This window comes from Streptomyces sp. ISL-1 (assembly GCF_018614585.1).
In the GTDB taxonomy this organism is placed as follows: Bacteria; Actinomycetota; Actinomycetes; order Streptomycetales; family Streptomycetaceae; genus Streptomyces; species Streptomyces maoxianensis.
This window is the reverse complement of sequence record NZ_JAGGOI010000031.1, coordinates 171941-228705: the sequence shown is the minus strand read 5'-3', so window position 1 is coordinate 228705 and position 56765 is coordinate 171941. Positions and strand designations below refer to the sequence as shown.

50 protein-coding genes and 5 pseudogenes are annotated in these 56765 nt (G+C 68.2%); 23 read left to right on the top strand and 32 right to left on the bottom strand.

Annotated features, from left to right (window positions below; all coding sequences use genetic code 11):
• Positions 1-420: 420 nt before the first annotated feature.
• The 3 genes from J7E87_RS22475 (at position 421) to J7E87_RS22465 (ending at position 4694) form a co-directional block, all read left to right on the top strand.
• Entirely contained in the window at positions 421-2097 is a 1677-nt protein-coding gene (locus tag J7E87_RS22475; RefSeq protein ID WP_215096287.1) for an FAD-dependent oxidoreductase, read from the top strand.
• Positions 2094-3551, top strand: a complete 1458-nt coding sequence (locus J7E87_RS22470) for an ATP-binding protein (protein ID WP_215096286.1) — start codon at positions 2094-2096, stop codon at positions 3549-3551. The genes J7E87_RS22475 and J7E87_RS22470 overlap by 4 nt, the downstream gene beginning before the upstream one ends.
• A gap of 66 nt (positions 3552-3617) precedes the next feature.
• Positions 3618-4694, top strand: coding sequence for an NAD(+)/NADH kinase (locus J7E87_RS22465; RefSeq protein WP_215096285.1), 1077 nt, complete (start codon positions 3618-3620; stop codon positions 4692-4694).
• A 254-nt stretch (positions 4695-4948) separates the two neighbouring features.
• On the opposite strand, the gene J7E87_RS22460 is transcribed toward J7E87_RS22465, so the two are convergent.
• Positions 4949-5524, bottom strand: coding sequence for a DUF421 domain-containing protein (locus tag J7E87_RS22460; RefSeq protein ID WP_251017812.1), 576 nt, complete (start codon positions 5522-5524; stop codon positions 4949-4951).
• Between the two features lie 894 nt (positions 5525-6418).
• On the opposite strand from J7E87_RS22460, the gene J7E87_RS22455 reads away from it, so the two are divergent.
• Positions 6419-6745, top strand: coding sequence for a hypothetical protein (locus J7E87_RS22455; protein WP_215096283.1), 327 nt, complete (start codon positions 6419-6421; stop codon positions 6743-6745).
• A 588-nt stretch (positions 6746-7333) separates the two neighbouring features.
• Here J7E87_RS22455 and J7E87_RS22450 read toward each other — a convergent pair.
• The 3 genes from J7E87_RS22450 to J7E87_RS22440 form a co-directional block, all read right to left on the bottom strand.
• Positions 7334-8155, bottom strand: a complete 822-nt coding sequence (locus J7E87_RS22450; protein WP_308313011.1) for a transporter substrate-binding domain-containing protein — start codon at positions 8153-8155, stop codon at positions 7334-7336.
• Between the two features lie 98 nt (positions 8156-8253).
• On the bottom strand, positions 8254-8994 hold the full coding sequence (locus J7E87_RS22445; protein ID WP_215096281.1) for a hypothetical protein: 741 nt from the start codon (positions 8992-8994) through the stop codon (positions 8254-8256).
• Positions 8991-9494 (bottom strand): hypothetical protein, encoded by a 504-nt coding sequence (locus J7E87_RS22440; RefSeq protein ID WP_215096280.1) that lies wholly within the window; start codon positions 9492-9494, stop codon positions 8991-8993. The genes J7E87_RS22445 and J7E87_RS22440 overlap by 4 nt, the downstream gene beginning before the upstream one ends.
• A gap of 373 nt (positions 9495-9867) precedes the next feature.
• Here J7E87_RS22440 and J7E87_RS22435 point away from each other — a divergent pair, with 373 nt between their 5' ends.
• Positions 9868-10455 carry a pyridoxamine 5'-phosphate oxidase family protein gene (locus tag J7E87_RS22435; RefSeq protein WP_215096279.1) on the top strand — a complete coding sequence of 196 codons (588 nt, stop codon included), beginning with the start codon at positions 9868-9870 and terminating at the stop codon, positions 10453-10455.
• On the opposite strand, the gene J7E87_RS22430 is transcribed toward J7E87_RS22435, so the two are convergent.
• Entirely contained in the window at positions 10450-10806 is a 357-nt protein-coding gene (locus J7E87_RS22430) for an ATP-binding protein (protein WP_215096278.1), read from the bottom strand. The two genes, J7E87_RS22435 and J7E87_RS22430, sit on opposite strands and share 6 nt — an antisense overlap.
• 880 nt (positions 10807-11686) lie before the next feature.
• Here J7E87_RS22430 and J7E87_RS22425 point away from each other — a divergent pair.
• Positions 11687-12193 (top strand): MarR family transcriptional regulator, encoded by a 507-nt coding sequence (locus J7E87_RS22425; RefSeq protein WP_215096277.1) that lies wholly within the window; start codon positions 11687-11689, stop codon positions 12191-12193.
• 139 nt (positions 12194-12332) lie between these two features.
• Here J7E87_RS22425 and J7E87_RS22420 read toward each other — a convergent pair whose 3' ends face one another.
• The 5 genes from J7E87_RS22420 to J7E87_RS22400 form a co-directional block, all read right to left on the bottom strand.
• Positions 12333-12683, bottom strand: coding sequence for a PRC-barrel domain containing protein (locus J7E87_RS22420; protein WP_215096276.1), 351 nt, complete (start codon positions 12681-12683; stop codon positions 12333-12335).
• 74 nt (positions 12684-12757) lie between these two features.
• Positions 12758-12928, bottom strand: coding sequence for a hydrophobic protein (locus J7E87_RS22415; RefSeq protein WP_215096275.1), 171 nt, complete (start codon positions 12926-12928; stop codon positions 12758-12760).
• A 160-nt stretch (positions 12929-13088) separates the two neighbouring features.
• A complete protein-coding gene (locus tag J7E87_RS22410) occupies positions 13089-13283 on the bottom strand; it encodes a CsbD family protein (protein WP_215096274.1) in 195 nt (64 codons plus the stop codon).
• Positions 13284-13491: 208 nt separating this feature from the next.
• On the bottom strand, positions 13492-14667 hold the full coding sequence (locus tag J7E87_RS22405) for a PP2C family protein-serine/threonine phosphatase (RefSeq protein ID WP_215096273.1): 1176 nt from the start codon (positions 14665-14667) through the stop codon (positions 13492-13494).
• Between the two features lie 917 nt (positions 14668-15584).
• Positions 15585-16484 (bottom strand): YihY/virulence factor BrkB family protein, encoded by a 900-nt coding sequence (locus J7E87_RS22400; protein WP_215096272.1) that lies wholly within the window; start codon positions 16482-16484, stop codon positions 15585-15587.
• A 253-nt stretch (positions 16485-16737) separates the two neighbouring features.
• On the opposite strand from J7E87_RS22400, the gene J7E87_RS22395 reads away from it, so the two are divergent.
• The 3 genes from J7E87_RS22395 (at position 16738) to J7E87_RS22385 (ending at position 18686) form a co-directional block, all read left to right on the top strand.
• On the top strand, positions 16738-17703 hold the full coding sequence (locus tag J7E87_RS22395) for a YihY/virulence factor BrkB family protein (protein WP_215096271.1): 966 nt from the start codon (positions 16738-16740) through the stop codon (positions 17701-17703).
• A gap of 138 nt (positions 17704-17841) precedes the next feature.
• Entirely contained in the window at positions 17842-18261 is a 420-nt protein-coding gene (locus J7E87_RS22390) for an STAS domain-containing protein (protein ID WP_215096270.1), read from the top strand.
• Positions 18258-18686 carry a hypothetical protein gene (locus J7E87_RS22385; RefSeq protein WP_215096269.1) on the top strand — a complete coding sequence of 143 codons (429 nt, stop codon included), beginning with the start codon at positions 18258-18260 and terminating at the stop codon, positions 18684-18686. Before J7E87_RS22390 ends, J7E87_RS22385 begins: the two co-directional genes overlap by 4 nt.
• A gap of 304 nt (positions 18687-18990) precedes the next feature.
• Here the strand turns inward: J7E87_RS22385 and J7E87_RS22380 are convergent, their stop codons facing one another.
• A complete protein-coding gene (locus J7E87_RS22380) occupies positions 18991-19161 on the bottom strand; it encodes a hydrophobic protein (RefSeq protein ID WP_215096268.1) in 171 nt (56 codons plus the stop codon).
• Between the two features lie 291 nt (positions 19162-19452).
• On the opposite strand from J7E87_RS22380, the gene J7E87_RS22375 reads away from it, so the two are divergent.
• From J7E87_RS22375 to J7E87_RS22365, 3 genes and pseudogenes are all read left to right on the top strand, one after another.
• Complete coding sequence (locus tag J7E87_RS22375) at positions 19453-20589, top strand: phosphatidylserine/phosphatidylglycerophosphate/cardiolipin synthase family protein (protein ID WP_215096382.1); 1137 nt, start codon at positions 19453-19455, stop codon at positions 20587-20589.
• Positions 20590-20735: 146 nt separating this feature from the next.
• A pseudogene (locus J7E87_RS22370) lies at positions 20736-20980 on the top strand (DUF6411 family protein).
• 683 nt (positions 20981-21663) lie between these two features.
• Positions 21664-22122 (top strand): DUF5709 domain-containing protein, encoded by a 459-nt coding sequence (locus J7E87_RS22365; protein WP_215096266.1) that lies wholly within the window; start codon positions 21664-21666, stop codon positions 22120-22122.
• Positions 22123-22318: 196 nt separating this feature from the next.
• Here J7E87_RS22365 and J7E87_RS35270 read toward each other — a convergent pair.
• A pseudogene (locus J7E87_RS35270) lies at positions 22319-22509 on the bottom strand (chlorophyllase); the annotation flags it as partial.
• A gap of 62 nt (positions 22510-22571) precedes the next feature.
• A complete protein-coding gene (locus J7E87_RS22360) occupies positions 22572-23591 on the bottom strand; it encodes an aldo/keto reductase (RefSeq protein WP_215096265.1) in 1020 nt (339 codons plus the stop codon).
• A gap of 155 nt (positions 23592-23746) precedes the next feature.
• On the opposite strand from J7E87_RS22360, the pseudogene J7E87_RS22355 reads away from it, so the two are divergent.
• Positions 23747-24152: pseudogene (locus J7E87_RS22355) on the top strand (TetR/AcrR family transcriptional regulator); the annotation flags it as partial.
• Positions 24153-24479: 327 nt separating this feature from the next.
• On the top strand, positions 24480-25289 hold the full coding sequence (locus J7E87_RS22350; protein WP_215096264.1) for a trypsin-like serine protease: 810 nt from the start codon (positions 24480-24482) through the stop codon (positions 25287-25289).
• 112 nt (positions 25290-25401) lie between these two features.
• Here the strand turns inward: J7E87_RS22350 and J7E87_RS22345 are convergent, their stop codons facing one another.
• From J7E87_RS22345 to J7E87_RS22290, 12 genes are all read right to left on the bottom strand, one after another.
• Complete coding sequence (locus tag J7E87_RS22345) at positions 25402-25728, bottom strand: hypothetical protein (RefSeq protein WP_215096263.1); 327 nt, start codon at positions 25726-25728, stop codon at positions 25402-25404.
• A 130-nt stretch (positions 25729-25858) separates the two neighbouring features.
• Entirely contained in the window at positions 25859-26443 is a 585-nt protein-coding gene (locus J7E87_RS22340) for a hypothetical protein (RefSeq protein ID WP_215096262.1), read from the bottom strand.
• 393 nt (positions 26444-26836) lie between these two features.
• Entirely contained in the window at positions 26837-28387 is a 1551-nt protein-coding gene (locus tag J7E87_RS22335) for an ABC transporter ATP-binding protein (RefSeq protein ID WP_215096261.1), read from the bottom strand.
• Entirely contained in the window at positions 28371-29204 is an 834-nt protein-coding gene (locus J7E87_RS22330; protein ID WP_215096260.1) for an ABC transporter permease, read from the bottom strand. Before J7E87_RS22330 ends, J7E87_RS22335 begins: the two co-directional genes overlap by 17 nt.
• Positions 29201-30154 (bottom strand): ABC transporter permease, encoded by a 954-nt coding sequence (locus J7E87_RS22325; protein WP_215096259.1) that lies wholly within the window; start codon positions 30152-30154, stop codon positions 29201-29203. The genes J7E87_RS22330 and J7E87_RS22325 overlap by 4 nt, the downstream gene beginning before the upstream one ends.
• Complete coding sequence (locus J7E87_RS22320) at positions 30151-31752, bottom strand: ABC transporter substrate-binding protein (RefSeq protein ID WP_215096258.1); 1602 nt, start codon at positions 31750-31752, stop codon at positions 30151-30153. Before J7E87_RS22320 ends, J7E87_RS22325 begins: the two co-directional genes overlap by 4 nt.
• 52 nt (positions 31753-31804) lie before the next feature.
• Complete coding sequence (locus J7E87_RS22315) at positions 31805-32593, bottom strand: class I SAM-dependent methyltransferase (RefSeq protein WP_215096257.1); 789 nt, start codon at positions 32591-32593, stop codon at positions 31805-31807.
• A gap of 10 nt (positions 32594-32603) precedes the next feature.
• Positions 32604-33863, bottom strand: a complete 1260-nt coding sequence (locus tag J7E87_RS22310; RefSeq protein ID WP_215096256.1) for an MFS transporter — start codon at positions 33861-33863, stop codon at positions 32604-32606.
• Positions 33860-34915: a dipeptide epimerase gene (locus J7E87_RS22305; protein WP_215096255.1), complete on the bottom strand. Its 1056-nt coding sequence runs from the start codon at positions 34913-34915 to the stop codon at positions 33860-33862. Before J7E87_RS22305 ends, J7E87_RS22310 begins: the two co-directional genes overlap by 4 nt.
• Entirely contained in the window at positions 34912-36003 is a 1092-nt protein-coding gene (locus J7E87_RS22300; protein WP_215096254.1) for a PLP-dependent cysteine synthase family protein, read from the bottom strand. The genes J7E87_RS22305 and J7E87_RS22300 overlap by 4 nt, the downstream gene beginning before the upstream one ends.
• Positions 36000-36851 (bottom strand): Rossmann-like domain-containing protein, encoded by an 852-nt coding sequence (locus J7E87_RS22295; RefSeq protein ID WP_215096253.1) that lies wholly within the window; start codon positions 36849-36851, stop codon positions 36000-36002. Before J7E87_RS22295 ends, J7E87_RS22300 begins: the two co-directional genes overlap by 4 nt.
• Complete coding sequence (locus J7E87_RS22290) at positions 36848-38104, bottom strand: ATP-grasp domain-containing protein (RefSeq protein ID WP_215096252.1); 1257 nt, start codon at positions 38102-38104, stop codon at positions 36848-36850. The genes J7E87_RS22295 and J7E87_RS22290 overlap by 4 nt, the downstream gene beginning before the upstream one ends.
• 146 nt (positions 38105-38250) lie before the next feature.
• Between J7E87_RS22290 and J7E87_RS22285 the strand changes: the two genes are divergently transcribed.
• Both J7E87_RS22285 and J7E87_RS22280 read left to right on the top strand, forming a co-directional pair.
• Positions 38251-39756, top strand: a complete 1506-nt coding sequence (locus J7E87_RS22285; protein WP_215096251.1) for an alpha/beta hydrolase — start codon at positions 38251-38253, stop codon at positions 39754-39756.
• Positions 39757-39782: 26 nt separating this feature from the next.
• Positions 39783-40413 (top strand): annotated as a pseudogene (locus J7E87_RS22280) (GNAT family N-acetyltransferase).
• Here J7E87_RS22280 and J7E87_RS22275 read toward each other — a convergent pair.
• Complete coding sequence (locus tag J7E87_RS22275) at positions 40393-40791, bottom strand: SgcJ/EcaC family oxidoreductase (RefSeq protein WP_215096250.1); 399 nt, start codon at positions 40789-40791, stop codon at positions 40393-40395. The pseudogene J7E87_RS22280 and the gene J7E87_RS22275 sit on opposite strands and share 21 nt — an antisense overlap.
• Positions 40792-41189: 398 nt before the next feature.
• Here J7E87_RS22275 and J7E87_RS22270 point away from each other — a divergent pair, with 398 nt between their 5' ends.
• The gene (locus J7E87_RS22270) at positions 41190-42362 is read left to right on the top strand and encodes an acyltransferase (RefSeq protein ID WP_215096249.1); all 1173 of its coding nucleotides are present in this window, start codon (positions 41190-41192) and stop codon (positions 42360-42362) included.
• A 54-nt stretch (positions 42363-42416) separates the two neighbouring features.
• Here the strand turns inward: J7E87_RS22270 and J7E87_RS22265 are convergent, their stop codons facing one another.
• On the bottom strand, positions 42417-42872 hold the full coding sequence (locus tag J7E87_RS22265; RefSeq protein ID WP_215096248.1) for an Lrp/AsnC family transcriptional regulator: 456 nt from the start codon (positions 42870-42872) through the stop codon (positions 42417-42419).
• A 206-nt stretch (positions 42873-43078) separates the two neighbouring features.
• Between J7E87_RS22265 and J7E87_RS22260 the strand changes: the two genes are divergently transcribed.
• Positions 43079-44098 (top strand): asparaginase, encoded by a 1020-nt coding sequence (locus J7E87_RS22260; RefSeq protein WP_215096247.1) that lies wholly within the window; start codon positions 43079-43081, stop codon positions 44096-44098.
• Positions 44099-44223: 125 nt separating this feature from the next.
• Positions 44224-45672 carry an aspartate ammonia-lyase gene (aspA, locus tag J7E87_RS22255; RefSeq protein ID WP_215096246.1) on the top strand — a complete coding sequence of 483 codons (1449 nt, stop codon included), beginning with the start codon at positions 44224-44226 and terminating at the stop codon, positions 45670-45672.
• A gap of 184 nt (positions 45673-45856) precedes the next feature.
• Here the strand turns inward: aspA and J7E87_RS22250 are convergent, their stop codons facing one another.
• Both J7E87_RS22250 and J7E87_RS22245 read right to left on the bottom strand, forming a co-directional pair.
• Positions 45857-46258: a hypothetical protein gene (locus J7E87_RS22250; RefSeq protein WP_215096245.1), complete on the bottom strand. Its 402-nt coding sequence runs from the start codon at positions 46256-46258 to the stop codon at positions 45857-45859.
• A gap of 232 nt (positions 46259-46490) precedes the next feature.
• A complete protein-coding gene (locus tag J7E87_RS22245; protein ID WP_215096244.1) occupies positions 46491-49049 on the bottom strand; it encodes an RNA polymerase sigma factor in 2559 nt (852 codons plus the stop codon).
• 140 nt (positions 49050-49189) lie between these two features.
• Between J7E87_RS22245 and J7E87_RS22240 the strand changes: the two genes are divergently transcribed.
• The 4 genes and pseudogenes from J7E87_RS22240 to J7E87_RS22225 all read left to right on the top strand — a co-directional run bounded on the left by J7E87_RS22240 (position 49190) and on the right by J7E87_RS22225 (position 53632).
• Positions 49190-49585: a hypothetical protein gene (locus J7E87_RS22240; RefSeq protein ID WP_215096243.1), complete on the top strand. Its 396-nt coding sequence runs from the start codon at positions 49190-49192 to the stop codon at positions 49583-49585.
• 716 nt (positions 49586-50301) lie between these two features.
• Positions 50302-51146: pseudogene (locus tag J7E87_RS22235) on the top strand (aldo/keto reductase).
• An 86-nt stretch (positions 51147-51232) separates the two neighbouring features.
• A complete protein-coding gene (locus J7E87_RS22230) occupies positions 51233-51850 on the top strand; it encodes an NADPH-dependent FMN reductase (RefSeq protein WP_215096242.1) in 618 nt (205 codons plus the stop codon).
• 639 nt (positions 51851-52489) lie between these two features.
• On the top strand, positions 52490-53632 hold the full coding sequence (locus tag J7E87_RS22225; RefSeq protein WP_215096241.1) for a N(5)-(carboxyethyl)ornithine synthase: 1143 nt from the start codon (positions 52490-52492) through the stop codon (positions 53630-53632).
• Between the two features lie 126 nt (positions 53633-53758).
• On the opposite strand, the gene J7E87_RS22220 is transcribed toward J7E87_RS22225, so the two are convergent.
• The 3 genes from J7E87_RS22220 to J7E87_RS22210 all read right to left on the bottom strand — a co-directional run bounded on the left by J7E87_RS22220 (position 53759) and on the right by J7E87_RS22210 (position 56660).
• A complete protein-coding gene (locus J7E87_RS22220) occupies positions 53759-54187 on the bottom strand; it encodes a hypothetical protein (protein WP_215096240.1) in 429 nt (142 codons plus the stop codon).
• Between the two features lie 145 nt (positions 54188-54332).
• Positions 54333-55094 carry an SDR family NAD(P)-dependent oxidoreductase gene (locus J7E87_RS22215; RefSeq protein ID WP_215096239.1) on the bottom strand — a complete coding sequence of 254 codons (762 nt, stop codon included), beginning with the start codon at positions 55092-55094 and terminating at the stop codon, positions 54333-54335.
• Between the two features lie 417 nt (positions 55095-55511).
• Complete coding sequence (locus tag J7E87_RS22210; RefSeq protein WP_215096238.1) at positions 55512-56660, bottom strand: serine hydrolase; 1149 nt, start codon at positions 56658-56660, stop codon at positions 55512-55514.
• Positions 56661-56765 lie beyond the last annotated feature (105 nt).

Below are 56765 nucleotides of genomic sequence, written 5' to 3'. Positions count from 1 at the left end.
AGTCAAAGGAACCGCAGGCCCCGTCCGAGCACGGCACCCCGCTCCACCGACTCCTGCGCCTTCCCGCTGGAACGCAGCGGCAGGCACTCGGCCGGCGGGCGGCGGGAAGGCCACATCAATTGCGTCGACGGCTGCCGCTGCATTCTGGCGGACAGTCGAACAGCCGCATCCGGCGCATTCCGCGTGCGGCCACAGCTCGACACCATCGGCGGCCGCAGCTACGCGAGAGTCTCTGCAATGCCCGGTCAGCGTGCGGCGCCCCCACAGCGGGAATGAGCGACCGCTGCCTACGATGCGGGCAGCGCCTCTGGGTTTCGGAGCGAAGCGGGACGATCGACCTTACGATGGGCGTACACCGGCGTAGCGCGCTTTGGAGCGGGCACGCCGGGGCGGATGCCCCTCAGTTCGGGTGGAAGACGCATGGCACAGGCTGCCAACCCAGCGCGGACCGTCATCCTGACCGTGGACGACGACCCCGGGGTGTCGCGCGCCGTGGCCCGTGACCTGAGGCGTCGCTACGGCGAGACGTACCGGATCATGCGTGCCGAATCCGCCGAGTCAGCTCTGGATACGCTGCGTGAGCTCAAGCTGCGCGGCGATCTCGTGGCAGTGATCCTGGCCGACTACCGCATGCCACACATGAATGGCATCGAATTCCTGGAGCAGGGTCTCGACATATACCCCGGCGCACGCCGGGTGCTGCTGACCGCCTACTCGGACACCGACGCGGCTATCGACGCAATCAACATCGTCGACCTCGACTACTACCTTCTCAAGCCCTGGGACCCGCCCGAGGAGAAGCTCTATCCGGTCCTGGACGATCTGCTGGAGACCTGGCGGGCCAGCGACCACCGGCCCGTTCCCATCACCAAGGTCGTCGGTCACCGCTGGTCGTCGCGCTCGTGGAAGGTACGGGAGTTCCTGGCCTGCAACCAGGTGCCCTACCGCTGGTACTCGGCCGACGAGCCCGAGGGCCGGCGCCTGCTCGTCGCTGCCGAGCAGAACGGCGAGCGGCTCCCACTTGTGATCACCCCGGACGGCACCGTACTCGTCGAGCCCGACGACCCGGAGCTCGCAGCGCGGGTGGGACTGGCCACGACCCCGGCAGCGGATTTCTACGACCTCGTCGTCATCGGCGGCGGCCCCGCCGGGCTCGGCGCGGCCGTCTACGGCGCGTCCGAGGGCCTGCGAACCGTGCTGGTGGAGCGCTCGGGAACCGGCGGGCAGGCAGGCCAGAGCTCACGGATCGAAAACTACCTCGGCTTTCCGGACGGCGTGTCCGGAGCCCAGCTCACCGACCGGGCCCGGCGCCAGGCAGCCAAGTTCGGCGCCGAGATCCTCACCGCACGCGAGGTGACCGGACTGGAGATCAACGGCGCCTCGCGCACCATCCGGTTCTCGGACGGTTCCACCATCGCCGCGCACAGCGTGATCCTGGCGACCGGTGTGACCTACCGGCAGCTGGAGGCGCCCGGCGTCGCCCGCCTGACGGGGTCGGGGATCTACTACGGCTCAGCGCTGACCGAGGCTGCCGCATGCCAGGGGCAGGACGTGTACATCGTGGGTGGCGCCAACTCCGCCGGTCAGGCGGCCGTCTACCTGGCCCGGCGGGCGAAGTCCGTCACTCTCCTGGTACGCGGCACTTCCCTGTCGGCCACGATGTCGCACTACCTGATCCAGCAGATCGAGGACACGCCCGACATCACGGTGCGCACCCGCACCGTCGTCGAGACCGCGCGCGGCCCCGACCATCTCGAGCAGCTCACCCTGCGTGACGCTTCGGCGGGCCACACCGAACTCGTCGACGCCCAAATGATGTTCGTGTTCATCGGTGCCGCCCCGATGACCGACTGGCTCGAGGGGACGGTGCTCAGGGACTCCCGCGGATTCATCATGGCCGGGCCCGACCTCACCTCCGACGGGCATCCGCCCGCGGGATGGGAGCTGGACCGGCCGCCCTATCACCTCGAGACCACCATTCCCGGCGTGTTCGTGGCGGGAGACGTGCGGGCCGAGTCCGCCAAGCGCGTCGCGTCCGCTGTCGGGGAAGGAGCCATGGCGGTCATGCTCGTGCACCGATACCTGGACCAGTCATGACGCGGCAGCCAAATCCCTGCAGCCAGGAAGAACTCGGCTCGCTGTTTCTGTTCGAAAAGCTCGATCCCGAGCAGCTCGCGCGGCTGTGCCGCGAAGGTCATGTGGAAACCTTCGAGCCGGGGCCCGTCTACACGGAAGGGGATGCGGCCGCCTGCTTCTACGTGTTGCTGGAGGGCACGGTCGTCCTGTCCCGGCGGGTCGGGGCCGACGACGTGGAGATTACTCGGACTTCCAGCCGCGGCGTGTACGCGGGAGCCTTCCAGTCCTACCTCGGCGACCGGGTACAGCAGGTCTATACCACCTCCCTGCGGGTCACGGATCCCTCGCGGTTCTTCGTCCTGTCCGCCGAGACCTTCGCCACCATCATGCGCGAGTGGTTCCCCATGGCCGTACACCTGCTGGAAGGGCTCTTCCTGGGTACCGAAACCATGCGGCAGGCCGTCGGCCAGCGCGAACGGCTGCTCGCCCTCGGCTCGCTGTCGGCCGGCCTGACCCACGAACTCAACAACCCGGCCGCCGCGGCGGTACGGGCCACAGCAGCGTTGCGGGAACGGGTGGCCGGAATGCGGCACAAGCTCGGCATCATCGCCGCCGGCCCCTACCAGCGCGACACCCTGGAGACCCTTGTAGAGATCCAGGAGCGCACCGCCGACCAGGTCTCCAAAGCCACCCCCCTGAGCCCGCTGGAGGCTGCCGAACGTGAGGACGCCCTCTCCGACTGGCTCGACGACCACGGCATCGCGGGCGGATGGAACCTCTCGCCGACCTTCGTCCAGGCCGGTCTCGCCACCGACTGGCTGGACCAGGTCGCGGCCGCGGTGGACGAGCACACACTCGCAGGCGCCGTGCGGTGGCTGAGCTACACCGTCGAGACCGAGCTCCTCATGAACGAGATCCAGGACTCCACCGCCCGCGTCTCCCAGCTCGTCAATGCGGCCAGGCAGTACTCGCAGCTCGACCGCGCGCCCTACCAGGTCGCCGACGTACACGAACTCCTCGACAGCACCCTGCTGATGCTCTCCGGCCGGATGGGCCCCGGGATCAAGGTCGTCAAGGACTACGACCGCACACTGCCGAAGATCCCGGCCTACCCCGGCGAGCTGAACCAGGTATGGACGAACCTGATCGACAACGCGGTCTCCGCGATGAGCAGCACGGACAGTCAGGGCACGTTGACCGTGCGCACCGCGCTCGACCACGACCACCTCCTCGTCGAATTCCGCGACACGGGCCCCGGGGTTCCCGCCGACATCCGCGACCGGATCTTCGACCCGTTCTTCACCACCAAGCCGGTGGGTGAGGGAACCGGTCTCGGCCTGGACATCTCCTGGCGCGTCGTCGTCAACAAGCACCACGGCGGCCTGGAGGTCCACTCCGAGCCGGGCGACACCCGCTTCCAGGTGCGCCTTCCACTCACCGCCGCGGACACCGACACCTCACAGGAACACTCATGAGTGCCCTGAACGGAATCGCCCCTGTCCCGGCGGGCCGCGTCGCACTCACACATAAGGAGACGGAACATGGCAGTGGCACGAGTCGGACTCGTGGTCCACGAAGGGCACCCTGAAGCTGTCGATGCAGCCCGGGTGGTTCGTGCCTGGTGCGACAGCCGCGGCGTCCGCTGCACGGACATAGACCTGTGGCGCGTAGGCGAACGGCGGCACAGCGCCCAAGAGGAACTCGATGCCGCAAGCGACCCCGACCTCATCGTCACCTTGGGAGGAGACGGCACGTTCCTGCGCGGCGCCCGCCTGGCCGCCGCGAACGATGCCCTTGTGCTCGGTGTCGATCTCGGACGCGTGGGCTTCCTGACCGAGGTACCCGTCCAGGACGTACGACTGGCACTGGACGCCGTCCACGAGGAACGCGTCACCATTGACAGCCGCATGCTGCTCACGATGCGCGCCTCGTGCCCCCTGGAACTGCCCGACGGCATGGAATCCCTACTGCGCTACGGCCGCGGCCCGCTTCTGCCACCACCCCCTGTACGCGCAGAATGCGAAGTGGGCGGCGGCTGGGGTATCGCCTTGAATGCGACCGCGCTCAACGACGTCGTCCTCGAGAAGCTAGCGCGAGATCATCAGGTATCGGTAGGCGTCTACCTCGCTGGGAGACTGCTGGCCTCATACTCTGCCGACGCGGTCATGGTCGCTACACCAACCGGCTCGACCGCCTACAGCTTCGCCGCCGGCGGACCGGTCATCTCGCCACGCGCCGAGGCACTGGTATTCACCCCCGTCGCTCCCCACATGGCCTTCAACCGCTCCGTCATCGCCGCCCCCGACGAACCCATCGCACTGCGCCTCCTCGAACGCTCAGGCCACGCAGCGGTCAGCATCGACGGCCAACTGGGCGGCGTACTCCGGCCCGGAGAGTGGATCGGCGTCTATGCCGCACCGCGCCCCCTCCGAGCCGTAAGGCTCGGGCCCACCGACTTCTACGGACGTCTGCGCGAGCGAATGAGGCTGACCGACGCCCCAGCGGCGGCCGCCGACGGGGAAGCCGCACCGCTGTGGCCGCAAAACACTCCAGCACCACCCGACCTGGCGCACTTGAGCCTGCCGCCCGTCCAAACCGCCGACTACCCACTCCAGTGATCGATGCGGCGGTCCTCGCAGTGAAAGGGGGGTCGCCAAGGCCGCCGGACTGGCCGGGTCAGCCTGTGGAGCGTAAGTAGGACCGGGACTCATCCCGGCACAGCGCGTCGAAGCAGGAACCCACCGAGACGGTCAGCGACCATGGCAGGAATCCCCGCCCTTGAAGCGGAGAGCGGAAGTCCATGGTGGCGCCGAAACCCACCCCCTGACAGAACTGCCCGCAGACCTCCAGCGCCTGGGCGGAAGGGGGTGCGTCAGTTTGGCCCCCCGGCGGAACCGGATCCGGGACCGAGGTGTGCGAGCTCCTGCCGCAGGGCGGCGATCTCGGCTCGTAGCGCGGCGACGTCGTTCTTGTCAGCGGCCTGGTCGCCCTCGCGCAGGCTGACCAGCAGCGAACCGCCCGGCTCCAGGCTGACCGCGGTGGTCTCGGAGACATCGTCGCCGCCCTGCCGTTTCACCGCGACATCCAGGTCCGCGCGGCTCAGTCCGCTGCGTTTGACCGCTGAGGGCAGCCACTGCCCGTCGCGCGCGAGAACGACGGGCGATCCCTCGAGCAGGCGGCCGAACCGGCTGGACAGCGAGGCTACCCGGACCAGGAGGGCGTTCACCACGAGCAGTACGGCAGCCCCGAAGGCGGCTCCGGCCACGGAATTGTCGGGACCGATGATGGCGTTCTGCACCACGTTGGCCAGCAACAGCATGACTACCAGATCAAAGGTATTGAGCTGAGCGAGATCCCGTTTCCCGCCCCACCGGAGCAGCACCAGGATCACGAGATAGACCAGCACGGTGCGCACTGCCTTCTCGCCGTACGGGATGCCCGCACTCATCAGGTCATGCCACATCGCGCCTCCCGCGCCTCTTCGGTCCGCCGACTTGCTCATCGGTAGCTTGCCCAAACTCTCTTGACCGGCCATCAGGCAGCCGGGTCGACTCTCACCCCGGGCTCGATGAGGCAGACCGCCCCCGTCATTGCGGAGCGTGCACGGCAGGACGGGGTATGCGGCAGCGGAGCAGCGTGAGGTACCCCCAGGCGCGACCGCCTCGCTGGGACCTGCCCCCCGGCCGAGAGGAAGGCCGCGCACCGCCCGTCGTACTCCGGCACTCCGGCACTCCGCGGAACCGGAACGCGGCGGTAGCGAGCTGAGACGCACCCGACTCCAGGACGCGATGAGCGGGCCGGCGCCCGCTCCCCCGTCGGCGCGACACTCGGCGGCACGGGCTTCCGGGCAGGCGGCACGGACATGCAGCCCGTCACAGAGACAGGCACCGCCAGGCGCAGGCAGGATCCGCGGACGCATCCGCCCAGCCTCTCGTGGCACCCACCAGCCGGGCTGCGGTACACGTCCGGGTCACCGGCACGAGTGATCGCCGGGACTCCGACGCAAGAGAAGGCCCCGGCTGAGGACTTGAGGAGGCCTGCCGGGGCCGTACGTGGTGACTGGCGGAGGGCGGTCGCCTCTCGGCGAAAGGCTCCATGGGGCTTCAGCCGAACGATCTTCCCCATGGGCTATAGGTAGGGCCCGGGGACACTGTCCCCTCCGCAGCCACACATAGAGGAACCGCGAGCCGCTCCCGATTGTTCCCTCTGCGCCAATCCGTACGCAGCTTCCCCGGACCGCGTCCCGCACCACAGGGTCTCGAGGCCGGGGCGGAGCAGCTCCCCGCGCCACCCGCCGCCGCCGCTCGTACGGCTGGTCACGGGGCCGGTAGGTGGACCGCAGATGCCATCCCGGCTCTCAACCGCGATCGAATCCGCCCTGGTCAGCATCCCTCTCCAGGCGGAGCCCACCACAAAGTCCCACGCCATCGGCTTCCGGCAAAACCACGTCGAAGACTTCGCCCGGGTGCGGAACCGGAAGATCCGCAAGGCGTGCGGGCAGCGGATGCGGCAGCACGAGACCGGACGCAGCCGGGAGCCCCCGATGGGGCCCTCACCGAGGTCGCTGACGCCGATCCGGACAACCCTGCCGCTGGAGCACCCCGGCGCGATCGAGGTGGTCGGTTTCAACGCGTACGAGTCGATCAACGATCAGCTTGGCAGCTCGTAGTATCTGGCAGCCAAAGGGGATCTCGCTGCCAAGCCCTGCTCGCTCGTCGTCAAGGCGCTCCAGCCGAGGAGACAGCCGCCAGGCCCAACGTTCACAGGACCCGGCTTGGCCAAGGGCGAGGGGCTGGTGCTGGTGCTGGTGCTGGTGCTGGTGCTGGTGCTGGTGCAGCTGGCCCCCGACGAGGTCCGCTCCCCCACCCCAGGCGTACCGCTCGCCGAGACCAGCCGGTGGTTCGGTCCGGCGCCCGCCTCCCGCTTGCGCGTACCGCCCCGGCGGTCGTGCAGCGCGGACTCGCACCGCGCGGTCCACGGGGCGGCCGGTCAGGCTTTCGGAACGGTGCCCAGCGGGCCCGGCCTCGTAGCCCGGCCCACGACAACCGACCTGTCTGGTCGGATGGCGGCACCTGTCCGAGAACGCGGCCGATATGTGCCCCACTGCCCCACTCGACCCGGACAAGGACTCACTACCCCAGGTAGTCAGGCGCAGAGCAGCCAACTGACGGTCAGTCCGATGACGAAGACAAGCAGGTCTGCGGGGGGATGGGGTTGCCGCCCGCGGAGGCGCGCGGCCCCGGGCGGCCCGGAGCCGTCAGGGACTCGCCTTGTCACGGCACGATCGGGCATCGATGGCGTCGGTGCTCGGTTTGTGCTCGTTGATCCGTTCAGGGTCGCCTTCCGCGAGGAGAGGCAAGGAGGTGTCGATGTCCTTGCTCCAAGTACTGCTGCCCACGTATGTCTTCAGCCACGCGGCGAGCTCGAGGCAGTCCCCGCGGTGCCCCTTCGGTATCCCGATCCCGTAGTACTGCGGCGCTCCCACCTTCAGGTCCGGCACGACACGCAAGCCGTCCTTGGCATGGTGCTGGGCGAAGCCGTAGAGGATCGTCTGGTCCGTGGACACGGCGGCAACCTGACCGCCGAGGAGAGCCTCGATGCAGTCGGAAGCGTCATCCTTGACCACTGGCTCCCACTCCGAGGTGATCCTGGTGTCGTCCACGGTCTCCTGGGACGTGGTTCCGTCCCATGTGCAGACGCGCTTGCCGCGCAGATCGTCCATTGTCTGCACGTCGGCGCCGTCCGGTCCCACAAGGAAGCCCTGCCACGTCTTCAGGTAGGGACCGACGAAATCGATCTCGAGCATGCGCTGCGGGGTTATGGAGAAGGAAGCGATCGTCATGTCGGCGCGCTTTGAGACCAATTGAGCTATACGGTCCCGGGACGACACCGGGACCGGGTCGCTGAACTCGACGTCCAGCTCTTCTCTGACGTGCTTGAACAGCAGATAGTCCAGTCCGGAATGGCCGTGGTCGTCGACGTAGGACAGACCTGGCAGGTCGTTGTGCATCGCGACGGTGACTCTCTCTCTGCCGAGGAACTCGGGTTCCGGCTCCGCGGAACACGAGAGCAGCCCCACGAGGGCGAAGAGTGAGACGGCGACTCCTGGCGTGAGACGCGAGGAAGACGGCCGGATGCGCCTTTGGGTTAAGGGAATTCGAGACATGGCCGGCCCTTTCAGTCATGGAGTGCCGCTTCGGCCACGGACACACTCATGCGACATCCGTCCTCGGTCAGCAGGTCGACGTCGACGACAATCCGGTCCCGCAGACCGCCCAGCGGGAACTCGACCGGCTGTCCACTCGTGACGTCGGCAACGAGGGTGTTCGCGTTGTTGGGGAGCTGGAGCGCCATCTCGGTGTCAGGGGTGCACGACTGTGCTCCCGGTACTGCGTCCGCGACCGTCAGCACCAGGCGCAGCTGAGCGCGCTCCGGGGGCGCATTCACCACGACGCGCAGTCTTGATCCATTCGTTCCCGTGGCAGGCGAGATGCGCGTGCGGCCCGTCACATCGACCTCGCCGTGGTCCGCGAGGTGATCCATTCCCACGATCCCGAGGACCGCCAGCAGCAGCGACCCTCCTGTCATCAGCGCGCGCCACACGGCGGACGAGTCGCGGCTGCCCACACCGATCACCCGGCAGAAGGCCACGACCACCGCGGTGCCGATGGCGACGTATACCCAGAAGAACTGATCCGTCGGCCCTCCAGGAGCGATGATCAGAGCGACCGCGCCCAAGGTGATCACCAGGAAGAACGGTGGCCAGTTCCAGCCGCTCCAGCGTTTGACGTTGCCGATGAATTCGGCGGGATCGCCCACGAACACGCTGAGGAAGAGCTTGCCGACCTTACCGATGGCGGGTGCGCCCTCGCCATGGGACGCGACCTGTACATCGTCACCACGGCGGTCGTCGGTCAACTGCGGGCCTCCCGCTCCGGGCGGGGGTTGTAAGTGAAGTTCGCCGTGTGGACCTTGCCAATTGCGGCCGCGCCCTCGCCGTGGGAAGTCACATGGAACGTGTCACCCGAGTGGTACGTCTCATGCGCCCGCTCGATGTGCCGACTGAGGGCCTCGGCACTCAAGTCGCCTTCCTCGACGAGCCATTTCCCGACGGCAGCTGCCAGAATCTTTCGGTCCTCGCCCTCGAGACGCTCGATGACCGCGACCGCATCCGTTTCCTGCGGCGTCTGTGGCGGATCGTCGGCTCCGCGGTTCAACAGCCGGGCCAGAAACCTCTGGCCACGATCCACTGCACTGTCCGCGATCCTCGTCTGAGCCGACTCAACCACGGCGCCTGTGAAGGATGCGGCGGCGGTGCTGATGAACGGAGCGATGACAGCAGCAGCTGTCACTAACTCGGACATCCGTGATCTCCCCTCCTCGATCGCCGCCACCCTACTCAAAAGACTGTCGGACAAGGACGGAATTCGATCGACTCGTCCGGGCGGCACGGGCCGCGGATAAAGGTCATGATCCGGCGCAGGGGTGACGGGGAGCGAATCAAGTGGCTTGCCCCGCACCGGTTCCGCTGAAGGGCCGGCCATGAGAACGTCGGCTCACGTGTCACGCGCAACGTAGGCATTCTGTGGTGAGGGCCGCTGGGGCAGGTACCGAGCATTCCTCAGCGGGGAGCCTCCCGGCATAATCATGGCGGCGGCGGAGGCGCTCACGGCTTGGGGTGTTCCGCCGTCGCTGATCCATCACGGCCCGCCCGATATGCCCGTTTGAACGCTCCGCTGGAAACCGCTCACGTCCAACAAGAAGAGGCATACCTCCGTGACCCATCACCACATGCCCCACGGCTCTGCGGGGGAGCACGAGTTGCAGCGTCGGCTCGGCACCGAGGAGCAGGCCTCAGGCTTCTACGACCGCCAGGTGCACAGCGGGCTGACCCCGTCGATGCGCGAGTTCATAGGCCGCCAGAACATGGTGTTCCTTTCCACCGCCGACGCAATCGGCGCCTGCGACAGCAGCTTCCGCGCCGGCCCTGCCGGCTTCGTCAGCGTCCTGGACGACCGAACCCTCACATACCCCGAGTACCGCGGAAACGGTGTGATGGCCAGCGCCGGGAACATCACCGAGAACCCCCACATCGGCCTCATGTTTCTCGACTTCACGCACCATCACATCGGTCTGCACATCAACGGAACCGCACGACTGAACCGCGATGTGGACCAGCGGTCGGCCTACCCGCACCTCCCCCTCGACAGCGCACCCGGGCGGCGCGCGGACCTGTGGGTCCACATCGTGGTGGAAGAGGCGTACGTGCACTGCTCCAAACACATTCCCCATCTGGAGCCTGCACCGCGCAACCGCGGGACCTCCGGCGACCGTCCGAAGGACGCCGACTACTTCGTGACAGCACTCCTCGGCCTATGAGCAGAACCAACTCGCGCGCACCGTCTTGCCACTGGAGCCTCGCAGCACCTCGACGCTGCCGGCCAGATGCTGCACGATGGGCCAGCCCCGTCCGCCTGCCGCACCGAGGTCGGGCGCCCGGGAGACAGGTGGAGCCCAGCTGGAGTCCTCGACGTCCACAACCAGCCTCTGTCGTTGGACCTGGACCCTCAGCCGCCACCAACCGACCGTGTGCTTCGCGGCGTTGGTGACCAGTTCGGAAACCACCAGGACCACATCGTCGACGGCCGCGTGCGACCAGACCTGCCCGACGAATTCCGACGTGGCACGACGGGCATCGCCGATATCTGCATCCGCCGAGGTAATGATCATCACGCACCTTCCTCCGTTTCCGGAATGGCTTCCGCACGTCCTCGGAAACCGGGACTCATGTGCGGCGCCAGCGGTGAGTACTCTCCGTACGGCCTGCTTACTCACTCGCCTTCCCCTGTTCTCCCGCGTGACACCAAAGTCACGCACACGGTCGGCAGCAGCACGAAGCATCTATTCGGGGGGCTCAATCAAGTTCGGCAACGACGCGCCGAATTGGGAGTCGCTCACTACCGCGAGGCCAGAACCCACAGGCGGACCGCTGCGCCGCGTCTGCCGGCCTCAGGACCGGTCCCAGGCAGACCACCAGTCCGCCTCTCCGGCCCGGCGCCGTGCGCGGCGCCGTGCGCGGCGCCTCCCGCAGCCCGACCTGCGGACAGTACGGCTGAAGGTCGAACTCCTCGCGTCAGCACGAGCGGTCGGCATCAGCTGCCACCGCATCTCGGCAGCCAGGGTGAGCGGGCGCTGCGGCCGTGCTTCGCGTTGCACAGCCGTGTGGTGGCGGCGAGCTGCTCGAGCACATCTGGAGAATTACGTACCCCGGCAACGTGACCACAAAAACCCCACACCTGTCGCGTCGAACCGTCACAGGGAGGTACGCCGTGAACCGTGGAGTGGAAAGTTATGATTGTTGTGCGGAGAAGACTCTCCGGCCAGGCTCGATGTCACGATCATCGGTCGCTGTTGCAGCAAAGTAGCGCGCGAGGTTGACGCGGAGGGAGTACAGCAAGCCATGTGCCGGGGGCTCCGCGCAAAGCGAGTCCCACCCTCACGCGTCGTTCCACCCAACCAATAGCGCTTTCTGGAGAAATATGGAGAAGGGGACCCCGGCACAGGGCCGGCGCCACCGGCCGAGGACGTCTGATTCGGAGTGTCGCTAGATATGGAAGCGAACCCCGCTTCCCCTCAGAGCCGGCCGCAGGAAACCGCTCGGGCGGCGCGCGAGGTCATCGAGCTCCTTGAGGTGCTGTGGGAGCGCGGCAAGGACATGGCGTCCTCAACCCCCGTGTCGCCGTCCCAGCTTCGCGTGCTGTACAGCCTGGACCGGGAGGACGGCATCAACCTCCGTACGCTGGGCGAACTGCTGGGCTCCGCAGCGCCGTCGGTGAGCCGGCTGTGCGATCGGCTGGAGGCCCTCGGGTTCGTCCAGCGGCTGCCGAGCCCGGTCAGCCGACGGGAGCTGGAACTGCACCTGACCAGTAGCGGCAAGGCGTACTTGCGCGACCTGAGGGCACAGCGACAGGAGGCACTGCAGGCGGTGATCGCCGCGATGACGCCCTCGGAGCGTAAAGCGCTCCTGAAGGGGCTCGGCGGCTTCCAGGGCGCACTGGAGGGAGCAGGCGCTGTCCCACGGCGGAGACTGGCGGCCAAGGACGTCCGGTCCGCCTGACGTCGCCTGCAGAAGCGAACTGCTCCGCACCGCTCGCTCCATCAATTCCGGTCGACTGCCTGACACACGAAACGGGGATCAGACAGACGTGGGGCAGACCGGAACCGCGTTCCGGTCTGCCCCACCCTGGAATGAGCCGTCAGCCCATGAAGCCGCCGTAGTAGCCGCCGAGCCTCTCGCGGTAGTCCCGGTCATCGGTGTGCGGGTCCTCGTCGAACTCCGGAGCGTTCTTGATCTCGTCCTTCGTACGTGAGACGTAGACGATCTCCGCGGCGGCATCGATGCTGGAAATGATGCCGGCAGGCAACTGGACACGCTTGCCGAAGATCCACGGACCGGTGTCGACCACGAGGTGCGCGGAGCCCACTTCGTCGGAGTGCTTGTCGACCTTCCCGATGCTGCCGTCGGTCGCCTCGACCTTGTAGCCGATCAGGCTGGCATCCGTCGTGCGACCGGAGGTGGGGGTGTAGGCCCAGAGGTTCGGGTCCATGAGGATTCCTTCCATTGGTGAATTGCGTGCGGATAAAGGCTGCTCAGCGCGTGCCCGCGGGCCGGCCGGATTTCTTACCAGCGGTACCAGCGGCCCCGTCGGCCGCCTGAAGCCGCGGGTCGAAGCACGAATCCCAGCAACCACACCACCAGCACGATGACGGCGATCCACCACAGGGCCTTGAGCGCGAAACCGGCCCCGAAAAGGATGAGGGCAAGCAATAGGACGAGAAGCAGGGGAACCATTTCTCATCACCTCCGAAATGCCGGATGCCCCGCACAGGGAGCGATACTCGCACGATGCGCCATGTTTCTCCGGACAGTTTCCGCGTATGCGTCCGCAGACATCAGTGCCGCCGACCACGCAGAAGTGGTCGGCGGCACGTGTCGCGCGATATCGCCATCGCTATCGCTTGAAGGCATCCTTGGCCTTGCGCGCTCCGCCCTTCATCTTTTCCTTGGCTTCGCGCACATCACCCTGCGACTGTTCCGCTCGTCCCTCGGCCGTCAGCCGCTCATTTCCGACGGCGCGTCCTGCGCCTTCCTTTACCTTTCCCTCAGCCTGCTCGACCTTGGCCCGGGTTTTTTCGTTCTTGCGCATAGAAATCACCTTTCGAACAGAGGCCTGATGATCGCCGTTTGCCCGCAGCATCGCCACGCAAACCAGATATAAGAGAAGAGAAGGGCGCCCGTATCACAGACGGTGAATGGGCCGCCTCCAGTTCAATTGGCATGAGGCAGCTCGACTTCGACGTTCCCCTCTCGCAGCCGGCGCAGCGAAGCAAGACGCCACAGCGGGGCGTTACCAGTCAGTCGCCGTCGGGTTGTCCGTTCCAGTCGAGGCAGACGACCAGTGCGTCGTCGTCGAGCGGAGTCTCCCCGTGGTATCCGGCAAGCTCACGCAGCACGGCACCGGGGACCTGGGTCGGCGGGAGAAGTCTCGTACCGGTCAGCGAGCGGGCCAACGCCCGCTCGCCGTAGCGCTCCCCGACGGGGGAAGCGGCGTCATACACCCCGTCACTTCCGAAGAGCAACCGGTCGCCGGGACGCACTGTGAAGTGCTGGGCTGCGTACACGGTGTCCTCGAACATGCCCAGGGGCAACTGCTCATCGAAGGAGATCGGGTCCACGGTGCCGTCGCGCAGCCGCCACAAGCGGGGCGAGCCCGCGTCGACCGCTTCCAAGTCACCGGTGCTGAGGTTGAAGCGCAGCAGCAGTACGGAGACATGGGCGCGGCCCTGGTACTGGGCGTAGACCGCCTGGTCGGCGAGGGTGGCCTGGCCTGCGAGGTCGAGACCGGCGCGTCTCGCGTTACGCATGGCGTTGACGGCGAGGTTGGTGAGCAGGGCGGCATCGATGCCCTGCCCCATGCCGTTGCTCACGGTGAGCGTCAGGTGGTCGGCGGAGGCGGACCAGTCGTAGTTGTCGCCGAAGATCGCATAGGCCGGTTCCAGGTGCGCACCCAGGGAGAACTCGGGGCGGGAGCAGGAGTGGCCCGGCAGCAGCTGCCACTGCATCTCCGCGGCAAGGGTGAGCCGGGCGGCACGTCGGGCCAGAACATAGAGGTCGGTGTCGCGTTCGGCAACCAGGATCTCGTGCCCCAGAGCCTCACAGATGTGCTGCATCTCCGGCACAAGCGCCTGCCTATAGCCGTCCTCCGGCAGCCGCGCGGACAGCACGCCCATCCGGTCGCCGCGGATCGTGACCGGGAGGTGCACATCCACCGACCGGTCGGCGAGACCGTTCGTGACCACCGGTTCCTGGGCCCCGAAGGCGCGGCCTTGCGGGCTGTTGTGGATCAGGACCGGTTCGGTGACGAACGGCACGGATTCCACGGCCTGAAGGCTGTGCATGCCGTAGTCGGCGAGCCTCAGCTCCACCTTTTCCGCGCCGTAGTGCTCAGTGAACGCCTCCGTCACGACGCCGAGCAGGGCGTGGGGAGGGGCCGTGCGCAGCGCCTGCTCCACCGCAGCGAATTTGTCCACGTCATCCCGCTTCTCATGTAGGAAACCGAGACCCGGCGTGGCAGAAGCTACGGACCGCCGGGCCAAGCCGCAGCCGCCGTACGCCCGCTCACCACAGCCCGAGATCCTGGCATCCAGTGCCGAGACTGGCGCCCAACAACATGCACGCTGCAACCACCGTAGCGCTCTCGCTCTGCGCCTGCCCCCGTCGGCCCAGGCTATGCCGCCCACCGCTTGCCGCCGAGGGACCGGCCTTCGATGACCGATCGCTCGCCGCGGCCACCTGACCGTTGAGCACTTGGTGCTCTCCCATGGGCGTTGGCGGCCGACGTGGTACGCATGGAAAACGGCAAGCTCGCCGAACACTGGGACGTCCTACAGGATGAGGCGACCCACGCTGAGTCCGCCAGCGGCCTGCCGATGTTCGGCGATCAGTTCCCGCCCGACCGCTGACCGGCTCCGCCGTATGAGCGAAGCTTGACGGCCAGCACTTCGGTCGTTTCCTTGGGCGTCGCTGGCCGGCGCACCGCGACGATCTACCTGGCCGGACTCCACGTTGCAGGCATCTTCTTGTGGTCGGCCCGGTGATCCAAACGAGACTGCCTAGGTGTTCACCGGCGCCCGGCGTCAGCGATGGCTCGAGCCGACGCGGGTGCGGACAGCCTGAACGAACTGGCGGGCGACAGCCAATTTCGACACGCCGTGCGGGCCCCTCCCGATACGGGAGGGCGGGGCGGAGCGACGTCGACGCATGATCCCGTGCCGCTGCAGTTCACGGACGATCGTGGACAGCCTGGAAGCCATCTTCGGCATCCCCTCTGTTGTCGCGGTACTCGGGGCGGGGTCGCCCCGCACATCGGTTGCCCCGTAGCGCCCGCGGCATGCCCCATCGCCTCGCCCGGCTTCGAGCTACAGGTACGGCACGCACTCCTCCGCGCTCAGCGTGACGTGGCCTTGGCGAGTTCCGCGTTGAACTGGGCACCGGTCAGCAGGGCGAGATTGGACACCCAAAGCCAGACCAGGAAGACGATGATCCCGGCGAGCGACCCGTACAGGCGGTCGTACGTCCCGACGTGAGCGGTGTACAGGGCGAATGCCGCGGAGGAGACGAGCCAGAGGACGACGGCGAGGGCGCCGCCGAGCGCCCTGCGCCGTACACCGCGTGTCTGTGCGGGCCCCGAGCGGAACAGCACCAGAACCATCGTCGCCACCAGAAAGAGCAGGACAGGCCACTTCATGACGTCCCAGGTGACGGCTGCCGCGCCGCCAACTCCCAGGGCCTGGCCGAGCGTCTGGGCCAGCCGGCCGCTGAGCATGAGCACCAGTGCGCTGGAGACCAGGACGCCCAGCAGTACGCACGCGGTGATGACGATCCGTGGTGCCGTCCGCCACACGGAGGCCTGGTCCCGTACCCCGTGCATCGCGTGCAGCGCCCGGCGGAACACCCCGAGGTAGCTCGACGCGGACCACACCGCGCCGGCTGTTCCGACAACGGCGAGAAACCATGCAGCCGTGTGACGGCCCGCCATGTCCTGCAGCGCGCTCTCCAGCACCGGGCGCGAGGTGGCAGGCACGATCGCGGCCACGCCCCTGATGAGTGCCTCGGTCTGCGAGGCATCGGCGATCCCGATGAAGGACACCGTGACGAGCAGGGTCGGGAAGAGGGCCAGAACCGCGTAGTACGTCAGAGCCGCGGCCCAGTCGGTGACGTCATCGGTCCAGACGGACACAGGCGTGCGGCGCAAGGCGCTGAGCACGTCGCGCCCGGGCGGCAGCCAGTGCGAAACGGCGGCCGGGGCGCGTCGAAGGCCCAGGGGGACTGACTGTTCACCTTGCATGCTGTCTCCTGCGGCCCAGGGAGTCATTCGAAGCAAATCGACGGTCGACGGGCAGGCACTGCGGTTCGCACAGTCCGTGTGGCAGTGACATACCCGTCATCGGGCACTTTCTCCGCGCCCCACCTGCAGCTTTTACCCCCCACGGTTTCACCGACGCAGTCAATCACTGATAATCAACCGCTTCGCGGGCAGGTTGGCCCGGGAGCTCCTGACCTGCGTCAGCGGGGGCCGGCAGAAACGAGGGCGGAGACGAATGGGCAGCGCAAAGCATGTCCCGCAGACGCGGGACATGGCCGGGGAGGAACTCTCCGGGGACGAGGCATGGGCGGCGCTGAGACAGTACGGCGGGCGGAAGCTGCTCGTCGACGCGTTTCTTCGCTTCCGGTACGCCGACGGCTTCAGCCACTCGCGTGCGCTGGCGTTCCAGGTGGCACTTGCCTTGGTGCCCTTCACAATCGCTCTGGTCGGCGTGGCGACGACGCTCCACACCGAGAGCGTCGGCCGCGCCGTCGAACTCACGCTGACGCGGATCGCACCCGGCGCCAGCTCCCAACTGATCGAGGACGCCCTGGCGGAGGGGCGCCGTAATGCCGGAACGAATGCCGCGGGCGCCGTCGCGATGTGGCTGGGCCTTGCGTTCGCCGTGCTCAGTCTGGTGTCGGCCATGGCCCAGATCGAGCGCGGCACCAACCGCATCTACGGCGTCGAGCGGGACCGTCCCTTCGCCGCCAAGTACGGCAGGAGCCTGCTGCTCTCGGCAGCGGCGGGGGCACCCATGGCGCTCGGCTTCCTCGTGTTGGTCGCCGGTGACACGGTCGCCGGCGCCGTGGTGGACTCGTTCGGCGGCGGCACGCTGCCCGGGTGGTGGCACTGGCTGCAGATCCCCGCCGGAATCACCATGGCCTGGGTGGCGTCTGCCGTCATCTTCCGGTGGTCGCCGCGCCGTGTCCAACCGGGGTATACCTGGCTCGCCTTCGGTTCGGCCGTTCACTTGGCCCTCTGGATCGCCGCGACCTGGCTGTTGGCGCTCTACGTCGAACGCAGCGGCTCTTTCGGCGCCGTCTACGGGCCTCTTACGGCGTTCGTAGCGCTTCTCCTATGGGCGAATCTCACGGGGATCGCTCTGTTCCTCGGCCTCGCGTTCGCCGCTCAGCTCGAGGCGGCGCGCGCGGGCAGCACCGAAGCAGTGCACGAGGACCTCGTACGAACCAGCCGATGACCCCCTCGTACCTCGCGGGCGGCGCAGGCTAACATTTGCCGCGCAACAACTAATGCGTGTCGGCACAAGAGGTGTCGATCGCCGGCGACGGCAGCGCGGACGCGTCAGTCGATGAACCAACGGAGAAGAGGCCGCAGGATGTCCTCCAAGGGGACCAACCTCAACATCGAGGTCGTCATCCACGACACCGACACCGCCATCCTGACCATTGGTGGCGAACTGGACATCGATACCGCAACGTCACTTCACCACCACATGGCCAATCAGTTCCTCCATGGACGCAGACACCTCGTTCTGGACCTTTCAGATCTGCAATTCATGGACTCATCGGGCCTGAACGTCCTGATCAAGGCCGGTCGGGAAGCGCGCAACACAGCAGGGGATCTTCACCTCGCCGCGCCCACACCTGCCGTTCGACGGCTCTTCGAGATCACCGGCCTCAACGTTGCCACGCCTATTCACAACAACGTCGACGAGGCCCTCGCAACAGCCGCACGGTCCGTTCCGGCCACGGATTCCACGGCCACTTCCGCGCATCAGACGGATGAGATGTCATGACCGGCTCCGATCCGCAGGCGCCCGCGAGCGGGACGGTCGTATCTGTCGAGCCCTTGCTGGACATCCAACTCCAGTTGCTGATCCGGCTATTGGAAGCGGAGCCGCAATCGAGTCTGCCGATCACCCTGCACGTCCCAGGGGGCCTCGTGCACGGAGACCTCATCACTCAGCAGGCATGGAAAGCCGATTGGGCGCAGAGCGTGCGTCGGCTGGGCGGAAAGGGAGCTCAGCTTCTCGCGGAGTTCCCGGAGACAGTCGACCAGAGCCTGGACGAGGTGATCGGTGAGCAGGCACCAGAACACCTGCCACGCTGGATCCACCTGCGCGACGCGACGTTGGCGGGAGCAGAAGGGCCCTTCACCGTACCGGCGTGGCGTGGTCGGCTCGCCGACGTGTCGGGCTGGTCGCTGACCAGGCCCGAGTAATCGATCCCCGGTCGCCCTTCAGGCCGCGCAGCGGCAAGCAGGTTTCCCCGCCGAGGCGGACCATTCCCAGGGAATTCCAGTAAGAATCGACGCGGCCGGGACAACTACCCAAAGGGACGCTGGTTCCTTGAGTGACCGTCCCGGGCACTTTCTATTCTCTACGCCGGAAAGATGGGTATGCTTCCCGCCTTTTTTGTCCTTTTCGTGGCGCGCCGCCAGGCTCCACCGGGGATTTGACGCACTGAACGCAGGTGGGCCGGGCCGGAGGAGATCTCCGGCCCGGCTCACCCTGTGACCTGGCTGCCTACCAGCGGTACCAGCGACCGCGACGTCCGCCGCTGCCGGCCGGCCGCACGACGAATCCGAGCAGCCACACCACGAGAATGATGACCGCTATCCACCACAGCGCCTTCAGTGCGAAGCCGGCGCCGAAAAGGATGAGCGCGAGAAGTAGAACCAGAAGCAGGGGAACCACGATTATCGACCTCCGAGAAATCATGTGCCCCACCGCCGAACGGTCATGCACGCAGGTTTCAGGGTTGATCCACGCGGGCCGGGAAAGAAGTCGCTGCTATTCCCTGACCCGGTCGGTATCCCGGCTTGTGGTGCGTGTGTACAGTCGGCACGCCTCGGCGGTTGCCGGACCCACGAGGCCGCCTTTCCCTACCGGTCAGGTGGAGCCTTGACGAGCACACGCAACGAGCCAGAAGTGTCCCCGGAGACCGTCGCGCCGGAGCCCTCCCAAGCAGCGGAGCGCAAGCTTCGGATGCGGCGCCGTCTGGAGCGGCTGATCGGAATCGCCGCCACAGAAGGCAACGCACTTCTGCCGCTGCGCAACGGGGACGAGATCTTTGCGGCGATGCTGCACAGCATCCGCAGCGCCGAGCACACAGTCGACATGATGACGTTCGTGTACTGGCGCGGCGACATAGCCCGCGAGTTCGCCGAGGCGCTGGCCGACCGGGCCCGCAACGGTGTGCGTGTACGTCTGCTGCTGGACGGCTTCGGCAGCCGGCTCATCGAACAGGACCTGCTGGATCTGATGGACCGAGCCGGAGCCGAGGTGGCGTGGTTCCGCAAGCCCCTGTACCTCTCCCCGCTCAAGCAGAATCACCGCTGCCACCGCAAGGTGCTGGTCGTGGACGAAGCTGTGGCCTACACAGGCGGGGTGGGAATCGCCGAGGAATGGTGTGGCAACGCCCGCAACGAGAACGAGTGGCGCGACACCCACGTCCAGGTCCGCGGCCCCGCCGTGGACGGGATCGCCGCTGCTTTCGCGCAGAACTGGGCCGAATGCCATGACACCCTCTTCGACGCGCGGGACCGTTTCACCGGCCACGCGACACAGGGCGACGCCGTGGTGCAGGTCGTGCGCGGTTCGGCCAGCTTCGGCTGGCAGGACATGCAGACCCTGATACGGGTCATGCTCGAATCCGCCCAGGAACGCTTCCGCCTGGCCACCGCCTACTTCGCCCCCGACGCCTACTTCAGCGACCTGTTGTGCGCGGCAGCCCGCCGCGGCGTCCAGGTGGAGATCCTGCTCCCGGGTCCCCACACCGACAAACGGGTCTGCCAACTGGCCGGCCAGAACCACTACGAGGATCTTCTCCGCTGCGGAGTGCGCATCTTCCAGTACCAGCCGACGATGCTGCACACCAAGGTCATCACCGTCGACCAGGTCGCCGGCCTGATCGGATCCTCCAACTTCAACCGCCGCTCCCTCGACCACGACGAAGAGATCATGCTCGCCGTCCTGGACGAAGATTTCACCGCCACCCTGGACCGGCACTTCGACGAGGACCTGCAGGCCAGCGAGCGGATCGAGAAAGGCCGCTGGAAAAGACGCTCCGCCGCGCAGCGGTTGCGGGAGCTCGCCGTCGCCCCCATCCGCCGGTTCCTGTAAACCACGGGGCCGGGCTACGGCTACCGGTGAGGTCCCGGCTGCGGGCCCACGTCGGCTGTCACCTCAGGGCCAGGACACCGCAGGTCGCATACGCACGGCGTGGTGGGGCAGACGCCTGTCACTCACCAACCCGAGGGAGTCTTTTCATGATAATTGTCGCCGTCATTGCTGTGTGTGTGTGGTCCTGGCCGTGCTGGCCTTCTTCGTCCCCCGTATCTCCCGCCACCCCGAACGTGGCACACAACGCTCGCTCGGCGCCGGCGCGCGTGGCGGCTCCAAGGCGCCCGGCATCCTGGGCCGCCTCCTCAGCAAGCCCTTCCACACCCCTTCCCGCGCCGTGAGCCGCAGCGGCTCGGCCGGTCGCCGGGCCCGCCGCCGCATGCCTTTCTGACCGGCGCGAAGCCGGGCCCAGTCGGCGTATCGCCACTCTGGGACCTGTGGCTCCGCGAAGCTTGAACCGATCAGCAGCTGATCACGCGGCTGAGCGTCTCACTCGCGATGGATGCCGAGCTTCGTCGGGTCACAGCTGGTCACAGCTGATGGCCACTCATGAAGTTCTTGGGCCTGACAAGCACCGACAGTCCTCTCGCTGATCACCTGTCAGGCTCGGCCCAACCCCGTGACGATTGGCCGCTGGGGCCCAGCACAAGCGGCTCTCACGATGGCAGCGGCCGCGAACGTGCAGTGCGCCGGGTGTGACCACTGATGGGACGAGACCACCTCGCTCCCCCCGTCGGCCCGCGGCGCCGACAGGAACATCGGCCCCGCGAAGACATCGGTTGCGTGATCCCTCCTCGGGGCAACGTGCGGCTGCCAGGCGGGGTCGTCGCGACCGGTGATCTCGATGCCCCTTCCTCGCTGCAGAGGCCCTCGCCGGTTTCCAAGCCGTCTTGCGCGATCACGACTCTCGGCCCCGGCCTCTGTCCCCGCGTCGAGGGATCAGAGGCCGCCGGACGGAGCTGCCCCCCTTATGCCCAGCGGGTGTAGCCACCCCGCCCGACGGCCTGTGCTCCACGGGGAGCCCGGTGCCGCAACCTGGCGGAAACTGGAAGTACGGAGCCGTGAGGAGGAGACATGAGCGAGAGCTCCATGGGCGACGAGGTCTACCAGCCGGACGGGTCCGAGGTTCAGGACGATGCCGGGCTGCTGGACGCCGAGGACACGCTCGAGGATCCCGCGCTGCAGATCCTCTCCGACGGGTACTCCCCGCCGGAGAGGCCGTGGGCCGTGGAGCGGGTGGGCACCACTGCAGGAGAGCAGCGCCGGGGCGAGAGCCTGGACGAGCGGCTGGCCGAAGAGGCACCGGACATCACTGTTCCGGCGGGCGATGGGCTTGGGGACGCCTGGGACACCGACGGTGAGCTGATCGACGACGAGGTCGGGGAGAAGCGCGCCGGCCGGCTCGTGGCCCCTGACGAGGGGGCCCACCGCGATCTGGAGGAGGATCTGATCGCTAAGGATGTCGGCATTGATGGCGCCGCCTCGGCGGAGGAGGCCGCGGTACACGTGGTCCCGGAACCCGAGCAGTTCTGATCCGCACAAGGCTGGGCTGGGCGCCCGTCCGAGCGCGCGCCTTGGGACGACGCCCGGGAGCCGGCCCCTGGAGGCTGCGGGCGCATAGCGGTGCTCGAACCGCACGATGCGGCCGACGGTGTCCCTCACCCGGGAGGCTCCGGTGCAGAGCGGTGGCTGGCAGAGGAGATCCCCACGTCGATGCCGGGGTTCGTCAGCCGTTCAACGACCAGACAAAGCCGTGCGTGAAAACAATGATCGGCAATTCGCGCCCCATCGGGGCGCGGACACTCGTACTTCCAGATCCTCGCCACGGCCCGGGGCCAAGAGCACTACCGGCTTCACCGAGACGACTGGAGTGGGCGCACCCATGGGCCCATCCGTAATCGCTATGCCTGATGCGCCCATCGAGAGATACCTCTTTCAGTCATGGGTGGTGTTGAGCCGGCTCCGGCGGCCCTTCGATGCGATCAGCGGCGCCGTAGTGACGGGTCGAGCAGCGCCGGCGGAGTGTCGAACTTTTCGTGTGCGGCCAGGTCGACACCGGGGGCGACGATCGCGTCGATCGCGTCGAGCACGTCGGCGGAGAGCACGGTGTCGGCGGCGGCAAGTTGCGAGTGCAGGTGGTCCAGCGTGCGGGGGCCGATGAGCGCGCTGGTCACGGCCGGGTGCGCGGTCACGAAACCGAGCGCGAGCTGGATCATGGTCAGGCCGGCCTCGTCGGCGACCTTGGCCAGCTGCTCGACGGCGTCGAGCCTGGCCCGGTTGGACGGGATGGTGGTGTCGAAGCGTTGCGGCATGAATGTGGAGCGGCTGGTGGTAATTTCCTGGCCCTCGCGGATCGCGCCCGACAGCCAGCCCGAGGCCAGCGGGCTCCACACCAGCACACCGAGCCCGTACTGCTCGGTCACGGGCAGGACGTGGGTCTCGATCCCGCGCTGCAGGATCGAATAGCTGGGCTGTTCAGTGACGTAACGGCTCAGGTGATGCTCGCGGGCGGCCCACTGTGCTTGCACAAGGCGGTACGCCGGGAAGGTCGAGGATCCGAAGTAGCGGATCTTTCCCGCGCGTTGCAGGTCAGTCAGGGCTGACAGCGTCTCCTCGTCGCTGGTGCTCGGGTCCCACCGGTGGATCTGGTAGAGATCAACGTGGTCGACACCGAGGCGGCGCAGGCTGTTGTCGAGCTCGGTGACCAGCCAGCGGCGCGAACTGCCCTGATGGTTGCGCTCGTCGCCCATGGGCATGTTCACCTTCGTGGCCAGCACTACGTCGTCGCGGCGGCCGGCGATGGCTTTGCCCACCATCTCTTCCGACTTGCCGTCGCTGTACATGTCGGCGGTGTCGATGACGTTGATCCCGCGCTCGAGAGCGGCGTCGACGATAGCGGTGGCCTCGTCCTGGGTGGTACGCCCGATCTTGCCGAAGTTCATCGCGCCGAGCGCGAGGGAGCTGACCTGCACACCGGTGCGGCCCAAGGTGCGGTACTGCATGACCGTGTTCCTCCATTGCGGGTGAAGCGTGGTGGCAATGCGTGGCTTGGTTGCCGGGCCCCTGCTCTGACATCTGAGCAAGCGGAACATTGCTCCGGTTACGATACGGAACGTTGCTCCGCTTTGGCAAGCTCGGTATCGGAGAAAGCGGCGCGGTGAACGACAGCGACGAGGGCGCAGGGCACGCAGCCCAGTCCAAGCGGGCGGACGCCCGGCGTAACAAGGAACTGCTCGACGCGGCCGCCGCGGTCTTCGTCACGTCAGGCGTGGAAGCGCCGGTACGCGACATCGCGGCCAAGGCCGACGTCGGCATGGGCACGATCTACCGCCACTTCCCGACGCGAGCGGATCTCAATCATCGCCGCCCACCAGCACCGGTCGACGCCTGCACCGAGGCCGGTCCAGCCCTACTGGCGACCAGCGCAACTCCGCGCCGCACTGGGGCAATGGATCAACCTCTTCGTTGATTTCCTGGTCACCAAGCACGGACTCGCTGCCGTGCTGCAGTCCGACAACGCCGTGTTCGCACCGCTTACCGGCTGGATTACCCGACTCTCACCGCCGACTTCAGCCCCGGCGCACCAACGACACAGCTCTCCGGAGATTTCGTCTCACTCATGTAACAGCCTACGCCAATAGCGGTTGAGATCGACCGGTATGGCCCCAACGTGCCCTTGTTCAAAGGGCAGTTGAGGGTTTGCGCACCCTTGTCACTCCGGTCGCCGGTTACACATAATCGCAGGGCGCTTTGCGGACTCATCCCCCACTGGGTTCGGACGCCTTGCGGCGCGCTGCCATTTTCCAACGCACGTCATTCGGTGGCGACTTCCATTTCCAGGGGTTGGCATGAGCTCGTCATTGCGTAAACCCCCCACGAGAGGAAGTCAATTGAAGAGCTACCTGAAGCACCTCAGGACGACCACCGCGATCGGTGCCGTCGCCCTCGCCGCCTTCAGCCTCCAGCCCGGCGCGGCCAACGCCGCCTCCGCACCGACCCCACGCGGTGACGTAGGCACAAAGGTCGTCGGCGGAACCAAGGCCGATCAGGGTGAATTCCCGTTCATGGTCCGCCTGTCCATGGGCTGTGGCGGCGCGCTGTACGCCAAGGACATCGTGCTGACCGCCGCCCACTGCGTCGATGGCAGCGGCCCGAACACCGGCATCACCGCGACTGCGGGCGTCATCGACCTGGAGGACTCCAACGCCATAAGCGTGAAGTCCACCGAGGTCCTCCAGGCACCCGGCTACAACGGCAAGGGCAAGGACTGGGCGCTGATCAAGCTCGAGAAGCCGATCGATCAGCCGACCCTGCCTATCGCCGGGGACGACAAGCTCAACACCGGCGATTTCGACATCGCCGGCTGGGGCGCGGACAAGGAAGGCGGCAGCCAGCAGCGCTATCTGCTCAAGGCAAAGGTCCCGTTCATCGACGACGCCACCTGTCAGACGGCGTACGGCGACCAGCTGACGCCCGGCGAAGAGCTCTGCGCCGGGGTCCTGGACACCGGCGGCGTCGACACCTGCCAGGGCGACTCCGGCGGTCCCATGTTCCGCAAGGACGACGCGGGTGCCTGGATCCAGGTCGGCATCGTCAGCTGGGGCGAGGGCTGCGCGCGCCCGGGCAAGCCCGGTGTCTACACCGAGGTGAGCACCTTCGCGGCGGACATCAAGCAGGCTGCCGACGGGCTGGGCGGCTGACACCGGTCAGTACCTGTTGAGCAGTTAAGCACCATCGCGTCCCGGCGCCGGGCCTCTGGCCGCACGGCACCGGGGCGCGAACTTTTGCCGAGAGCCGCACCAGCGGGCCGTCTCACCGCTTCCGGCCGGCCGACGCGACCATGAGCGCCAAGACCGCAAACACAACTGACAGCACGCCCGAGGTGAAGAACAGAGGATCGACCCACCATGCGTTCGCGCCGGTGACTGTGCCATTCCCGGATACGCACGCCACCTCCGGCGGAAAGCTCCCTCTGCGCACGTCGCTGCAGAAGTTGGGCAGATCGTCGTTGATCAGGTACGCCTTTCCCCAACTCAGGACCCAGGTGAAGAGGCACACGACGAGCGAGGCGATGGAGGCGCCCCACGGCAGATTCGGACGGTCCGGTAACGAATGCGTGTTCGGCGTGGGTCTTGTCATGGGCTGGGAGCGTACTGGTCCGAGCGCGCGCCTTCTCTCATGCGCCCCGACCTGTACACCGTCCCCGCGGACTACACCCCGTGTGCTGAGCTCCCTACGCACCAGCCTCCTGGTCGAAGTCAGCCGCCGACTACGCGTCCACAGTGCTCCGCGCAGCAGCCGGTTGTTCCGCCGCAGACTCCTTCTTGATGGTGCTGTAGTAGACAGACTTCTGCTGCTTGGTTCGCTCGCTTTGGTTCTTGGCTACTGACGCTTCGAGGGCGTTGCGAACCACTGTCACGCTCAACGTGCGTTCGGGGTGTGCCTGTGCCAGCTCTTGGGCGACTTCGGCCACCGACCGTGGTTCCTGGTGCCCGGCAAGGACGGCGACGACGAGTTCCCGCAGTGGCGGCGCGGTCTTGCTCGCCTTCGCCTTCGCTTCGGTCTTCGCCTTTGCCGGCCTGGGCCGCTTGTCGGTGTCGGTGCTTGTCTTTGTGCGCCGAGCCTTGGGAACCGTCGCCGTCTTGGCCGCAGCCTTGGTCTTCTCCACGGATGGAGTGCCCAGGGTCGCCCTCAAAGTCTCCAGCAGCTCGTGGTCTTTCTGGAGTTCCTCGAGCTGGGCCTGCAGGGCGGCAGCCTCGGACCTGATGTGCTCCTGTTCCCTCGTGTTGCGCTCCAGATCGGCATCGACCTGCTTGGCATATTGGGACTGCAGAGTGGGATTGCCCTCGGGCATGACAGCTCACCTTCCTTGTACAACTGTTGGAGGCGGATGCTACCCACACTTGTTGCTGTTGCAGAACATGGGGAACTGGCTGTCCTGCCGACGGGGGATGTGCCGTCCAGTGTGAACGCCTCCGCCCACACCCACGAACACACGGTGCCGAAGTACACCAACCAGCCCCATAGTTCGGGCTGGACTGCCTTCAGTTCCCTTGAATTCTCGGGGATTATGGCCCCGGTCCCATAGCTCTGCCCCTACGTCGAATTGGCCGGCGACCTGAGTCAGAGACTCGGTCGAAGGACGACAAGGATGTCTGCCGTGTGGTCGGTTCCTGGCTGACCGGCCGCGACGCCGTCACCTCTAGGGGTGTACCTACCGGCCCAGGTACGGGCTCCATGTGGGCACCTACCACCGCCTGGATCGCGTCTCCGCCGCCAGGCGCACCGAAGTGTCCACCAGGGAAACGGTGAACGGGTGCCGGGGCGAGGTCAGCACATGGCGTGCCGGGCCCTGCTCAACCAGTTCGCCTGCGTCCAGTACGGCGATCCGTGCGGCAGCCGCCGCGGCGTCGAGGTCGTGCGTGATCAGGACCAGGGCCAGTTCGGGTCGGTCGCGCAGCAGCCCGGCGAGCGTGTCGAGGAGTGCGCGCCGGGTGACCGTGTCGAGCCCGGCGGTGATCTCGTCGCAGACCAGCACTCGTGGCCGGGCGAGCAGGGCGCGAGCGAGCGCGGTCCGCTGCAGTTCGCCGCCGGACAGCTGCCCGGGTGCTCGCAGCGCCAGTTCCTCCGTGAGCCCGAGGCCGGTCAAGGTGTGCAGGGCCTCGGCAAGAGCCTCCCGCGGGTGCGCTCCTCGCAGCCGCACCGCCGTGCGTGCCACCTGGTCCAGGACCGGTCGGTGTTCGTCGAACGCGGCCCTCGCGTCCTGGAAGACGTACTGGACCGCGGCCAGTTGTTCCCGGGTCCGAGCGCGCAGGCTGCGCGGGAGCGGGACGCCGTCGAGCAGGACATCGCCTGCGTAGTCCCGGTGGAGTCCGGCCAGGCAGCGGGCGAACGTGGTCTTGCCACTGCCGGAGCGGCCGATGACGGCCAGGCACTCGCCCGAGCGAACGGTGAGTTCGGGGATGTGTACCGCCTCCTTGGTGCTGCGGGCTCCGTCGCGGTGCCGGGCGGTTAGGCCCTCTACCTGGAGTGCCGCCTGTCCATCACGGGCGGGAGGGCTGTCGCCCATCTTCCCTTCCGCTGCCAGGAGTTCGGCGGTCCAGGGATGCTGGGGTGCGAGCCACAGTTGCTCCGCGGGAGCTGCCTCCACCACTCGGCCGCCGCGCATGACCAGAACCTCGTCGGCCAGGGCCCGGACGACATCCAGGTCGTGGCTCAGCAGAACCACGGCGATGCCCTGCCGGGCGACTGCCGCCAGCTGATCGACGATGCGCCGCTTGGTCAGCGCGTCCTGGCCCGTGGTCGGTTCGTCCGCGACCACCACACTCGCGCCGAGCAGCAGTGCCTGTGCCAGGACGGCGCGCTGCTGCTGGCCACCCGAGAGCTGGTGCGGATAGCGCCGGAGCAGCAACTCGCCCTCCGGGAGCTGTGCGACGGAGAGCGCGTGCAGGACGCGCGTCCGGGCGGCGGCCCGGCGCTGGGGCCTGGGCAGCCTTCTCACCTGGTCGCGGGCGATGTCCCGCAGGAGTGCGCCGACCCGGCGTGCGGGGTTGAGGACGGCGCCGGGGTGCTGGGGTACGTATCCGACGAGGCCGTTGGACACCCGTACGTCGCCGGTGACCCGGGCGCCCGCCGGGTATTCGCCGAGCAGCGCGAGGCCCGTGGTCGTCTTGCCGCTGCCGGACGTGCCGACGAGCGCGGTGACCTTCCCGGGGCGGACCTGAAAGCTGACCCCGTCCACGATCGCCCGGCCGCCGATCTCGACTCGTAGGTCCTTGACCTCAGCGACCGCGTTCACATCCGTTTCCTTTTCTCCGGTGAGGCTTTTCCAGTGCGGCGTCGAAGAGCAAGTTGCTCCCCATGGTCAGGGCGACGATCAGCAGGGCGGGTACCACCACGGCCCAGGGCTGGACGAACAGCCCCGTCCGGTTGCGGTCCACCATCACCGCCCAGTCGGAGGCGTCCGGCGCGACTCCGACGCCGAGGAACGCCGCCGTGGCCACGAGGTAGAGCACGCCTGTGAGCCGTACGCCCGCGTCGGCGGCGAGTGTGCGCGCGATCGACCTGCCGACATAGCCGACGGCCATGCGCCACCAGGTCTCTCCCTGCATGCGCAGTGCTTCGACGGCCGGGCGTGAGGCCGCTTCGGCCGCGGCTGCGCGGACCATCCGCGCGGCGTCCGGGATGTTGACCACGGCCACCAGCAGTGACAGGCCCACCGCCCCCGGCGAGAAGACGGCGGCCACCAGCAGGATCAACAACAGCGACGGCACGGCGAGCAGCACGTCCAGGGGCCGCATCAGCAGCTCTTCGAGCCATGTCCGGTGGGTGAGCGCGCTGATGAGTCCGAGCGGCAGGGCCACCAGGTAGGCCAGAGTCGTCGCGGCCAGGGCGACGAGGACCACGGACCGCCCACCGAGCAGCACCTGTTGCCACACATCCCGGCCGACGAAGTCGGTGCCGAGCCAGTGTCCGCCGCCGAGCGTGAAGGAGGGTGCTCGTGGCCCGGGTTCGCCCGCGAGGAGCGGCCCGAGCAGCGCGAGGGTGAGCGGTACGGCAATGATCACCAGGCCGATCGTGAAGCGTCCCGGCCGGATGCCTGCGAGCGTTTTCATGCCGCCACCCCCGCCCGGGGCGCGAGGCGGTGGACGACCAGGTCGGCGCCCAGATTAAGGACGACGGCGGTCAGCCCGAAGACGACCGCGAGACCCTGCACCACGGGAACATCCCTTTCCGCGACGGCATTGATCAGCACCGTTCCCAGCCCGGGAATCACGTACAGCGCCTCCACGACGATGACCCCGCACAGCAACCAGTCGACTGTCCGGGCGAGTTGCTGGGCGCAGGGCGCGATGGCGTTGGGCAGCGCGTGCGCGTAACGGATGCGGAAGCCGGAGATTCCGTAGCGGCGGGCCTGGGCGACGTACGGCGAAGCCAGCGCGTCGATCATGCCTGCCCGTACCAGGCGCGCCAGTGAGCACACCGGCCGCGACAGCAGGACGAGCACGGGCAGGACCAGCGCCGCGGGGTGGTCGAGCAGATCGGTGCCGTATCCGACGGCGGTCGGGGGCAGCCAGCCAAGTCGCAAGGCGAACACGGTGACCAGCAGCACACCGAAGGCGAACTCCGGGACCGCGTAGACGCCGAGCGTCACCGAACTGACGAGCCGGTCGACGAACCGCCCCTCATGTCCGGCAGCCAGCACACCCAGGCCGACCCCGGCCGGCACCAGCAGCACCATCGTGAGCACGGCGAGCAGCACGGTCGGCCCGAATCCGTCCGCGATGTACGAGCTGACGGGCCGCCCCGAGGCCAGGGAGGTGCCGAAGTCACCGTGCAGCAGGCCGGAAGCCCAGTCCGCCAGCCGTTCGTAGGCCGGCCGGTCGAGGTGCATCGCCTCGCGGATGGCCGCGATCCGCTCGGGGTCGGGCTGGTCGCCGGCGAGCGCCACGGCGGCGTCGCCCGGCAGCGCCTCGGTGAGAGAGAAGACGAGCAGCACGACGGCTGCCGTCTGCGCCACGCCGAGCAGCAGCCGCCGGGCGACCCAGGACCGGGGTCCGATCACGCCAGCCAGACCTTGTCGAAGCGCGCCCAGTCGAGGGAGTTGGCGGGTGCCTTCCGCTCGACGCCCCGGACACTGTGGGCGGTGCCGAGGATCCAGTCGGCGAAGCCCCAGATCAGGAAGCCGCCCTCGGCGTGCAGGCGGCGCTGCATTCGCTCGTAGACGGCGGCGCGGTCCTTCTTGTCCTTGGTGGACTGTGCCTGCTGGTACAGGGCGTCGAAGTCCTTGTGCCGCCAGTGGGTTGCGTTGGTGGTGGAACCGGTGAGCAGGCGCTGGGAGATGTGGGACTCGATGGGCATGGCGCCGGAGCGGTAGGAGGCAAGGGTCCCGGAGTCGAGGATGTCCTTCCAGTAGCTGTCCTTGCTGCCGGTCCTGATCTCGATTCTCACTCCGGCTTTGGCGGCCTGGTCACGGAAGATCGCCGCGGCCTCGGTGAATCCGGCGGCGACGGGCGAGGTGTCGAGGGTGACCTTGAGCTTCTCGGCGCCGGCCTCCTTGAGCAGCTTGCGGGCCCGGTCGAGATCCTGTTCGCGCTGCGGCAGGCTGCCGGCGTAGTACTCGTAGCCTTTGCCGAACAGGTCGTTGCCGATCTCGCCGGCGCCGGACAGGGCGCCGTCGAGAAGTTCCTTGCGGTCAGCGAGCAGGAAGAACGCCTCGCGGACCCGCTTGTCGTCGAACGGCGGCCGGTCGGTCTTCATGACGAAGCCCTGCATGGCGCTGTTCCGCAGCCGGACGATCTGGATCTGCCCCTTGTTCTCGTAGGCGCGGGCGGTGGCGGGATTGAGTTCGTGGGCGTACTCGACCTGCCCGCCGAGCAGGGCGTTGGCGCGCGCCGATTCCTCGTTGGCGACGACGAACTCCAGCTCGTCGAGGTACGGTGCGCCGTCCCAGTAGGCGTCGTTGCGCTTGAACACGGCGGACTCGCCCGGGGCGAAGGACACAAAGCGGAACGGGCCGCTGCCGATCGGCTTCTTGTCGAAGTCCTTGAGTCCCTCGGGGACGATGTACGCGCCGAACGCACCCAGCACGTTGGGGAATTCAGCGGTAGGGCGCTTGAGGACGAACTCGATGGTCCGCTCGTCCAGAGCGCGGCTGGCCTTCAGGTCGATGGGTTCCAGCGACGCCTTCGCCCGGAACGCCTTCGCCGGGTCGACGATGCGGCGGTAGCTGTAGAGAACGTCCTGGGCGGTCACCGGCTTGCCGTCGTGGAAGGCGGCCTTGCGCAGGGTGACCTTCCAGCGGTCCATGCCCGCGTTCGGCTCCCATGCCGAGGCGAGCCGGGGCTGCGCGGAGAGGTCGGGGCCGTAGTCGGCGAGCTTGTCGAAGAGGGCCTTGGCACGGGCGGCGTCGGCGAACAGGTTGGCCAGGTGCGGGTCGAGGGTCTCGCTCGCACCGCCACCGGCGAAGGCCGCGCGCAGCCGTCCGCCGCGCTTGGGCTTGCCGTCGCCCTTGGCGGGGTCGGCGGCGGTGCCGGAGCCGGCGCAGCCGGCCAGGGCGAGCGCGCCGAGTCCGGCCGCGCCTCCGGCTGCGGCGAGGAAGCCCCGGCGGCGCAGGCCGGGGAAGCGGGAGTTGTTGACGGAAACGTCGGGGACGTCGTTCATGAGGGTGTCCTTGCTGTGCGGGCGGTTGTGGGCGTGGGGGGTGTTGCGGGGGTCAGATGGGGTGCCTCAGAGCGACGACATGGAGCCGGTCGGCATCGGCCGTAGCGGCCGGCGAGTCGCCCTCCCGCCACGGCGGCTCCGTGCGCGGGCCCGGCCCGTCGTGCAGGGCGAGTACCTCGAAGCCGTGGACGGCGAGGACATGGCGCAGCTCTTGGGGGAAGATCAGCCGCCACGCGGAGCGCTGCTCGACCGGCGGCGATCCGTCGTCGGCTGTCCACACCCGGGTACGGCGCAGCAGTTGCGCGGCACGGTCGACGTGCAGGGTGGTGGTGGACCGGTAGGTGATGCCCTGCCAGGTGAAGCCGTTGACGGACGGGCTGTCCAGGAGCTCCGTACGACCGAGGAAGAAGGCCCCGTTGCGCATCTCCGCGACGAGCAGCCCTCCGGGTGCCAGGGAGCGTCGGCAGGAGGACAGGAAGCCGTCGAGTTCGTCGTTGGTGTGGCAGTACAGCAAGGCACTGTCCAGGCACACCACGGCGTCGAAGGACCGGTCTGCCAGGTCGAATCCGCGCAGGTCCGCCCGGAAGTACTCCGGACCCGGGTGGTGTACGCGGGCGTGCTCCAGCATCGCCTCGGACAGGTCCGAGCCCACGACCGTACGGCCGGCTCCATGCAGATACGCGGCATCACGGCCGGTGCCGCATCCGATGTCCAGGACCCGCGGACCGGCCCCGTACCGCCGCAGACAGTCCTCGGCCCAGCGCCCCGCCAGGCGCGCCTCGTCGGGGAAACGGGCCTCGTACAGGACCGGGTTGTCGGTCAGCAGGTTCGCGTTTGTCATCTCGGTCTCCTCACACCGGCACCGGTACGGGCGCCGCTTGGGCGGGAAGCACTCGCCGGCGGTGCAGCCAGGCGACGCCGGTGGCGGAGGCGAGTCCGAAGGCCAGGCAGCATGCCCAGGGCAGCCAGTGCGCGCCCTCGTGCTCACCGGCGTCCATGGCCCAGCCGACGACCGTGTTGCCCACGGCCGCGGCGATGCCCGAGACGACGTAGAACAGCCCGAAGTAGGTGCCGGTGAGCTCCGGGCGGCCGAAGCGGGGTATCAGCTCCATCACGAAGGGCTGGGCGATCATGACGCCCAGGTAGAGAAGCAGCGCCCCGGCCAGGACAGGCAGCGCGCCGAGCACCGCGTCGCCGGCGCCGCCGTGCGCTGCCCCCGCTCCCGCCACCGTCATCGGCGGTATGAAGGCCAGCCCCATCAGCGTGAGACCCGCTGTGATCCATCTCGCCCGGGTGCCCCGAATCTTCAGCGCCCGCGTGATGCGCAGTTGCAGCCAGAGGTTGGTGAGGGTGCCGACGAGGAAGACGATGCCGGCTGCGCCGTCCCAGCCGGTGGCCCGGCGCGCGCCGTCCGGCAGCAGCAGATACAGCTGGTTCTCCATGGTGAACATGCCGACCATGGCAATGGCGAAGGCCACGAAGCGGCGGTTGCCGAGCACCTCTCGCCAGTCCCCGAGGACGCTGTTCGCGGACGGCGTGACCTCGCGTGCCGGAAGCACAGCGGCCTGGGCGACGGTGAGCACCGCGAAGATCCCGGCCGCGGTGAGCGCGGAGGCACGGAAGTCGACCAACAGCAGGGCGCTGCCGAGCAGCGGCCCTATCAGGGCGCCAGTGGTCGCGAAGACGTTGAACAGGGCGAACGCCTCCGCCTTGCGCTCCCCTGCCTCCAGGGTGAGATACGCGCGTACGGCAGGGTTGAACAGCGCCCCGGCCAGTCCACTGAGCGCGGAGGCGGCCAGCAGCACGGTCAGTCCGTCGCCGAGTGCGAAGAGCCCGAAGCCGACGGTGCGCAGTGCGCATCCGGCGATGATGACTCCGCGCGCACCCAGCCGGTCCGATGCCGATCCGCCGATGAGGAACAGGCCCTGCTGGCTGAGGTTGCGTACGCCGAGCACGATGCCGACGACAGCGGCCGACAGCCCGAGGTCGTCGCTCAGGTGCACGGCGAGGTACGGGATGAGCAGGTAGAAGCCGGTGTTGACGCCGAGTTGGTTGATCAGGAGGAGCCGTATCGCGAGGGGGAAGCGGCGTATCTCGTGCCATGTCTTCACCCGCGCTCCCCCTTGGTGCGCGGGTGCACGCCGAGACCCGGGCGCGGGCTTGTCCGTACGGTGCCGTCGGCGCCGCCGATGCCGGTCCACGGGTCGCGGGCGAGCAGCAGGTGTCCGTCGAGGTCGATCCACCGGGCGCGATCGGCGAGATGTACGGCGGGGGCGATGCCGAGCGTGCTGGCGGTCAGACAGCCGAGCATCAGCTCGGTGCCGCTGCCGGCGACCAGTTCGGCGATCCGCAGGGCCGTGGTGACGCCGCCGCACTTGGCGAGCTTGACGTTGATGCCCTGCACCCGCCCGGCGAGACGGCGGGCGTCCTCGTAACCGACCGCGTCCTCATCCGCGATGACCGGCAGCGGCGAGCGTTCGGCGAGCTTCGCCAGCGCCTCGGGGTCGCCGGGAGCGATCGGCTGCTCGACGGCCTCGATTCCCTCTTCCGCGAGGCGGGGCAGCAGCCTCTGCGCCGTGGCAACGGTCCAGGCTCCATTGGGGTCCAGGAGCAGCCGAGCGTGGGGAGCCGCGGCCCGCACGGCCCGTACGCGCTTCAGGTCGTCCTCGGGGTCCGGGGCACCGGCCTTGATCTTGAGGACCGCGAAACCGTCCCGTACGAGGCGGGCGGCCTGGACTGCGGCCCGCCCCGGCGAGGTGATACCGATGGTGCGGGCGGTCGCCGCCGAGGGCGCGTCGGGTGTGCCGAGGAGCTGGTGGACCGGGACGCCGGCGCGCTTGCCGACGAGATCGAGGAGCGCCGACTCGACCGCCGCGGTCACGGCGGGGGCAGTGCCGTTGGCCGGCAGCGCACCGGTGCGCAGGGCCCCCAGGGCGGTCTCGGGATCCGCGAACCGGGCCAGATCCAGGGCCACTTCATTCAGCAGCCGCGCGATGGTGCCTGCGTCGAGACCGTAGTACACGCTCGCGACGACTTCTCCGTGGCCACTGCCGCCCTGGTGCTCGACGGACAGCCGGACCGCGTCGCGGGCCGCCATCGTCGAGCGGGATATGCGCAGCGGCTCGGTGAGCTGGAGACGCACAGTGCGCTGACTGACTTTCACGAGTCCTCTTCCGGATGTGGGGTTCGGCTGCCCAGCGGGTCGGTGACGGCGCGGCACCGGGCCCAGCCGGTGGCCTCCACGGCCCGCGGATGCGGGATCTCGACGGGGCGTGTGGCCGCGGTGGCCCGGTCGAGCCCGTGGGCGGCGGCGAAGTCGTCGTCGTAGACGGTGCCGAGATAGCGATGCGGCCCATCGGGGAAGACGGTGGCGACGACGGCTCCCGGGTGGACGCGAGCGGCCCAGGCCGCCACAAGCGCCACCGCTCCGGTGCTCCAGCCGCCGCTGACGAAGTTGCCGGCAGCGAGCCTTCGGCAGGCGTCCGCGGCCTCGGCCGGGCCGACCCAATGGACCTCGTCGAAGGCGCCGTAGGCGACGTTGCGTGGATGGATACTGCTGCCCAGGCCGCGCATCAGGCGGGGCCTGGCGGGCTGGCCGAAGATCGTCGAGCCGGTGGCGTCCACGCCGATCAACCGGAGCCCGGGCCAGTGCCGCCGCAGCGGTCCGACCACTCCGGCGCTGTGGCCGCCGGTGCCGACGCTGCACACCAGCACGTCGACGTGATCCAACTGAGCGGCGAGCTCGGCAGCAAGGGAGGCGTAACCGGCAATGTTGTCGGGGTTGTTGTACTGGTCGGGCCAGTACGCGTCCGGCAGTGTCGACAGCAGTTCGCGCAACCGGGCCAGCCGGGCGGCCTGCCATCCGCCCTCGGCCGCCGGGCGGTCGACCAGCTCCAGCCTGGCGCCGTATGCGCGCAGCAACTGGCGCATCGAGGGCTCCAGTTCCGCGTCGCCGACCAGCACGATCGGATGCCCCAGGGCCTGACCGGCGAAGGCCAGCCCGATGCCGAGCGTTCCGGAGGTGGACTCCACCACCGGGGCGCCGGGTCGCAGTTCGCCGCGCTCCTTGGCACCGAGCAGCATGGAGACGGCCGCTCGCGCCTTCATGCCGCCGACGCCCAGACCTTCCAGCTTGGCCCAGAAGCCGGGCTGCGGGCAGGGCAGGTCGACGCTGATGCGGGCGAGCGGGGTACGGCCGAGCAGAGCGAGCAGTTCGCGGTTGCCCGCGGGGCTGAGGAGGGCCGTGGTCACAGGGCGGCTCCGGAGCGCTCACTGCCGCCGTAACGGTGGATGGTGCCGGGACCGCCGTCGAGCCAGAAGAAGGGATACGGCTCCGCGCAGACCGCGGTGACTCCTGCGCCGATGAGGCGCGGCAGCACCGCGCTGCCGGTCTGGGCGAACATCACCAGCGGTTTGGCGTGGCGCAGCGCGTGCTCCCGCAGCGACTCGAAGCTGCCGTTGCCGAGCGTCATGCCCGAGGCGAGGACCGCGTCGCAGCGCTCGAGTTCGGAGAGCGCGTCGGTCCGTACCGGCTCGCCCCATTCCGTGGTGCCGCCCTTGAGGTCGCAGGGCAGGTACGCCAGGCCACGCGCCCGCAGCGCCTCCAGCAGGGAGTTGACCACGCCCACGACGAGCACGGTGCGTCCCGGCGTGGCATCGAGCAGATCGACGACGGCCTCGGCCCTGGCCCGGGACTTCTCCAGTGAGCTCCCTGCCGGCAGTTGACAGGGCCGTGCGCCTGCCACGGGACTATGGGGAAGGACGTGCATCAGGTAGGCGTCCAGTGCGGCCACCCGGACCGGCAGCAGTTCGTGCTCCAGCAGCCGGGCGATGTCCGCGCCGACGCAGTCGTCGACCGCACTGTCGGGAAGCCCGCCGGGCTCGACCGCGCAGGAGCCCACGGCTTGTGCCAGACGAAGGCTCAGCACTTCGTTGCGGTAGCCGCCGCTGCGCCCGGCATGCCGTACGGCCTGGCGCGTGGTGAACGCCACGGCGATCCGCTGAGTCCCCGGGTCGGGTCCGAACCCACCGCCGAGCACACGCTCGACAAGTTCGTCGTACGAGGCCGCGGTGATATCCGAGTCGGTGATGACCGTCATCGGCCGACCACCTTCGGGCAGAGCGCCGAGAGCAGCGCCTCGACCCGATCGCGGGCCCCGAGACCGTCCGCGTCGCCGGCCATGACGTGGCCCAGGTAGTCGTTGTTACTGCCCGCCGCCCTGACTTCCTTCCCGGGCTCGGAGAGCTGGATCTCCAGCAGGCCCGCTGCCGTGCGCACGTCGTCGGCACCGTCGAAGGAGTCCAGCACTCCCCCGGTGTCCGGCACCAGAAACCCGATGGCGGCGCTGCGCAGGCCGGTTGCCCGTCGGCGCAGGTCCGGTTCGCGGCCCAGGGCCACGTCGACGCAGGCGGCGGCGAGGTCGATCCCCGTCACGTGCCGGACGAGTTCGGTGATGCGGTTACCGGCTGGGCGGGGGTTGACCTCGACCAGGCGTGGCCCGTCGGGCGTCAGTTTGATCTCGGTGTGCGCCACGACCGCGTCCAGCCCCAGGGCCTTCAGCGCCTGAAGTGCCGTCTCAGCAGCTGCCTCGGCGTCAGCGGCGGCGAGCGCCGCGGGGAACATGTGGCCCGTCTCGATGAACGCCGGCGCCCCGCCGACGCTCTTGTCGGTCACCCCGACCACCTGCGCCGCACCGGCGAACGACACGGTCTCGACGCTGACTTCCGGCCCCGAAAGCAGCTCTTCGAGCAGGACTACGGGCTCGCGGCGCTGCCCTCGCGCGTTGACGGGGAAGTCAGCGAGCGCCCTGTGCGCGCGGGCCAGCTCCGATTCGTCGTCGACGCGTCGTACGAACATCCCGCCGCACAGGTCCACGGGCTTGAGGACGAGCGGGTAGCCGATCTCCCGCGCCGCATCGGCGGCCTCGGCCCAGTCCGCGCAGACCGCGTAGCGCGGCCCCGGCACTTTGGCATCGGCCAGAACGCGGCGGGTCGCGTCCTTACGGCAGGCGTTCTCGACGGCCCCGGCGGCGGGGCCCGGCAGCCCCAGTCGGCCGGCGATCCGTGCGGCGGTCGGGAGGTAGTAGTCGCAGGAGGTGATCACCCCGTCGAACTCCAGCGCCCCGTGGGCGCGCTCGACGAGCGGCAGCAACGCCTCGATTTCGTTGGTGTCCGCGGTCAGCACGTTGCTTGCGGCGAGCAGGGGGTGTGCGGTGCCCTCAGGAGCTCCGCGCAGGTAGTGGTGCAGGTCACGGGTGAGGAAGGTGAACTCGTGCCCGCCCTCACGGATCGCTCGTGGCAGAAGTCTGCTCATCGATCCGACCCAGCTCTCGACCATCAGCAGGTGGGCCACGGTTTCCTCTTCTCAGAACACGGGTTGGACTCATGACGCGTCGGCGGCACCCCGTCCGGGGATGTCGGCTTGACGCAGGCCACACGTTATCGATAATCGTTTTCATTGTCATCTGAGCCCCCGTCGATTCTCTGAATGCGAGACACGTGACTCCCGCTGTACGCCACCGGGGCGCGGTGTGCGCCCTCGTGGCCACCACCGCCGCCCTGATACCGGCCGCCCCCGTCAACGCCACCACCCCGGCTCCATCGCTGCGTTTCGGCGCCTGCGAGCAGTCCATGCCGGTCCCGGCCGCTCCCGCGCGGGTGGAGTGCGGAGGGCTGAGCGTCCCGCTCGAGTGGGAACACCCGGACGGCGAGCACATCCGCATCGCCGTCTCACGCGTACGCGCCTCGGGACCGCCCGAGGAGCGGCGCGGCATCCTGTTGGTGAACCCCGGGGGGCCCGGCGGGCCGGGACTGGCCTACGCCGTCACCAAACGGGCCAAGCTGCCCGCGAGCGTGCGTCGCTCGTACGACGTCATCGGCTTCGACCCGCGCGGCACGGGACGGAGCTCGCCGGCGGACTGCGGCTCGATGGGCGGTCTCTTCGACAGCCCCGGACCCGATCCCGTGCCGTCCGGCCACATCGCCGAAAGGGCATACCTCGACTCGGTCAGGCGCATGGCGGACGACTGTGCCGCGGGCGTCGGTGACGCCTTGGCGCATCTGTCGACCACTCAGACCGCGCGGGACATGGACGCCGTACGCTCCGCACTGGGCGAACAGCGGATCGGCTTCCTCGGCGTCTCGTACGGCAGCTACCTGGGAGCCGCCTATGCCGCCCTGTTCCCGCGGCGCGTCGGCCGCATGGTGCTCGACAGTGTCGTCGGCCCCTGGGAGTGGTACGACTTCGACCTGCGCCAGAGCCGGGCTTTGCTGCGCCAGCGTGAGGTGTTCTTCGCCTGGGCCGCCCGGCACGAAGAGCGTTTCGGCCTCGGCGGCAGCGCCGGCCAGGTCCGGAACGTCTATCGGCGGGCACGCCAAGGACTCGCCGGCCACCGTGTGAACGGCTTCGGTCCGGCCGAGTTCGACCGCGCCGTGTACCGGGCGCTCGGCCGCACCGAACGCTGGGAGGGCCTCGCCGCAGGCATCCACGCGTACCTGCAGGACGGCAGCACCGAACTCCTGCGCCCCGCGGATCCCTTCGACGCAGCCGCGTCACGCACCTACGAGTCCGCGAACCGCGTCGTGAAGTGCGCGGACGGACACGGCCCCACGCAGGATCAAGTCATCGCCGACTTCAGTCGCCTGAGGCGACTCGACCCACAGCCGGTCGTCACCGGAATCGAAGCCTCGGCCTGCGCCTACTGGCACCACGCACCCGCACACGGCACCCGGCTCGGCAGCCGCGAAGCTCCCCCGGCGCTGCTGATCGCCTCCGAACACGATCCCGTCACACCCATCGAGGGAGCCCGGAAGCTTCTCAAGCGGCTGCCCGGCTCGCGCCTGGTCACGCTCCACGACGACTACTCCCACGGCGTGTTCGCCAGCCGGGGCAACGCGTGCGTGGACAACGCCGCCGCCGCGTATCTGGTCGACGGGGCCGTCCCGGCGAGGGATGCGCACTGCTCCGGCCCCGGCCTGCCGACACCTCGAGCCCCCCACGAATGAGCGCTCAGCGAAAAGGAGTTACGCCAATGACCGACACCCTGCACAAAGCCCCGCACCCCTCGTACACCCTGCGCCCCGCAACTATGACTGACGCGGAGGGAGCCCGCCGCCTGATGCTCGACACCTTCTACCGGGAATTCGGCTACGGCTACGTCCCCGAGTGGCACCGCGACGTCGTCGACATCGTGGGCACCTACCTGGACGACCCCCGGCATCTGCTGCTGGTGGCCGTGCACGACGGCGAGGTGATCGCCACGACCGGCGTGCGATCGGGGGGCCCGCTCCATCCGCCGCATCCGCGCCGGCTCGCCGATCGCTACCCGTCGGGTACGACGGCGCAGCTCGTCCGTGTCTACGTCAAGGCCGAGCACCGGCGGCACGGTCTGGCGCGGACCCTGGTGCGCATGGCATGCGACTTCGCCGCCGAGACCCCCGGCTACAACTGCATCTATCTGCACACCAACATCCATGTGGAGGGCGCCGAAGGCTTCTGGCGGAGCATGGCCAAAGAGGTCTTCGACGACCGGCGAGCACGGTCCCGGTGTCGGCACGGTGCACTTCGAGATCCCGGGTGCCTCATTGATGGCCGCAGCCTCGGCGTCGCAACGCCGCTCCAAGGCGGACAGGGCTGCCTCGTCAGACCATGGTCGGGAATGAATGATGTTCGTGCGCGACGACCCAGCGTCCGTCCTCCTTGCGCAGTCCGACCGTCAGGCGCAGCCGGTTTTCGGGGTCTTCCTGCAGCTCCTCCTGCGTTCCGCAGCGCAGCAATGCGTGCGCGAAGGCGACATCGTCGCCCGCCGTGACGTCGATCGAGACGATCTCGAACGAGGCGCCCTGCCGCTGCCATTCGAAGAACGGCGGCCACGTCTCGCGGTAGAGGTCGATGCCCCGTACTCCGTCTTTTGGTGGCGGCACATCGAACATCACGATGTCGTCGGCGTGATCAACGAGGACACCGTCCAAATCCCCGGCGTGCACAGCCTTCGCCCAGCGCTCGATAAGCGCCCGGACCTGCGTCTCGTCATCATCCACGGCTGCGTCCCTTCAAGATGCCGCCCTTCGGCGATCCTTGTGCGAGTGCGTACGAAGTGAGGACCACCTCGACGACCGTGACTCATCGGTCTGCGCCGACCAGGCCCTGTTCCATTCCACCCCAGGGGAGGCGGCCGCGCTGAGCGGGCGCCGCTCCGGTCGAGAGCTCGCCCAGTCCGGCCTCGCTGTCCCTCCTTTCGGTGGTCGCCTCGAGCAACGTGTGCGAGGTATTCCGAGGTATTCCACGGACCGGCGACCCGCGGGCCGGATCATGCTCACCGCCGGAACGGCGCGAAGCGAATGAGCGGCCCGGCCCGCCGGGAGGCTGTGGGCTTGCTGGAGCCCAATGGCTCGCCCCGGTAGGTGGTGGGCCCTGATCGCCGGCCGATAATCACCGGATGCGACACGGAACCCGCCCCCGCCGGCCCGCCGCCGACCTGTCCGGCAGAGACAGGCTGGCCTCCCTGACCGGGCTGCGGTTCTGGGCGGCTCTCCTGGTGGTGCTGTACCACCTGTCCCGGCAGGTGGGCCAGATACCCGGGGTCAGCGAGGCTGCCTGGTACGGCCGCAGCGGAGTGACCTTCTTCTTCGTACTGTCCGGATTCGTCCTCGCTTGGACGTACGACGGCAAGCAGGTACCCGCGAGGGTCTTTCTCTGGCGGCGCTTCGCCCGTATCTGGCCACTCCTCGCGACCACGACCGTGCTGTCCGTCGGAGCGTGGGTCGCGCTGAGCAAGGCGGTGTCGGCCAAGGCCGTCGTCGCGTCGCTGCTCCTCGTCCATGCCTGGATACCGGACAACGTCGTGCTGAAGGGCGGAAATCCCGCCGCATGGTCACTGAGCGACGAGGCATGGTTCTACCTGGTCTTTCCCCTGCTGATGGCCCTCCCTGCCGTGCGTTCGGGCCGCGGCCGTCGCTGGATCTGGGGCATGGTCTGTGTGGGCACAGTCCTGGTGTGGCTGAGCGGATCCCTGATCGCCGACCCGAGCCTTCGGGTCTGGGCACTCGACTATCTGCCGTTGACCCGCACCCTGCAGTTCCTGCTCGGCCTCGTGACCGGACTCGCGGTGGCCCGCGGCTGGCGGCCGCCCATCGGTCTGTGGGCCGCCGTGGTGCTGACCATCGCCTGGCACCTCGTGCTGGTGCCCTGGTCACAGGCCGTTCCCGACGCCCTCTGGTACAGCCCGTACCAGGCGTCGCAACTGCTCTCCGCGCCCGTCTTCGCGCTGCTGGTGGCAGCGGCCGCGCGCGCCGACCAGGACGGGCGGAGGACAGGTCTCGGCGGAGCGTGGACCGTGCGGCTGGGTCACTGGTCGTTTGCCTGGTACCTCATCCACGAGGTCGTCATCCGGGTATGGCTGGGGAAGCTCGGGCGCCCGGAGGGGGTACTCGACACGGCCCAGGTATGGCTGGTGGTGATCGTGGTCAGTCTGGCCCTGTCCGCATGCGCCTATCACTGGGTGGAGCACCCGCTCGAGCGCTTGCTCCGCCGCGCCGGTCCACGTGTTCCCCCAGGTGACAGCCACGTTCCCGGGCCGCGACCCGGAGCCGGGCTGGCACGGACACGCTGACTACGCGGGCCTGCGGACCAGGCGTACGTCCGGCCGGGGCCGGAGCGCGAGGCGTCAGCCGTCCACCGGCAGGCCGCGAGGCTCCTTGATCCGCTTCATGATGATCTGCGAGTTGACCTCGGTGACGCCGGACAGCGCGGTCAGCTTCTCGATCCACAGCCGCTCGTACGCCCGCAGATCCGCGACGGCGATACGCAGCAGGCATCCCGGACTGCCGAAGAGCCGGTACGCCTCGATGACGTCGGGGATGTCCTGAAGGCCGGCCTCGAAGGTCTCGACGACCGCACGGTCGCGCTTCACCTCGATGGAGACGAGGACCTCGAAGCTCCGGCCGACCGCCTCCGGGTCGATCACCGCGCGATACCCCTGAATCACCCCGTCCTGCTCCAGTTGCCGGACACGGCGCATGCACGGCGAGGGGGTCAGACCCACCCGCTGCGCCAGTTCCTGATTACTCAGCCGCCCATCGTTCTGCAGTTCACGCAAAATATCTCGGTCGATCTCGTCCATGGCGCAATTATCCACCCCCTTGTGGCGAGAGAAGGGCCGGAATTGGCGATCGCATTGCGGGACAATGCTCCTATAATTGCGTCCGCTGCTCCGGTACCCCCGGGTCAGCCATGGGGCGCAGCCCGGCCGGGGCCACGAGCGAGGCCGGGCAGCGTGCCCCGTCGGCTTCGCCGCCTCACCTGCGGCGCGAACGAGGAGTGGGCACTGTGGGACGGATCGTCGTCATCAGTACCGGCGGGACGATAGCCAGCCGCTGGCAAGGTTCGGGGTTCGCCGCCGACGCGCATGGCCGCGAGGTCATGGCGACCGCCGCGGTACCCGAAGGCGTCACCGTCGAGGTCGTCGATCTGTTCAGCGTGAACAGCCCGCGTCTGACCACCGCCCACCAGCTCACCCTGCTCCGCACAGTGCACGAGGTCCTCGCCGACCCCGACGTGCAGGGCATCGTCGTCACCCACGGCACCGACACCCTGGAGGAGTCGGCGTTCCTGGTCGACCTCCACCACGACGACCCGCGACCGGTCGTATTCACCGGCGCCCAGCTTCCGCTCGACGCGGCCGACGGCGACGGACCCGGCAACCTCCACGACGCGCTGCTGACCGCCGCGACGACGCGCGGTCTCGGCGTACTGGTCGCCTTCGACGGCAAGGTGCACTCCGCCCGCGGCACCGTCAAGACACAGACACTCGCCGCCGATGCCTTCGCCGACCCCTCCGGCGCCCGCATAGGAAACATCGGCTTCGGCCGCATCTCCGTACTGCGCCACCCTCAGCGCCCGGCCGCGCTGGCCCCGCCCCGCATGCCTGACGCCCTGCCCCGCGTCGACATGGTCATGCACCACTCCGACGCCGACCCGCTGTTGCTGGAAGCGGCCGTGCACGCGGGGGCCAAGGGAATCGTCCTGGTGGCCACCGGCGCCGGCAACGCCACCCCCGAGATGGTCGAGGCCGTCGCCTCCGCCACCTCCCGCGGCGTGCTTGTCGCCCTGACCACCCGCGTCCAGGCCGGACCGGTCACCGAGATCTACACCCGCGGCGGCGCGGTCGACCTCGTGGCCGCCGGCGCCGTGCCGACCGGCACGCTACGGGCCGGCCAGGCCCGGATCGCCGTGCTCACCGCACTGCTCGCCGCCACCGATCCGGGTGAGCGGGAACGGGTACTGCGCCACGCGCTCGGCGAGGCCGTCTCCGCCGGCGCCGGGCCCGCCGAACTCGTCCAGTCATAGACGCCGGCCGGTAGCTCTCCGTACCCGCCCCGGGAAACCCGGCGTCGCCTGCCCGCAGGCTCACCCCATAGGGCCGTCTCGTCCCACCCTCCGCGCATGTCCCCGACAGGAGAGTCCGCACCTCCATGGCCACGCACGACAACGTCCACCCCGAGGTCCGCGCCGAGCACGATCTGCTCGGTGACCGGGACATCCCCGCCGACGCCTACTACGGCATCCACACCCTGCGGGCGGTGGAGAACTTCCCCATCACCGGCACCGCCATCTCGGCCTACCCCGACCTCGTCACGGCCCTCGCCTGCGTCAAGCAGGCAGCGGCCCTCGCCAACCGGGACCTCGGCCTGCTGGACAGCCGTAAGGCGGCCGCGATCGTGAGCGCCTGCGAGGAGATCCGCGCCGGAAAGCTCCACGGCGAGTTCGTGGTCGACGTGATCCAGGGCGGCGCGGGCACCTCGACGAACATGAACGCCAACGAGGTCGTCGCCAACCGCGCCCTGGAGCTCCTCGGTCACCACAAGGGCGAGTACGCGCACCTGCATCCGCTCGAGGACGTCAACGCGGGACAGAGCACCAACGACGTCTACCCGACCGCCGTCAAGATCGCCCTCGACTTCACCGCCCAGCGTCTGCTGGACGCCATGGAGGTGCTCCGCTCCGCCTTCGCCGCGAAGGCGGAGGAGTTCGCGGACGCCCTGAAGATGGGCCGTACCCAGCTGCAGGACGCGGTGCCCATGACCCTGGGCCAGGAGTTCGCCACGTACGCCGTCATGCTGGAGGAGGACCACAAGCGCCTCACCGAGGCATGCGAGTTGATCCGCGAGATCAACCTCGGCGGCACCGCCATCGGCACCGGACTCAACGCCCACCCCCAGTACGCGGCGCTGGCCTCCCGGCATCTGCGCACCATCACCGGACTTCCACTGTCGGTCGCCTTCGACCTCGTCGAAGCCACCCAGGACGCCGGCGCGTTCGTCCAACTGTCGGGAGTGCTGAAGCGCATCGCCGTCAAACTCTCCAAGACCTGCAACGACCTGCGACTGCTCTCCTGCGGACCGCGCGCCGGCCTCGCCGAGATCAACCTGCCGCCGGTGCAGGCCGGTTCCAGCATCATGCCCGGCAAGGTGAACCCCGTGGTCCCCGAGGTGGTCAACCAGATCGCGTTCGAGGTCATAGGCAACGACATAACGGTGACCATGGCAGCCGAGGCGGGCCAGCTCCAGCTGAACGCCTTCGAACCGGTCATCGCCCACAGCCTGCTGAAAAGCCTCACCCACCTGAGGTCCGGGTGTCTGACCCTCGCCGAACGCTGTGTCACCGGCATCACCGCCAACCGGGAGCACCTCGCGCACCTCGTCGCCCACTCCATCGGCCTGGCGACCGCGCTGAACCCGCACATCGGCTACGAGCAGGCCACCGCCGTCGCCCAGGAAGCCCTCAGGACCGGCAGGAGCGTCCCTGAACTCGTCCTCGACAAGGGCCTGCTGACCCAGGAGGAGCTTCAGCTCATCCTGCGCCCGAACACTCTCGCCCGTCCGCACCTCCAAGCCGCCACGGTGGGTGCGCTCGACGGCTGACGGTTCGAAAACGCCCTCCGGCACGGTCTCGACGCCCTTGGCGCAGGCCGAGTCGCTGAACAGCTGCGTCTTCGCGGTCTCACGGCGACGGCGCAAGGCTCCGTCTCACGAGCGGCGGCACTTCATTGACGCTCGGAGGCCGATCAGCCCGAACTGGCTGCCTGCTGACAGCCGACGGTGCAGGCTACGACTTCCGTGCGTCGGCCAGTTTGTCCAGTTCGCGCATCGCTTCGGCGTGGGCGCTCATCCGGCTGCTCACACTGCCGCTCGTGAAGAGCGCCACACCAGCGACTGACACCGGCAGGGACAGCCCGAGCACGGCCAGGGCCTCTGGCCAGTCGCGTTCGTTCTGACACCAATCACCCCTTTGCAGGCCCTCGTTGGCCGTGCCACGCTCCGTCAACAACCGTGATTCACACTCCTGCGGGTAACGGTCGCCGGGCTCCTCTTCGACCTCGTACGGCGTGAGGAGCAACACGACACACCATGTCCACAGGAGCGCCGCCAAGGCCAACAGGCCGATGCCCCAGGCGCGTATCCGCGTGGCCCGGTCGCGGAAGTCGAGGTCGTACTCACGTGATCGCATGGCGGACGAATCTATCAGCGGTTTCGCGGCTCGTGTCATCCGCTGTGGCTGTGACTTGGGCGTTCTCAGGGCGTCTCAAGCATGTCGTCCGCCGCAGTCTCAGATCCGTGTCGCTTTCCGGACGGTTTCTCGCCGAGCAGATACTTTTTGAAGGTCTGTGGAGGGTTCTCGGGTGTCTTCCTGGCCGGCTCCGCCCCCCGGTCGAGGGTCTGCAAGCACCCCCGGAAGAGGTCTAGCTGTACTCGCCGGTGCACACGTCGATGAACACGGTGGGATCGAATTTCTCGCCGTGCCCCGGGTGGAACGAGCTGATTTTCCGGTAGGTCCGCACGCCTTGGCAGTCGCCGAGGTCGAAGGCGACGACGCTGGCGGGCTCCCATGGGCTCTCGGCCACGGATCTGTCTCCGGTTACGTAGAGGGATTCGCCGGTTCCGGTGGCCTGTGTCTTGCCCCACGAGGTCCACTTCACGTTACGCACGATCCCGCTGGGGCTTCCTCCGTTGTAGAACATGGTGGGCTTCGACAGTCCGTAGCCCTTCTGGTTGGGGCCCCACAGGGTGCCGAGCACCGGGCTGGGCGCCGGGCCGCCGGGGGCCCAGGCGAAGGCTGTGGCGGCGTCGGCGAGTTCGACGGTCGCGCCCTTGTTGTCGGTGGCGACGAGCCGGGAGGCCGGTGCACGGTAGTCGTTCATCCCGACGTCACCTGCGCGGTAGGCTTTCCAACCGCGCTCAGCAGCGCCTCCGTTGACCGCGCTCTGCGGCGTCTTGGTCCATTTGCCGTTGCTGAGGCTGTACACGGCGGGCTTGGTCCGCTGGTCTGTGCCGGTCGCGGACGCGGAGCATGTTGCGCCGGGCTGTGCGAACGCACTGGCCTGGACGTTGTTCTGCGGATCGATCCAGACGCTGTTGATACGCAGCGGCCGGTCCGGGGAGTCCGGCAGGCGGGTGGTGGTCTGCTTGCCGGTGTCCAGGTTGATGACGGTGACAGTGTCCGAGGGGATGCAGGTGTCGGTTCCCGGGCTGTTGCCCGCATAGGCGAGGATGGTGCCGTCCCGGTTCACGGCCGCGTGTTCGCCGGGCGCGGCATCTCCTCCGGGAACCTGGGTGATGGCGTCGTCGACGACGGACGCCACGTAGTTGTTCGCTGCCACCCGGTAGAGCCTGTTGGCGTCGTCGGAGCCGGTGTTGTGCTCGATGGTGAACACGAGCAGTTCGCCGCCGGCGGAGGTGGTGCCGAGCAGGTGTACGTCGAGGTCGGACTCCGCCGGGTCGAACAGCATGCCCTCAAGCTTCAGGGGTGCGGGGGCACCGCCGGCGAACGGGTGGGCCATGAGCGTGGAGCTGTCCTTGACGGTGACCAGACGCCCGTTGTGGAAGGCGAGGCCGGCGCAGCCCGTGCACTCCCAGTTCTGGGTGCCGCCGGTTTTCACATTGCTGAGATGCAGGGTGGAGTTCGCTCCTTCGGCGGGTCTGGCCAGCCAGCCGAGACGGCTGCGATCGGGGGACCAGACAAGGTCGGTGACGGTGCTGCCGGGCGGGACTTGCGCCACGACTGTGCTCTTGTCGCTGCCGGTGCGGAACTGGACGGTGCGGTCGGTGGCATAGGCAATGGTCGGCATGGTGGCTGCCGCCGGTGCCAACTGGGGGGCGTCGGGGCGGGTCCACACCATGGCTCCGACGACAACGGCCGCGGTGGCGATGGCTGCGGCAGCTGCTTTGGCTCCCTGGCGCCGCAGAGCGCGGCCCGCGGACGGCGGCCCGGGAAGATTCGCCGCAGGAGGCGGCGGGGGCGGCGGCGGGGACTGCAGAGCGACAGCGGCCGCTGCGGCCCAGGCCACATTGAGTGCGCGGATGACCGAGTCCCGGATCTGACCGGCGAACAGGACGACGACCAGGGCCGGCGCCCACTCAGCTTGCAGAGCCGCGTTCTCACGCCCGCAGACGTGGCAGCTCTGACAGCCGGCCGCGGTAGAGCACTCGCTGATCTTGAGGACGTCTTTCACCCTGCAGGTCACGCATTTCGCGCAGGACCCGCAGTCAGCGCAGTTGCGGACATGTTTGACGGTGTGATCACGCAGTGCTGTGCTGAAGCCCTTGGCGTACTGGCCGATGATGGCGGTCAGCCGGGTGCACAGGGTGCGGTCGTTGTGGACGAGCAGGTAGGCCTGGAAGCCGACGGCCAGGGCCTTCGCCACGCGGGTGACCTTGTTCTGTACGGTCTTCTCGCCGACGGGTTCGCCGGCCAGGGCCAGGCGCCGCGTGATGGCCTGGACTGTGAGTTCCTCCTGGTAGTAGAGGCGGAAGAGTTCCTGCTCCGCCGGAGCGAGGGTCTGAGCCACCTCCCCCGCGATCCGGTGGGCCTGGGCGAGTCGTGCGGGGTCGTCCCGGGCCGTGCCGACGCGAGGAACCCCGTCACCGAAAGGGTCTTTGCCCGAGCCCTCGACATCAGGCCGGACGGTGCGTTCCCGCACCACGCCCTGGCGCTTGTAGTGGTTGCGTTCGCGGTTCCGGCTGAAGTTGATCAGCCAGCCACCGAGACGGTCAGGATTGGATGGCCCCTCCCCGTCCATGAGCTTGGCGAACGCGGCGGCGAACGCTTCCTGAGTAACGTCGGCTGCCGCCTCCGCATCGCCCATCCGCCGCGCCGTCTCCACGGACACCTCCCGCAGATAACGGTCGGCGATCGCCTCCATGGCCTGCCTGCGCCGGTCCGGCTCCGTGGCGTGTAAGGCCCGGTCGACCAGTTCCCGGTCACTGAGTCTCTTGCAGTCCGGCTGCCCAATCCCGTCCATCGCGTTCCCTCCCCCGCGTGAGCTGCAGAAACAGCGGCTCACGGATCCTGCGTAAAAAATCTTGGCCGAACTCCGGGAAAACCCGTCGCTGTTGGCCCTGGGCCTCCGTCCGATACCTCACGGCGTCAACGGAGGACTCCATGTCCCGTCGTTCCCACCGCACCCGCCCCTCGGCCACGGCCGCGGCGGCGCCTGCCCGTTCCCAGCGCCTCACCCACGTCGCCGGCCTTGCCGGATCCGGCCTCACCGGCGCGTCCGTCACCTGGGCTGTGGCCGGCCATGGCCTGTGGGGCCTGGCCGGGGTCATCACCGCGGCCCTCCTGCATGTCCTGCACGTCACGGCACCTGTCGTCGTGGACGCGTGGTTCTGGCGGATGGCCTTCAGGGCAGTCATCCGCGAGATGCGCTGGTTCGCCCGTCACGACCACCTCTCCGACAAGATCGACCCGAAGGACCTGATGAAACTCGCCGAGCAGGTTCACCGGCGCACCCTGCGGGCCCGTACCGCGCAGTCGGAGCGCGACCAGCGGAACTGACCCGCAGCGACGGCGGAGCCCGCCGGCCCCGGCCTGCGGGCTCCGCACACGTCATACGCATCAGCACCCGCGCCCGGCACCGGCACCGGCACCGGCACCGACACCGACACCGACAACGTGACACATACCGTACAACCAACCACATAGGACACAAGGGACACTTGACGAAAGACGTCCGTTTCCTTGAATAGGTAGCCCCTTCGAGCCACACGTATTGAGGCGGACGGCCGGCATCGCCGCCTGCAAGGCATCCGCCGCCAACGCGCCTCGGTAATCGGCACGTTGAGGAAGCGGTTCAAGGCGCCGTCTACGGTCGACTGCCTGGGCGGCTGACCGCGGCGCTCGAAGCAGCAATCCACACGGCGGAAGCCCGGCATGGGCCGACCGAATGCCTCGTCAACTCAGCGCATCTGCGTGCGCGCCGTCGCGGTCATGCCGACGAGCTCGAGCTTCGGTTGAGCCGGTCAGCACACCCCACTCGCCGTCGCGACCGGCACGGCGCCGCGGGCTCGGGCTTGATCGGTCCGATGAGATCAAACACGCTGAGTTGCACACCTGTGCCGGTGGTGATGGCCTGAAGAAGCCGTGCGCCGCCCCCGTGCCGCCCGGCGGGCACAGGGCGCCGGACGCAGCCGGGCGGGTGGGACCAGCGCGGCACCGCGCGCTCCGGTTCGGCCGGCGTGTGGCGGACGGGCCGAGCTGCCGGGAGGGCAGGCATGACGACCTCAGTGATGCGAACAGTCCGGCTCCCCACGGGGGAGGAGATCCCCGCGCTCGGGCAGGGCACCTGGTTCTCGGCGAGGACCGGAGTCAGCGCGACCAGCAGATCGCCGCCCTGCGGCTCGGGCTCGACCTGGGCATGACCGTCGTCGACACGGCGGAAATGTACGGGAACGGCGCCGCAGAGGAACTCGTCGGGAAGGCCATCGACGGGCGCCGTGAGGAGGTCTTCCTCGTCAGCAAGGTGCTGCCCGGCCACGCGAACCGCCAGGGCACCGCATCCGCCTGCGAGGGCAGCCTGCGGCGGCTCGGTACGGATCGGCTGGACCTCTATTTGCTGCACTGGCGCGGACGGACCCCCCTCGAGGAGACCCTGGCCGGATTCGCCGACCTGATCGCCGCGGGCAAGATCCGCCACTGGGGGGTGAGCAATCTGGACGTCGCCGACATGGTCGAGCTGACCACCCTGCCCGGCGGCGACGCGGTGGCGCTCGACCAGGTGCTGTACAACCTCAGCCGGCGCGGCATCGAGTGGGACCTGCTCCCCTGGTGCCGCGAGACCGGCGTGACCGTCATGGCGTACTCGCCCATCGGGCAGGGACGACTGCTGGAGGCCGATGCCCTGCAGGCCGTGGCCCGGGACCTCGGGGCCACTCCCAGCCAGGTGGCACTCGCGTGGGCGCTGGAACAGGGCGTGGCCGCGATCCCGCGCTCAGGAAGGCCCGATCACGTCCGGGAAAACCGCGGCGCGGCGGACCTACGGCTGCCTCCCGAAGTGCTCGCCGTCCTGGACGAGGCGTTCCCGCCGCCCGACGGGCCCGTACCGCTGGAGGCGCTCTGACCCTTATCCCCTCGTCCCCTCGCCGTCCGGCAGTCGGCGGAGCCGGACGGCGAGGAGCCCGACATCACCGGAAGGGGTGGACCAGGATGGCGCACCCGGTACTCGTCGTCGGCATGGGCGGCTCCCTGCGTACCCCCTCCACCAGCCTCACCGCGCTTCGGGTGGCGGTCGAGGGGGCGGCCGCCGCGGGCGCCGACACGGACGTGATCGCCCTCAGCAGGCTGGATCTACCGCTGTACACGGCCGAGCACGGGGTCCCGCCGGCCGCCCGCTTTCTCGCCGACCTCGTCTACGGCGCCGACGCCCTGTTGTGGAGCAGCCCGACGTACCACGGGTCGGTCAGCGGCGCGTTCAAGAACGCGGTGGACTGGCTCGCGCTCCTCGCCGACCGCGACCCGCCCTACCTGAGCAACAAGCCCGTCGGGATGCTGACCACGGCCGGAGGGGTACAGGGCCTGCAGGCGATCAACTCGATGGATTTCATCGTCCGGGCGCTGCGTGGCTGGTCCGTTCCCCTGGTCATGGCCGTCCCGCGGTCGACGCGGGTGTTCGACGCCGACGGGAACCTCAAGGATCGGGTGGTCGCGGAACAGCTGCACGGTCTGGGTTCGGAGGTGACACGGGCGGCGCTGCAGTTCCGGGCCGAGGGCACCTGCGACTACGCGGAGGGAAGGCTGCACGGCAGCGTCCTGGGCGAGACGTGATCCCGCGCCGCCCGGCCGCTGCCCGGGTCACACCCCGGGCCGGACCGCGGCTGAGCCGGCTGCCGAGCACGCCGCCTACGAACGTGCCGCCCTGCCCGCCCCCGACCTCGCACAGCGGCTCGCAGCGCTGCTCTTCGAAATCCCGGCACCCCGGCTGCGCTGCCTGGTGGCTCGGCGGGGCGCAGTCGTTCGGGCGGTTGCGCTTGGCGCAGCCGAGTACGGATCTCGGATGCCGCAGGCGAAGACGCGACTGCCTCTTCCTGAGATCCGGCAACCGAGGCTCAGGCCTCGGCGCGCTCCTCATGAACACCTCACCCGGGCCGCCTTTCGGCGACGATGACGACGAATGGCGACGCGTGAGGCTCTGCTCTGCTCCATAGCGTGGTCAGAATTCTATAAGGAATCAACCCGCCGCAAGAATGGGAGGGGGAGTCAAATGCCTTGAAATTAAAGCAAATTGATGACCCATCAAACTGCGGCCACGGTGACTGCGGGATTTTGCCTGGCGTCTGTCTTGGGGACGCATCGATGGCCAGGTGGTGGTCGGCGCCCCGCTTCGGCCTGCGGGCCGGCTCCCCATGATCACGCGTCCTTGACGTGCTGATCTATGCTGGACAACATCACTCGAAGGGGTTGCACGTGCACTTTCTCACTCTCGGAGTGATGGCACAGTCACGCAAAGAGAACGAGCGTCGACTGCCGATTCACCCCTCACACTTCGACCAGATCGACTCGGACCTCCGGGGACACATTTTCCTTGAACGCGGGTACGGGGAGCGCTTCGGCATCCCCGACGAGAAACTGGCGCCCCTCGTCGCCGGGTTACGCTCAAGAGAGCAACTCATCGCTGAGTGCGATGTCGTCCTGCTGGCCAAACCGCTGCAGGAAGATCTCGAGGAACTGCGAGATGGACAGGTCCTCTGGGGCTGGCCGCACTGCGTCCAGGACAAAAGGCTCACTCAGGTGGCGATCGACCGGAGGCTGACGTTGATCGCCTTCGAGGCGATGAACCACTGGACCAACGACGGCTCGTTCAACCTGCACGTCTTCCACAAGAACAACGAGCTGGCCGGCTACTCCTCCGTACTTCACGCCTTGCAGATCAACGGTTCGACGGGCGACTACGGCCGTCGGCTTCGAGCGGCCGTGATCGGCTTCGGCGCGACCGCCCGCGGAGCCGTGACCGCTCTGAGCGCCCTGGGCGTACACGACGTCAACGTCCTCACCCAACGTGGCGTCACAGCCGTCAGCTCGCCGATCCATTCGGCGCGGATCGTACAGTTCGACCGTGACGAAGCCGACACCCGCCGCAGTTACGCCCTCTCCGACGCCGGCCGAGTACCACTGGCCGGATTCCTCGTCGAGCACGACATCATCGTCAACTGCGTACTGCAGGACACCGCGGCGCCGCTGATGTTCCTCAGCGACGACGACCTCGGTCTGCTCGCACCGGGCACCCTCATCATCGATGTCTCCTGCGACGAGGGCATGGGCTTCAGTTGGGCGCGGCCGACATCGTTCATCGAGCCGACGTTCGTGGTCGGCGAGAACATCCTCTACTACGGCGTGGACCACAGCCCGTCCTACCTGTGGAACTCCGCGACCTGGGAGAACAGCGAGGCACTGCTCCCCTTCCTGCGGGCCGTGCTCACCGGACCCAGCACCTGGGAGTCCAACGAGACCATCCGCCGCGCCATCGAGATCCGCGACGGTGTCATCCAGAACCCCAGCATCCTGGCGTTCCAGCACCGTTCGGCTCAGTACCCGCACCTGCCTGACTGACCGACAGGATCGACGCCGAAGCGGCAGCGCATGCTGTCCGGCCGAGCCACCGCAGCAGCGAAGCTCGGCGACAGCCCTGTCGAGGCGCTGCGAATACCCGCGGTGCCGTCCGGAATCCAGCACTAGCTAGCCGACGAGCTTGCGCAACTGCGCGTCGACGAGTGTCGGCGGGACAGTCGCCGGGCGGCCGTTGCCCGCGATGTTCATCGCGCTGACGTTCACCACCGTCGTGCCGGAGCGGACGACGACGTACGTCATGGGCACCCTGATCTCCTTGGGACCTACGAGCACCTGGTCGAAGGAGAAGGAGACCGACTCGTCGCCCGTTCCGGGGTCCGGCAGCGCGGTGATCCTCTCGTATCGGAAGGTGGGGTCGACGGAGAATGTCCTGCAGCTGCGGACACCGGCGCGCAGATCGTCCATCGCCTTCTCGGCTTCCGCCTGACGGTACGAGGCCAGGGCCAAGGTCGCCCCATCCGCCCTCGGTTTGGTGATGATCCGGACGAGGCGGGCCAGCGGTCGGGCGTCGCCGACCTGCGCGAGCGCGCCCGACATGGCCGCGCATTCGGGCGGGTTCGCATCAGTGCGGCGATGACCAACCATTTCCGCCGCGAGCCCGCGGCCACGAGCCCAGGACCGTCGTCAGGAAACTCGCCCCTGGAGGCGGCCCCGCAACCGGAATTTCGCGGGATCTGGCGCCTCACACCTGGGCCATGCCGCCGTCCGCGAAGAGCTCCACGCCGGTGATGAAACTCGAGGCGTCGCTGGAGAGGAACACCGCCGCCTTGCCCATTTCACGGGGATCCGCGATCCGCCCGGTCGGGTTGCCCTCCCCCATGGTTTTGACGGCAGCGTCGACCTGATCGGCTCCCTGGGCCATCCCCAGAGCGCGCCTGAGGGACTCGGTGTCGACCGCTCCGGGGCTGAGGACGTTCAACCGGATGCCTGATCCCTTGATGTCCTGGATCCAGGCGCGGATGAAATTGCGCACCGCGGCCTTCGCGCCGCCGTACATGCTCATCCCTCGCGGAGGCTGGATGGAAGCCGTCGACCCGATGATGACGACCGTTCCGCCGGACGGCAGCAGCGGCAGCGCCGGCTGGACGGTGAACAGGACGCCCTTCGCGTTGACGTTGAACGTCCGGTCGAACTCCTCCTCCGTGATCGAGCCGAGCGGGGCGTGAGCACCGATGCCGGCGTTGGCCACGACTGCGTCGAGCCTCCCGTACCGCGTCTTGACCTCCCGGTACATCATTTCCATGTCACCGAGCTTCGTGACATCCGCGACGACGCCGGAACAGTTCGGTCCGAGCGCCGCGACTGCTTCATCCAGGTGCGTCTGCTGAAGGTCCGTGATGACCACGCGTGCGCCATGCTCCACAAACTCCTGGGCGATACCCAGGCCGACCCCGGACGCGCCGCCGGTGACAACGGCGACCTTTCCTTCCAGTGGAAGGTCCATCTTTTTCTCCTGAGAATTCTTGTCCTCCCACCGCGGTGCTTCACCTCAGGTAGTGGACTTACGGACGCAGAGGCTCAAACCGTGACGGGCTCGGAGCTTGCGATTGACCTTCAATCCCGAGCCTGGGGCGATGTCAGCACGCTGGTGGCGGGGGTGTGCGGGCGAAGGTGACGTTGCCATTCCGGCAGACGGAGACAGGCGGCCTCTTCCATGGGTTCCTCCCTCACCGACGGCGCGGTGCCCCGCTGCGCGGCAGACGCTCAGCCGGCATCGCTTCGGCTGTCTCCTCCAGCATTTGCCAGACCGGCTTCGTCCGCTCCCCGAGGTGGAAGGTTGGTCGGATCAGTTCGACGACGCCCTGCTGGGCCGCAGAATTCACGAGGTCGCAGGGCGGCAGCGGCCCCCAGCGAGCGCCTCTCAGACGCCGCTCAAGGGAGTGTCCGGAGCGACATGGTTGGCGATGGACACCAATAGTTCCGTACTGGAATTCTCGAGGGCGGTGTTGCCGATGCCCTGTGTCCCGACCGTCGCGATCGCGATCTTCTTGGAAGGCAGATAGGCGACCGTTGCCTGGTAGCCGGCGAATGACGGATTCTGCAGGAGCCAGGTGTTCTGTACGGCCAGCCCAAGGGCATAGGAGGTATTCGGCGACAGCTTGGAGACGGGTGTGATCTGTTCCTTGAACGACTCGGGCGTCAACAGTTTCCCTTCGCCCAGCCCGGTCACGGACTTCCCCAGATCCTCCAATGTTCCCGTCATGACCGCTCCCGGTGCCAGCGTCCATGACGGATCCCAGTAGGTGGAGTCCTCGAATACGCGCCGCTCGTTGTCGAAGGCATGGAGCACCGGGGAGGCAATCTCGGCTGTAGACGGGTTGTCGGTCTGGGTCAGGCCGAGGGGCTTCAGGATTTCATTCCGCATCACTTCCGCCAGTGGCTTCTTCTCCACCTTCGAGATGATGTCACCCAGGATCACCCAATTGGCGTGCGAGTAGACGAAACCGGCTCCTGGCGGCTTCACCAGGGGCTTGGAAACGGAGATCTTCACCAGTTCTTCCGCCGTCCAGTGTTGGAACGGATTCTTGTAGAGTTCGGCCACGAAGTCAGGATTCCGGACGTAGTCCGAGTATCCAGATGTGGTAGAAGCCAGCATCTTCAGGGTGATCTCGTCCGCGTGCGGAAGGTCGGGACGCCACCGAGAGATCTTGTCGTCAAGCTTGACCTTGCCCTCGTCGACGAGCTTGAGAATTTCGGTCGTCAAATAGGGAATTGCGACCGATCCGATCCGGAAATGCATGTCCGTCGAAGCAGGGACGCCCGTCATCGACTCCCCTGAAGCGACGAACGAAACTCTTTTCCCGTCGACCCATACGCCCGCCATGGCCGCATTGAGTTTGTACTTCTTCAGGGAGTCTTCGACCTGCTTCTTGGTGAAGTCGGCTGTGTCGCCTGGAATGCATGTGTCGCCTTGAGCGATCTGGCCGGACGGGCATGGCTTCGGCGCGCTCTCGGCTTCGCCGGCGACGCAGCCCGTCAGTGAAGCGCCCAAAAGCAGTTGCAGGCACATGAGGGTGACTGTCTTGGGTCTACGCACTGTGGAGCCTCCATGCAGGTCGAAGGCCACTATCCCAACATGTCGCAATGAGGGCCTGGTTTCGCATACTAACCGTCG

Coding starts and splice junctions, on each gene's coding strand:
- J7E87_RS22410 (WP_215096274.1), bottom strand. CDS start 13,283: ATGCGCAAGAACGAAAAAACCCGGGCCAAGGTCGAGCAGGCTGAGGGA.
- J7E87_RS22465 (WP_215096285.1), top strand. CDS start 3,618: ATGGCAGTGGCACGAGTCGGACTCGTGGTCCACGAAGGGCACCCTGAA.
- J7E87_RS22365 (WP_215096266.1), top strand. CDS start 21,664: ATGAGCGAGAGCTCCATGGGCGACGAGGTCTACCAGCCGGACGGGTCC.
- J7E87_RS22415 (WP_215096275.1), bottom strand. CDS start 12,928: ATGGTTCCCCTGCTTCTCGTCCTATTGCTTGCCCTCATCCTTTTCGGG.
- J7E87_RS22270 (WP_215096249.1), top strand. CDS start 41,190: ATGCGACACGGAACCCGCCCCCGCCGGCCCGCCGCCGACCTGTCCGGC.
- J7E87_RS22295 (WP_215096253.1), bottom strand. CDS start 36,851: ATGACGGTCATCACCGACTCGGATATCACCGCGGCCTCGTACGACGAA.
- J7E87_RS22375 (WP_215096382.1), top strand. CDS start 19,453: ATGCGGCGCCGTCTGGAGCGGCTGATCGGAATCGCCGCCACAGAAGGC.
- J7E87_RS22395 (WP_215096271.1), top strand. CDS start 16,738: ATGGGCAGCGCAAAGCATGTCCCGCAGACGCGGGACATGGCCGGGGAG.
- J7E87_RS22320 (WP_215096258.1), bottom strand. CDS start 31,752: ATGAACGACGTCCCCGACGTTTCCGTCAACAACTCCCGCTTCCCCGGC.
- J7E87_RS22390 (WP_215096270.1), top strand. CDS start 17,842: ATGTCCTCCAAGGGGACCAACCTCAACATCGAGGTCGTCATCCACGAC.
- J7E87_RS22460 (WP_251017812.1), bottom strand. CDS start 5,524: ATGAGTGCGGGCATCCCGTACGGCGAGAAGGCAGTGCGCACCGTGCTG.
- J7E87_RS22220 (WP_215096240.1), bottom strand. CDS start 54,187: ATGTCGGGCGCGCTCGCGCAGGTCGGCGACGCCCGACCGCTGGCCCGC.
- J7E87_RS22245 (WP_215096244.1), bottom strand. CDS start 49,049: ATGGACGGGATTGGGCAGCCGGACTGCAAGAGACTCAGTGACCGGGAA.
- J7E87_RS22315 (WP_215096257.1), bottom strand. CDS start 32,593: ATGACAAACGCGAACCTGCTGACCGACAACCCGGTCCTGTACGAGGCC.
- J7E87_RS22400 (WP_215096272.1), bottom strand. CDS start 16,484: ATGCAAGGTGAACAGTCAGTCCCCCTGGGCCTTCGACGCGCCCCGGCC.
- J7E87_RS22475 (WP_215096287.1), top strand. CDS start 421: ATGGCACAGGCTGCCAACCCAGCGCGGACCGTCATCCTGACCGTGGAC.
- J7E87_RS22360 (WP_215096265.1), bottom strand. CDS start 23,591: ATGCAGTACCGCACCTTGGGCCGCACCGGTGTGCAGGTCAGCTCCCTC.
- J7E87_RS22385 (WP_215096269.1), top strand. CDS start 18,258: ATGACCGGCTCCGATCCGCAGGCGCCCGCGAGCGGGACGGTCGTATCT.
- J7E87_RS22425 (WP_215096277.1), top strand. CDS start 11,687: ATGGAAGCGAACCCCGCTTCCCCTCAGAGCCGGCCGCAGGAAACCGCT.
- J7E87_RS22230 (WP_215096242.1), top strand. CDS start 51,233: ATGGCGCACCCGGTACTCGTCGTCGGCATGGGCGGCTCCCTGCGTACC.
- J7E87_RS22265 (WP_215096248.1), bottom strand. CDS start 42,872: ATGGACGAGATCGACCGAGATATTTTGCGTGAACTGCAGAACGATGGG.
- J7E87_RS22340 (WP_215096262.1), bottom strand. CDS start 26,443: ATGCCCGAGGGCAATCCCACTCTGCAGTCCCAATATGCCAAGCAGGTC.
- J7E87_RS22435 (WP_215096279.1), top strand. CDS start 9,868: ATGCCCCACGGCTCTGCGGGGGAGCACGAGTTGCAGCGTCGGCTCGGC.
- J7E87_RS22330 (WP_215096260.1), bottom strand. CDS start 29,204: ATGAAAACGCTCGCAGGCATCCGGCCGGGACGCTTCACGATCGGCCTG.
- aspA (WP_215096246.1), top strand. CDS start 44,224: ATGGCCACGCACGACAACGTCCACCCCGAGGTCCGCGCCGAGCACGAT.
- J7E87_RS22430 (WP_215096278.1), bottom strand. CDS start 10,806: ATGATCATTACCTCGGCGGATGCAGATATCGGCGATGCCCGTCGTGCC.
- J7E87_RS22250 (WP_215096245.1), bottom strand. CDS start 46,258: ATGCGATCACGTGAGTACGACCTCGACTTCCGCGACCGGGCCACGCGG.
- J7E87_RS22345 (WP_215096263.1), bottom strand. CDS start 25,728: ATGACAAGACCCACGCCGAACACGCATTCGTTACCGGACCGTCCGAAT.
- J7E87_RS22210 (WP_215096238.1), bottom strand. CDS start 56,660: ATGTGCCTGCAACTGCTTTTGGGCGCTTCACTGACGGGCTGCGTCGCC.
- J7E87_RS22240 (WP_215096243.1), top strand. CDS start 49,190: ATGTCCCGTCGTTCCCACCGCACCCGCCCCTCGGCCACGGCCGCGGCG.
- J7E87_RS22455 (WP_215096283.1), top strand. CDS start 6,419: ATGCCATCCCGGCTCTCAACCGCGATCGAATCCGCCCTGGTCAGCATC.
- J7E87_RS22420 (WP_215096276.1), bottom strand. CDS start 12,683: ATGGACCCGAACCTCTGGGCCTACACCCCCACCTCCGGTCGCACGACG.
- J7E87_RS22470 (WP_215096286.1), top strand. CDS start 2,094: ATGACGCGGCAGCCAAATCCCTGCAGCCAGGAAGAACTCGGCTCGCTG.
- J7E87_RS22215 (WP_215096239.1), bottom strand. CDS start 55,094: ATGGACCTTCCACTGGAAGGAAAGGTCGCCGTTGTCACCGGCGGCGCG.